The organism is Actinospica sp. (assembly GCF_035552695.1).
In the GTDB taxonomy this organism is placed as follows: Bacteria; Actinomycetota; Actinomycetes; order Streptomycetales; family Catenulisporaceae; genus Actinospica.
This window is the reverse complement of record NZ_DASZKT010000111.1, coordinates 1-46,356: the sequence shown is the minus strand read 5'-3', so window position 1 is coordinate 46,356 and position 46,356 is coordinate 1. Positions and strand designations below refer to the sequence as shown.

The window sequence follows — 46,356 nt, the reverse complement described above, 5'->3', positions numbered from 1 at the left end:
CGCGAACACCGCGGCCTTCGTCCAGCCGGCCGGCTACTCGTTCACGACCGTCGACGACCCTGCCGACCCGACCTTCAACCAGCTGCTCGGCATCAACCAGAACGGGATCATCGCCGGATATTTCGGCTCCGGCGCCGCGGGACATCCGAACAAGGGCTACCGGGTCAGCGACCGTGAACTGGGCAACTTCGTGAACGAGAACTTCCCGGTCTCCGTGCAGACTCAGGCCACCGGCGTGAACGACGCCGACGAGACCGTCGGCTTCTGGTCGAGCATGAACAACGCGAACAACACCAACGACAACACCGGCTTCTACCGTATCGACGGCGAGTACCACAGCGTGGCGTATCCGGCCTCGAACAACGCCACGCCGCCGGTCAACCAGTTGCTCGGCATCAACGACGACGGCGACGCGGTGGGCTTCTACACCGACGCCGCAGGCTCGAACCACGGCTACACGTACAGCATCCACAGCCACAAGTTCCGATCTGTGATGGTCTCGGGTCAGGGAGCCACCAGCGTCACCGCCGCCGGCATCAACGGCCGAGGCGACATCGCAGGGTTCTTCACCGGCTCGGGTGGCACTCAGGACGCCTTCCTGCTCACCGGGCACGGACAGCAGACCGTGCTCGCGTACCCGGGCGCCACGATGACCCAGGCGTTCGGCGTCAACGACCACGACGAGGTCGTCGGCGTCTACCAGACCGGTTCCGGCAACGGTGCGCAGACACACGGCTTCACCTGGACCCGCGCGGGCTCGTTCCAGACCGTGGACGACCCGAACGGCGCCGGCGCGACGACGGTCAACGGCGTGAACGACAAGGGCGACCTGGTCGGCTTCTACACCGACGCGCAGGGCAACACCGACGGCATGCTGGGCACGCCGGTCAGTACCAAGAAGATCGTCAAGCACCTCTCACTGCGCACCATGCCCACCGGCACCGTGACGCTCGGTCGCACGTCCGACGGCAAGCTCTCGGCGCACCTCTTCGTCACCGGCCTTACCCCGGGCTCCTCGCACACGGTGGAGATCGACACCTCCGCGGGCACTCCCGCCATCCGCCTCGGCTCCTTCACCGCGAACGGGACCGGAGCCGCCGACACGACCGTGACCTCGGCCTCTCCGGTCAGCGAACTCCCATCGGACGGCCGTTTCGTCATCCGGCTCGGTGTCTACGGCGGCGACGGCAATTCGAACGCGCTGGCCCGCGAGCCGATCGCGCAGTCCGGGCAACTGCCCGACCGAGTGGACGACGGCTCCCGGCGGTACGACCTGCACGCCGTGAACGTGGACGTGAACGGCCAGAACCAAGGCGAGCTGAACGGCGACGCCACCGTCGTCTTCGACCCGGCCGCCAAGACGCTGTCCGTCACCGTCAACGCCAGCGGCCTGACCCCGGGCATGCACGCCGCGCACATCCACCAGGGATCCTGCCAGTCGCAGGGCCCGGTGCAGTACATGCTGATGGACTACCAGGCCGACCAGAACGGCAAGGTGGTGGACGAGACGCGCACCGTCACCGGCGTCAGCCAGCCGCCCGCGGACGGCACCTGGTACCTCAACCTGCACCTCGGCGACAGCAACAGCATCGTGGCCGACGGCGCTCCGACGCTGAGCTTCCGGCCGCTGCTCTGCGCCAACGGCTGAACCGTCTGGTGGGAGGGGAGCCGCAGGGACCTGGTCCACGGGGGAGACCCCGTGCCGGGTCCCTGCGGCGTTCGCGGGGACGCCCGCGCCGGCGGGCCGTCGGGCCTGGTCCTCGCGCGCGGACGTAGCGGACGTATCCGTGCACGAACAGGACGCACGGACCGTCGCCCGTTTCGAACACGGCGAGTCGCGGGCAATGGACACGACGTAGAGCAGCCCCTCGGCGTAGGCTGAGGGCCGACCGTGGGAACTCCGAGCTACCGTATCCCGCGGTGAGTGGACATTACTTACCGGTAACACCTGCAAGGGCCCGTTCCGCCCCGCGCCGCTTCGGCCGGGACCGTTGCGGCCGCCTCAAGATCCGCATACCGTTTTCTGTGGGATGAGCAGCCAGTTCGCATCTGACACTCCGCCACCCGGCCGCTCCGGCCGCCTCGTGCGCGCGATGCCGTACGCCCTGATCCTCGCGATCGTGATCGCCGATCTCGCCACGCCCAGGGACATCAGCTTCGCGGCCACGCTCTCCGTGCCGCCCGCGCTCGGCGCCCTGGTCACCCCGCTCAAGCAGCCCCGGCCGTTCGTCATCGGCGCGTTCTGTGTGGTCTTCTCGCTGCTGCTGTCGTTCTACGCCGACGGCATCTCGCGCGTCGTGATGGTCGGCACCGAGTTCTCCGTCGTGATGGTCACCCTCCTGAGCTGGGCAGTCGTCAGGTACGCACAACAGCAGCAGCGCATGCTCACCGACGTGCGCACGGTCGCCGAGGTCGCACAGCAGGTGCTGCTCCGAGCGCTGCCCACCGATCTGATCTCGGTCCGATCGGCCGTGCGGTACGCCGCGGCGGCGGCCGAGGCGCGGATCGGCGGGGACCTGTACGAGGTGACGACCACCCCGTTCGGCGACCGGCTGATCATCGGCGACGTGCGCGGTAAGGGCCTGCCCGCGGTCGAGGCCGCGGCCGACGTGCTCGGCATCTTCCGGGAGGCCGCCCACCAGGAGGGCGAGCTGGCCGCGATCGCCGTGCGCATGCACCAGGCGCTGCTGCGCCGGCCGCAATCGGACACCGAGGAGTTCGTCACCGCCGTGCTCGTGTCGATCCCGCCGGGCAGCGCGCAGGCCGAGATCGTCAACTGCGGCCACCCGTCCCCGCTGCTCATCCACGCGGGCACGGTCACGCCGCTGGAGCCGCCCGAGCCCAGCCCGCCTTTGGGCCTGCTCGACCTGGTCGCCGAGCCGCCGCAGGTGTACAAGGTGGACTTCGTGCCGGGCGACCTGATGCTGCTCTACACCGACGGCACCACGGAGGCGCGCGACCGGCGCGGCAGCTTCTTCCGCATCGATGTGGGGCACCCGGACTGGGCCACGTACCAGGAGCCTGACCAGCTGCTCGACGATGTGCTGCGCGCGGTGCACGAGCACGCCGGCCCGCGGCTGACCGACGACCTCGCGCTGCTCGCGGTCAAGCGGCTGCCGGATCCCTGAGCCGCGTCGGCCGGGCGCCTTACTCGAGTAGATCTTTCAGGCCGGGGATGAGGGCCGTCACGCTCCGTGGCGTCGCTCCGGTCACCTCGGCCATCTGCGTGTTTCTCAGGTTGAACGCGGAGTTTCTGACGTTGAGCCCGGGTTCGATCTTGATGGAGTCCGATGCCTCGGCCACCGATTCCTGCAAGGTGAGCTGCCCGGTCCAGCTCGTCGCCGGCCGCGAGGCGGCTCGTCCGGCGCGCCCGGCCCAGTGCCCGCGCTTCGGCGCGTCCACTTCGAGAGCGAGCGTGTAAACGCCCGCCGGGACCGGGTACGGCAGATCGGTCTTCGTGCGGAGGCCGATCCACGCCGTCGTCGCCTTCCTGCTCGACACGATGAGCGTGTCGGTCCAGCCCCTCGGCACGAACTGGCCCAGCCCCCCGTCGTAGTCGCCGACGGTGTACCACTCCACCCCGACCGTCGTCGTGTCCGGTCGGGTCAGCGTGCCCCTGATCTCGAGTACGACCGCGTCCACAGCACCCTGATTCGCAAGGACCACCGGCGCCCAGAACCCGAGCTTCCGGGTCCCGTCGAGGTAGCCCGACTTCAGCTCGCGACCCAGCACCAGCTGAAGCTTCGGAGCCTTCAGATACTGCTCGTAGGTGCTGTAGAGGAACGTGGTTATCGAGAATACGAGTGCGACGATCGAAAGACACAGCGTGAGGGCGTCGGCCAGCGTCATACGCGCAGGGTACCCGCCCGATCGACGGCGCGTCAGCGAACCAAGAACGAGGCCTTCCACCAGGAGCGACCGGGCCGCCCGATCAGGTCCGCGTCGTCGAGCGCGGCCACGACCTTCTCCGCGGCCCAGTGCAGCGTGCGCTGGTGATGGGGGTTCGCCAGCGCGATCTTCCTGGTCTGCTTCGGGTCCAGGCCGATCGAGCGGTAGACCTCCGGGTTGATCAGGCTCCTGCTGACGATGAACGCGATGTGCGCGATGATCGCCTTGCGGATCGGACGCAGCCAGCGCGGCGTGCGCGCGGCCTCCCTCGCCAGTTCCTCGCGCGCGAAGCCGATGTGCCGGGCCTCCTCCATGATGTGGATCCGGTTCACCATCCGCATCAAGGGCTGGATCCGGTCGTCCTCGACCATCTCGCGCTGCAGCCGGTCCGGGATCTCCTCGCCGAGCAGCGTCGCGGCCCAGATCACCTCGCCACGGGCCAGGAAGGGCAGGATCCGGCCGAGCCGGTGGACGTGCCGGCTGACGCCGTACGCGGGGACCCCCATCCGCTCGATCGTCCGGGCGAACATCACCGAGTGCCGGCACTCCTCGGCGATCTCGGCGAACGCGTACTTGACCCGCTGGCTGGTCGGGTCGCCCTCGTAGGCGATCTTCGCCAGCATCCTGATGAGGATCTCCTCGAACCAGATGCCCACGCTCATCACGCTTGCGCCCTCGTGCCGGGTCAGCGTCACCCGCTCCTGCTCGGTCATCCGCTCCCAGAGCTCCGTGCCGTAGAGCGAGCTGCGCTCCGGCTTGATGAACGGAGCCCCTTCGACCAGCGGTGCCTCCCAGTCGATGTCCAGGTCCGGATCGTAGGAGCGCGCGGCCGTGGACCGCAGTAGCCGCTCGGCCTTGCGCTCGAGGTCGGGGGTGGGGGTCACCTCGTCGCCCGACGTATTCGTCGTCATCAACGGCCTCCGGGGAAACTATGACTTGAAGTAACAGTTACTTCTGGTAGCGTGCTCAGCGTGAACGCATCTGTCAAGGGCGCGAAGCCGGATCCGGGCGCCGGGGACGCGCGTCGGGATCGCTGGAGCGCGCACCGGGAGCAGCGCCGCGGGGAGTTCATCGCGGCCGCGCTGCGGGTGCTCGCCGCGCAGGGTCCGGACGTCACGATGGACGCCGTGGCGGCCGAGGCCGGGGTCACCAAGCCGGTGCTCTATCGCTACTTCAGCGACAAGACCGCGCTGGTCACGGCACTCGGCGAGTTCGGCTCGAACGCGCTGCTCGACCGGCTGCTGCCCGCGATCGCCGCCGACCTGCCCGCGCTGACCCGGATCCGCGGCACCATCACCGCGTACTTCGAGTCGGTCGACGAACTGCCCAACCTCTACTGGCTGATCGTCCGGCACACCGCGGGCGAGATCCCGGCCGAGAACGACCCCTACCAGCGCAACAAGGACTTGATCGCCACCGCGCTCACCGCACTGTTCGGCGACTATCTGCGTGCCTACGGTCTCGACTCGGGCGCGGCCGAACCCTGGGCGTACGGCATCACCGGACTCGTGCAGGCGACCGTCGAGTGGTGGCTGCAGCGGCGCTCGATGAGCCGCGTTCACGCGATCGAGTACACCACTCAGCTGATCTACGCGGCGCTGGCCGGCGTGTTGCCGGCGGGCGCGCTCGACGAGGAACTCGAACTCGGCAGGTCCCGATTCGCACGGCGACCGCCGGACGAATCGCCGGAGGGGCCGCGGTCCGCGCCGCCCTCCTTGAAGCTTGTGTCAGGGGACTCATAAGGAAGGACGGGCCTCGTGGCGGACTTCGACGAAGAAGACGGTTACCAGGGCTCTGCGACTCTTGAGGTGGCGGATCGGCGCTTCGAAGTGCGCGTCGGGCTGCGCGGATACTTCCAGCCGATCGACGGCCGCTACCACTGGTACGGGCGGATCGCCGCGGACCCGGCACTGGACGAGGTGCTCGCCGCGGGCCGGCAGCGGGGCACGCTGACCACCCCGCAGGGCTCCGCTCCCGCCGATGTCGGCGACCCCGACCCCTGGGGGCGGTACCGCGTCGAGGGCATTTCGACGCCGCCCTTCGAGTCCTGGTTCACAACAAGCCAGCCCCCTGCGTCGGAGGGCGGCGGCGACCTGCCGGAGCACGTGCGCGTGGCCGTGATCGGCGCCGGCTTCGGTGGGCTCGGCGCCGGAATCAAGCTGCTCGAGGCGGGCATCCGCGACTTCGTCATCCTCGAACGGGGCGCGTCCGTCGGCGGCACGTGGCGCGACAACACGTACCCCGGCTGCGCCTGCGACGTGCCCTCCCACCTGTACTCCTTCTCCTTCGCGCCGAATCCCCGATGGTCACGCAGCTACTCCGCGCAGCCGGAGATCCGCGCGTACCTGGAGGACGTCGCCGACCGGCCCGGCCTGCGCTCCCGCCTGCACCTCGATACCGCCGCCACCGGCGCGGTCTGGCAGGAGGCCGAAGCGCGGTGGCTCATCACGACCGAGCGCGGCCGGATATTCGCCGACGTGCTGATCGCTGCGGGAGGCGCGCTCTCCGAACCCTCGACGCCTGACATCCCCGGCCTCGACGCGTTCCCCGGCGCCGTTTTCCACTCGGCACGCTGGGACCACGAGACTGACCTGACCGGCAAGCGCATCGCCGTCGTCGGCACCGGCGCCTCCGCGATCCAGATCGTGCCCGCGCTGCAGAAGAAGGCTGCGAAGCTGGTGCTCTTCCAGCGCACGCCCGCCTGGGTCATGCCGCGCGGCGACCGGAAGATCACCGCTGCGGAGAAGTGGCTGTACGAGCACGTCCCGCCGACCCAGCGCGTGGCCCGCCTCGGCATCTACGCCAGTCGCGAGTCGACTGTCGGCAGCTTCGTCAAGCGGCCCGCGCTGCTCAAGGCCGCCTCGCGGATCGCGCGCGCCAACATGAACCGTGCTGTGAAGGATCCTGGGCTGCGCGCGAAGCTCACGCCGAACTACGTGATGGGCTGCAAGCGGATCCTGCTCTCCAACGACTACTATCCGGCGCTCGCTCAGTCCAACGCCGACGTCGTCGCGTCCGGCCTGGCCCGCATCGAGGGCAGCGCGGCCATCGCCACGGACGGAACACGCCACGAAGTCGACGCCATCGTCTTCGCCACCGGCTTCCACACCGTCGACATGCCCATGGCACGCCACGTGTGGGGAGTCGGCGGGCGCTCGCTCGACGAGGTCTGGGGTGGCGATATGCGGGCCCTGCGAGGCACGACCGTGGCCGGATTCCCCAATCTCTGCTTCGTGATCGGCCCGAACACCGGACTCGGCCACAACTCGATGGTGTACATCATCGAGTCACAGCTCTCGTACATCGTCGACTACATCAGGACCCTGGAGCGTTCGGGTGCGGCGGCCTTCGACACCGACGAGGACGCGCAGCGCGCGTGGTGCGACGACGTCGAGCGACGGATGGGACCGACCGTGTGGAACACCGGCGGCTGCAGGAGCTGGTACTTCAACGCAGCCGGTCGCAACCCGACCCTCTGGCCCGGCTCGACACTGCGCTTCCGCCGCAAGACCCGCCGCGTCGACGCACGCGAATACATACCCGCCTCAGTACTCACCCCCTCAACGGCTTCGGCCGCGAACCGAGCGGAGCAAGCGTGACCAGCATGGACCAATACACCCCGCCGGTGCCCGACGCGCGGTTGCGCATCCCCTCGGCCGACGGCACGCAGCTCAACGTCGAGGTCCACGGCCCGACCAGCGCTCAGACGACCGTCGTGCTGGTACACGGCTGGACCTGCAAGATAGCCTTCTGGGCACCCGTTATCGGCGCCCTGCGAGCGGAGGCTCCCGAACTCCGCGTCGTCGCCTACGACCAGCGTGGCCACGGCGAGAGCGAGATCCCCGGGAACGACGCGTACAGCGTGCCGATCCTCGTCGAAGACCTGCGGGCCGTGCTCGACGCGACCTTGCGGGACGACGAGCGGGCCGTCCTCGTCGGTCACAGCATGGGCGGCATGACGATCATGGCGGCGGCCGGCGACGCGTCGATCCTCGCTCGCATCGGCGGGGCGGTGCTCTGCTCGACCGGCTTCGCGAACCTGCCCGGCTCGTCGACCGTCGTCCCCGGCCTCAAGCGGCTGCCGAAGGCCAACCGCGCCGCGCACCGCTTCCTGCTCACCAGCACGCTGCCGGTCGGCCCCGTCACGCCGATTTCCCGCGCGATGCTCAAGCACACCGCGCTCGGCCCGAAGTCGAACAAGCACCTGCAGAAGGTCAACGCACGGATCATCACTGCATGCCGCCCGAAGCCGCGCGCCGGGTGGGGCCGCGTGCTCACCGAACTCGACGTGACCGAGCAGGTCGGAAAGCTGGACGTGCCGACATCAGCGGTCTTCGGCACCAGCGACCGGCTGACCCCGCCTGCCGCGCACGCGCAGGCGATCGCCGACGCGCTGCCGCGCTTCGAAGGCCTGACCACGCTCACCGGCCTCGGCCACATGACGCCGCTGGAGGCGCCCGACGTCGTCAGCATGCTGATCCGGCAACGGGTCCGCGCGATGCTGAACGCGGCCGACGTCGCCGAGGCCGCGAAGGGAAGCGACCATGAGTAACGCCAACGCGGCGCCGCTCGCGGGCAAGACGGCCGTCGTCACCGGAGCCGCCCGCGGGATCGGCGCCGCGCTCGCCGCCAGCCTCGCCCGCCGCGGCGCGAACGTCGCCCTCGTCGGCCTCGAACCGGACGAACTCGAGCGGGCCGCGAAGACCTGCCGCGCGCACGCGATGGCCGGTGCCGAGTCCGCGGTCTGGGAGGCGGACGTCACCGACAAGGCCCGGCTGTCCGAGGTCGCGACAGAGGTCTGCGATCACTTCGGCGCGATCGACATCGCTGTGGCGAACGCGGGCATCGCGATCGGCGGCCCCTTCGTGGACAGCGACCCGGAGACCTTCGACCGGGTCATCGAGATCAACCTGCTCGGCTCGATCGCCACCGCCAGGGCGCTGCTCCCCGCCCTCACCCGCTCGCGCGGCTACCTGCTGCAGATCGCCTCGCTGGCCGCGCTCACGCCGACCCCGCTGATGGCCGCGTACTGCACCAGCAAGTCAGGCGTCGAAGCATTCGCGCACAGCCTGCGCAGCGAGGTCCGCCCGGACGGCGTGGACGTCGGCGTCGCGTACCTCTCGTGGACGGACACTGATATGGTCCGCGGCGCCGACCAGGACACCGTGCTCGCCGAGCTGCGCGCCCGCCTGCCCTGGCCGGCGAACAAGACCGCCCGCCTCGAGCCCGCCGTCGAGCGCCTCGCCGCAGGGATCATCCGCAGGTCGGCGCACGTCTACGGCCAGCCCTGGGTCCGCTCGATGCAATGGCTCCCGCGCGGCGTCCTGCCCGCCGCCATCGCCTTCCGCGGCACCCAGGAGGTCAAGCGCCTCTCCGCCCGCCTAGCCCCCGGCGCCGAAGCTCGCCGCCGCCCCGTAGGCCCCGGCGGCCTCGCCGCCCTGAAGAACAAGGAACCCGAGTAGCCCCGCGCGTGCCATGCGGAAAAACGCCGCTCCGCGACTGTGGCAACAAGGCGTCGCCCGGCTTCCGCCCGGTTCGGGCCGCGTCGGCGAGCGTGCTTCCCGTGATTCGGCCCTGCCTACGGCCCGGCACTCCGCTGCGCTCCGTACCGGCCCTACGGCCGGGCCGAATTACTCATCCCGCCCGCCAGTGAGGATGTGGGTTGCTGGGCGTTTTGGGGTTGGCGGCGGGTTTGGGCCTGGACTCGTTCGCTGGCGGTGCCAGGATGCCGTGCTTGCCGATCCGGCGACCCTCTTGCAGGTCGACGACGGTCAGGCCCACCCCGATGATCTCGTCGACCATTCCGGCCGGGGGCCGGCCGGGCCGGCAGGTGGCCTCGACGTCCACGACGTTGAGGTAGCGATCCGCGTCATCCATGTGCGTGATGGTACGTACATGACGCGTGGCCGCGCCGCTGGATTTCGCGGCGCGGCCACGCCGCGTGCTGAGTCCTGAGTGGTGGAAATCAGAGGTCAGATATCAGAACCCGCTCAGGCCGTTCGGGGTGCCGAGGCCGGTGGGGCCGTCCCAGCCGGTGCCGGAGACGCAGAGGGCGTTGTCGCAGCCGGCGTGCGGCGGGTAGTTGGCGCCGATCTGGACGTCGTTGAAGTCCTTGGCCGGGTCCGCGTACAGGGTGCTCGGGCCCTCGACCTCGGTCAGGTTGCCGGCGCGCGCGTAGACGCCCGCGATGAAGGGGCTCGACTCGCTGGTGCCGCCGACGACGACCCAGTTGTAGGGCTGGGCGGTCTCCGGCGCGTAGTCGTCGTAGACCGCTGCGCCGGTGTTCGGGTCGGCGTCGGCCGAGATGTCGGAGTCGGTGCGGTGGCCGCCGCAGTAGGCGCTGACGGCGCTGGGCTGGCCGAGCGCGGCGGGCAGGTCGCCCGCGCAGCCGCTGCCGGCGCCGCCCCAGGCGACCTCGGTGTAGCCGCGGCCGGTGCTCGGGGTCGAGTAGAGCGAGGTGCCGCCGACGGATGTGACCGTCGGCAGGTTCTGCGGCCAGCCGTCGGGCGAGCCCTCGTAGCCGCCGTCGCCCGAGGACGCGGTGATGGCCATGCCCGGCTGGAAGAAGTCACGCGCGACCGGACCGAGGTCCAGTGTGGAGTCCGGGGCGAACTGGTAGCTGATGCTCGCCGCGTTGGCGCCGAGCTTGGCGGCAGTGTTCACCGCGACGCCGAAGTCCTCGGCGGCCACGTCGTTGGACGCGGTGATGTCCCGGTTCACCGTGATCTCGACGATCTTGCACAGCGGGCACGCGGACGAGGCCATGTCCACGTCGAGCGTGGTCTCGATGCCGACCTCCTCGTCGAACAGCTTCTCCTCGTCCGTCGTCCCGGCCTTCAGCGGAGCGCCGCCGTGCTCGTTCACCTGTTTGAAGCAGCCGCCCGCGCTGGTGCACGCGGGCAGGCCGTAGGTCGTCCGGTAGGTGTTGAGGGTGCTCTCGAGGGTCGGGAACGCGCCCTCGTCCAGGATCGCGATGGTGCCCTTCTGCCCGACTCCGGCGGGCAGGTTGTAGGCCTTGGCGAAGTCGGCCGGGCCGTAGCCGGCGGGCACGGTGGTGGTCAGCGGCTTGCTGGAGCCCGGGGCGACGGTCAGGATCCGGGCGACGCAGTGCCCGTACTTCTGGCAGACGGCCGCGGATCCGCGGCCGGCGAGCACGGCGTTCGGCAGGGTCGCCGCGGAGCCGAGGTGGAGGCTCGCGACGTTCGGGGCGGACGTGGTGGAGTCCGCCCGCGCTGCAGCGGGCAGCAGCCCGATGCTCGCGAGAGCGCCGACCGCGGCCGCGATGAGCACGGCGCGGCGCATGCGAGGAGCGTGCACGTGGGTTCCTCTTCTCTGCTGGGTGGTCTCTCTGGTGGGTGTGTCAGAGGTCGTCACCGACTGAGAAGTCACGGTTACCGAGCGCCGCGCGGCTGTCAATAAGGGACCTGAGGATTAAATGAAGATTGTTACCCGAGCGGCACAGGCGCCGGAAGGCCGCCCGGCGGATTCGCCGCGCGGCGCAACCGGGACGGCGGATCGTGCGTGTACACGGGAGGACCGTGCCCGCGGGGGCGCGCGGCGCGGAGGCAAATGGGAGGCAGCGTGCCGGACGAACTCGACTTCGACGAGTTCTACACGGCCGGCTTCCGGCGCATCGTGAGTCAGATCTACGCGATGACCGGGAACCTGGCCGAGGCGGAGGACTCGGTTCAGGAGGCGTTCGCGCGGGCCTGGCAGCGCTGGGACGACGTGCGCAGATACGGCGATCCCGAGGCGTGGATCCGCACGGTCGCCTACCGGCTCTCGGTCTCGGCGTGGCGCAAGGCCGCCAACCGGCGGGCCGCCCACCACCGCGCCGCGGCCGCGCCGGAGCTGCCCGGACTGAGCCCGGATCACCTCACCCTGGTGTCCGCGCTGCGGCAGATATCCGCCGAACAGCGGCGCGCGATCGTGCTCTACCACCTGGTCGGGCTGACGATCGCCGAGATAGCCAAGGAGACCGGTTCGCCCGAGGGCACGGTCAAGTCGCATTTGAATCGGGGTCGCAAGGCCCTTGCCCCGCTGGTCTCCGAGTTCGCCGAGGTCGGCGTGGGCGGTCCGCGCCGTACGCAGACCGAGCTGGCGGGGGAGTGGTGAGAAGGATGCCGGAGAGCTTCGACACCATGCTCGCGGAACTGGCCGACGTGGCCGCGGAGGCGATCGTTCCGCCCAGTCTCGCCGAGGTTCGCCGCCGGGCCCGTCAGCGGATGCTGCGTCGCCGGGTCGCCGCCTCGGCGCTCGCGCTCGCCCTGGTCGGCGTGGCCGGCGGCGCCTGGGCCGTGGCGTACCACCGCTTCCACACCGACGACACCCTCGCCCCGATGACCGGCCAGACCACAGCGTCGTCCGGGCTGGTAGGGGGCAGCCCGAGCCCGGTCGGCGCGTCCGGCACGTCGAGCGCGTCGCCCAGCGTCGGAGCGGCCGCGTTCACCGGCGGCTCGGATGCCGTCGTGTGGCAGGCCGGCTCTGCCGCGGACGGATATCTGATGATCTTTTCGGACGGCATGGTCGCGCTGAGTGCGACGGACGTCTTTCCGCTCTGCTACGGACGCCTGGGCACCGTGATCGCGCAGGCCGACTCGACCGCGAGCCCGACGGTCGGCGCGTTTACGGACACCTCGTCCACGGGCTCGTCTTCGGCGGGCGTGACGGTCTCCGGGCAGCCGCTCACGGATGTCGCGTGCAGCTCCTTCGGCACCGGCGTCGCGATCACGGCCGCGCCCCTCGCGAACGGCTACGTATCTCTCACGATGTCCGGCAATTCCACGGTGGCCGGCGAGACCCTCACCCGCGTTTCCGAGATCCAAGGCACTGCCACGAACGCGGTGATGGACACGATGACGATGAAGCTGCTCAGCGGCACGTGGATCAGTGCGGACGCGAACAAGCGGACGCTGGTCGTCGGCGGGAACGGGTCGATCTCGTTCTCGGCGTACGCGACCGCGGGCAAGCCGTACACCGGATCGGGCATGATCGACACCGCGTACCCGTCCGGCGCGCGGGCGGTGTTCGACTGTCCGAGCGGCAGCAAGAAGGGCTCCCCGTGCGAAGTCCTGCTGATCGAGCAGACCGCGAAGAGCGCCGACCAGATCATCGTCTACGGCAGCTACGGCGCCGAGGCATTCATCCGAAAGGGCTGAGCCCGAGGCGTGATCGTCCCCTTCCGTTTCCCGCCGTGACGCTGGAATAGACCGCGCCACGGTGCAAGGGTGGGGAGCCGACGGCTGGACGGGATCGGAAGGGGTTCGCGATGGCGGAGTTGCACGGAACGGGATCGAAGGAGACGGGGCTGCACACCCCGCAGGTGCGCGGTTTGCCGGTGCACGAGCCGTCGGGGCGGCGGCATCGCGAGCCGCATCGCACGGTGCCGGTCAACCCGCTGCTGATCGCGGCGGGCATGGATCCGGCCGGCTCGATGGCGACGAATCCGCCGATGTACCGGGTCGGCGACGGCCCGATCCCGCCGGAGACCGCGTACCGGCTGATCCACGACGAGCTGATGCTGGACGGCAACGCCCGGCTGAACCTGGCGACCTTCGTCACCACGTGGATGGAGCCCGAAGCCAAGCTCCTGATGTCCGAGTGCGCCGAGAAGAACATGATCGACAAGGACGAGTACCCGCAGACCGCGGAGCTCGAGCGGCGCTGCGTCGCCATCCTCGCCGACCTGTGGAACGCGCCGGACCCGCACACCGCCGTCGGCTGCTCGACGACCGGATCCAGCGAGGCCTGCATGCTCGCCGGGCTCGCGCTCAAGCGGCAGTGGATGAAGCGCAACCCCGAGCGATACAAGGCGGGCGCGCGGCCCAACCTCGTGATGGGCATCGACGTGCAGGTCTGCTGGGAGAAGTTCTGCGAGTTCTGGGAGGTCGAGCCGCGCTACGTGCCGATGGAGGGGGAGCGCTTCACCCTCGGCCCCGAGGAGGCGGCGGCCCTCTGCGATGAGAACACGATCGGCGTCGTCGTGATCATGGGATCGACGATGGACGGCAGCTACGAGCCGGTCTGGGACGTGTGCACCGCGCTCGACGACTTGCAGGAGCGCACCGGCCTCGACATCTCGGTGCACGTGGACGGCGCGTCCGGCGGCATGATCGCGCCCTTCCTCGACCCGGACCTGGTCTGGGACTTCCGCCAGCCGCGGGTGAAGTCGATCAACACCTCTGGGCACAAGTACGGGCTCGTCTACCCGGGCGTCGGCTGGGCGCTGTGGCGGGACGCCGAGGCGCTGCCGGAGGAGCTGGTCTTCAAGGTCAACTACCTCGGCGGCGACATGCCCACCTTCGCGCTGAACTTCTCCCGCCCCGGCGCCCAGGTCGTCGCGCAGTACTACACCTTCCTGCGGCTCGGCCGCGAAGGCTTCCGCCGAGTCCAGCAGTCCGCGCGCGACGTGGCGAAGTACCTGGCCGAAGGCGTCGACGCGCTCGGCGACTTCCGCCTGCTCACGCACGGCGACCAGCTGCCGGTCTTCGCCTTCACCACGGGCGACCACGTCAAGAACTTCGACGTCTTCGACGTATCCCGCCGCCTGCGCGAGCGCGGTTGGCAGGTCCCCGCGTATACGTTCCCGAAGAACCGCGAGGACCTGGCCGTGCTACGCGTCGTGGTCCGCAACGGCTTCTCGCACGACCTCGCCGACCTCCTGCTCGCCGACATCACCCGCCTGCTCCCCGAGCTGCACAACCAGCCCGCCCCCGCCCAGCAGTTCGGCGTGGAGGTCAAGGAGGCGTTCCACCACTGACGCGCCGGGGCGCGCACAGGTCCGATTGGTCCCCGAGTCTGACTATTTTTCCGGACACGCCCTCAATATCACTGATTCTCGGATAACAAGGTATTAGTCTCCTGCCGTGTCTCCGATCAGCGGATCCCTGCAGATCACCACGGTCGTCCTCGCCGTGCTCGCGGCCCTCGCCACCTGGCTCCTGTGGAACCGGATGCGGGGGCCGCGCGCCGTGCGCATGCTGCAGCGGGCCGCGCTGCTGGTGTTCGGCGAGTTGATGGCCGCGGTGGCGATCCTGGTGTGGGTCAACATCTCCAGCGGCGGGCTCGTCGTGTCCTGGCAGGACCTGCTGGGCAATCAGAGCACGCGCGGCGGGGTGTTCGCCGGGCAGCAGGGAGCGATTCAGCTCGATCCGAAGGCGCAGACCGTCGCCGTGGTGCGACGGCAGGACGTGGCGGTCACGGCCAGATTCGTGCGCGCCACATTCCATCCTTCGAGTGAAGGCTTCCAGGAGACGACGTTCCGCGGCCCCGTCTCCGGCATCACCTCGCAGGTCTACGTGTGGACGCCGCCGCAGTACGCCGCGGAGCCGCACACGTACTTCCCGGTCCTCGAACTGCTGCACGGTGTCGTGGGCTCGCCGGACGGCTGGATGGGCCCGATGAACGTCGTGGCCCACCTGGAGGCGGCCGAGCGTTCGGGGAAGGTGCTCCCGTACATCCTGGTCGTGCCCGAGGTGACGCCGATCGCCGGCCACACCTGGCCGTTCAACAACGAGGAGTGCAGCGACGTCCCCGGCGACGCGAACGTGGACACGTGGCTGACCCGTGACGTGCGCACGATGGTCATCGACGACCTCCGGGCCGAACCGGCCGCCGACGCGTGGGGCCTGATGGGCTACTCGACCGGCGGCTTCTGCGCGGCGAAGCTCGTGCTGCAGCACCCGAACCGGTACCGTGCGGCGGTCTCGCTGTCCGGTTACTACCTGCCCGACTCGCAGGAGCTGTCCGAAGACCCGGTGCTGGACCACGAGAACAGCCCGCTCTGGCTCATCTCGCACACCCGGACCCCCGCAGTGAGCCTGCTGATGACGGCCAGCGCGCAGGACAACGTGGACCCGGCCTCCGAAGCCGCCAAGATGATCGCCGCCGCGAAGGCGAACCCGCAGGCCAGAGCGACGGACGTGCAGTCCTTCGTCGCCCCGCTCGGCGGCGGCCACAACCAGAGCGCCTGGGAGAAGATGCTCCCCACCGCGTTCACGTGGCTCTCCCAGCGCCTGGCCGGCCCGACGCCGTAGTCGGTGCCCGTGCGAACGCCTGTGTCGGATGATGTGTCAGAGAAGGAGGCGGCATGCTGCTTACGGACCCCGCGCTGCAGTACTGGAGCTGCGTGGCGGCGATCCTGGCGACCGTCGCCGTACTGGTGCTGTGGAACAGGGTGCAGGGCCCGGCGCCCGTCAGGGTCCTGTCCCGCACCGGCCTGCTGATCGCCGGATACCTGACGACCGCCGTGGCGATCCTGGTCTCGGTGAACATCGCCTACGGCGGCCTGATCGTGAGCGTGAGCGACCTGTTCGCCGACGTGAACCCGCCGATGGGCCAGTTCATGCACAGCGCATGCGGCGGTGACGGCATGCACGGCGGCGTCGGAAACGGCGGCGTCGGAAACGGCAACGGCGGTCCGCACGAAGTGCCCACGCTTGGAGCGGCGGCCGCGGCCCAGCCCTGGCCGCACCCGTGCGCGAGCACCTCCGCCGAACCGGCACAACCGGCGCAACCAGCTCAGCCGGCTGTGCCCGCGGAAGCTCAGGCCAGCTCCGTGCCCTAGATGTAAAACGTCCAGGCTCAGCCGTTCACCGCGAGCGTCCGCAGCTGGGCGAACGGGCCGTTGAACACGTCCTGGTCGCCGGGCTGCGCACCCGAGTCCGAGTACTGCCAGAAGGAGTAGTAGCGCCAGCCGCTCGGCAGCGTGCCGCCGCTCCGACCGTAGTTGGCGACCCAGAACGGGTCCTCGCTCGCGAACGCGGCCGAGTCCCCGGTGCAGGTCTTCCACCAGTCGGTCGTGCTGTAGATCACCGGGAAGGCGTGCTCCTTCGCCGCGTACTCGGTGACGAAGTTCTTGATCCAGTTCACCATCTGGCCCGCCGTCAGGCCGTAGCAGGCCTTGCCGTACGGGTTGTACTCGATGTCCAGCGCGCCCGGCAGCGTCTTGCCGTCCGCGGACCAGCCGCCACCGTGCGCGGCGAAGTAGTCGGCCTGCGCCGTGCCGCTGGAGTTGCTCGGGACGGCGAAGTGGTACGAGCCACGGACTACGCCGTAGTTGTACGGACCCTCGTACTCGTTGTTGAAGAGCGGGTTAACGTAGTACGTGCCCTCGGTCGCCTTCGCGTAGGCGAAGTTGATGTGCGGCGCGACCTTCGACCAGTCGATCGACGGCTGATGGCTGCTCACGTCGATGCCCTGCACCCTCGAGGCCAGGTCCGGCACGGTCACCGAGACCGTCGCCGGCGCCGGATTCGACGGGGAGGACGGCACCGACGGGTTCGCCGAGGCCATCGCCATCGCGGAAAGGCCCGAGCCCATGTCGTCCGCCTCCGGATGGGTGACGAGCTCGGGGTGGATCGGGGTCTGATAGTGCGTCGGGGTGACGGACACGACCTTGCCTGACAGGTCGTGAGCCCAGCTCGCCCCGACCGCCGTGGCGCTCGCGCGGCCGGCGTCGGAACCGCTCGGGGAGTCAGGGCCCGCGGTCGCCAAGCTGGCGACCACGGCTGCGGTGACCAACACTGAGGTCAGCGCGAGGGTTCTGCGGGGGACGGGGCCGACCGACGGTGCCATGGGATCCTCAGAGGGGTGCAGACGCCACTGTTTGGACGTCCATGTACCCTTTGTCCGAATAGTCCAAGCTTTCCGCCGGCCGGCAGAGCGTCAGACCGCCACGCAGTTCGGCCCGAACAAGGTCTTGATCTCGGAGATCAGCGCGCTGCTGTACTCCACCGGATGGGCCGGAAGGTCGAACAGCACCTTGGAGCGCGGCTCCTGCAGCGTCAGCCGGACCGGGCGCGGGCCGGGGTGGGCGGCGAGGATGTGGCCGAGCTCGGCGATCGACCGCTGGTTGAGCTGCCGCGCGTTGATCGTCAGCTGCAGCGGCATCGCCTGGCCGACGTTGCTCAGGTCCAGCGGGACCAGCTCCTGCCCGAAGACCGAGATCGCGCCGTCCCGCTCGTTCAGCCGCCCGCGCACGCTCACGCACGCGTCGTCGACCAGTTCGTTCTGGTAGAGCGGGTAGACCTTCGGGAAGAACAGCACCTCCACCCCGGCGTCCAGGTCCTCGACCGTGACGATCGCCCAGGCGGCCCCGGAGTTCTTGTTGATCCGCCGGTCCACCTTGGAGATGATCCCGGCGAGCCGCACCTCGCCCTCGGTCCGCTCGCCGCTCAGCAGTTGCGCGATCGTGCTGTCCCGGTTGCGTGAGAGCAGCGGCTCGGCGCCGTCCAGCGGGTGGCTGGACACGTAGAGGCCGAGCATCTCCCGCTCGAAGCCGAGCTTCACCTTCTGCGCCCACTCCGGGGTGCCGGGCACCTCGAAGCCGACCGACGCCGGGGTGCCGGGCTCCTCCTCGAACATGCCGAACAGGCTGTCCTGGCCGATCGACTCCTGCTTCTTCACGTCGAGCACCGCGTCCACGGCGCGCTCGTGCACCTCGATCAGCGCCCGCCGGGTGTGGTCGAGCGAGTCGAAGGCCCCGGCCTTGACCAGCGATTCGATGGCGCGCTTGTTGCACACCGCCATCTCGACCTTGTTCATGAAGTCGGGGAAGGACTCGTAGCGGCCCTTGGCCTCGCGGGAGCGGATGATCGAGGCGACCACGTTCTCGCCGACGTTCCGGATGCCGCCGAGGCCGAAGCGCACGTCGTTGCCGACTGCGGTGAAGTTGAGCATGCTCTCGTTGACGTCGGGGGAGAGCACCTTGATGCCGAGCTTGCGGCATTCGCCCAGGTAGAGCGCCGCCTTGTCCTTGTTGTCGCCGACCGAGGTGAGCAGCGCGGCCATGTACTCGGCCGGGTAGTTCGCCTTCAGATACGCCGTGCGGTAGGAGACCATGCCGTACGCGGCCGAGTGCGACTTGTTGAACGCGTAACCGGCGAAGGGGACCAGCACGTCCCACACCGCCTGGATCGCCTCGTCCGAGTAGCCGTGCTCCCGGCAGCCCGCCTGGAAGGGCACGAACTCCTTGTCCAGGATCTCCTTCTTCTTCTTGCCCATCGCGCGGCGCAGCAGGTCGGCCTTGCCGAGCGAGTATCCGGCCAGGACCTGCGCGGCTCGCTGCACCTGCTCCTGATAGACCACCAGGCCGTAGGTCTCGCCGAGCACCTCCTGCAGCGGTTCCTCGAGCTCGGCGTGGATCGGCGTCTGCGGCTGCAGGCCGTTCTTGCGCAGCGCGTAGTTGGTGTGCGAGTCCATGCCCATCGGGCCAGGACGGTACAGGGCGCTGGCCGCCGAGATGTCGTTGAAGTGGTTCGGCTTCATCAGCTTCAGCAGCGTCTGCATGCCGCCGCCATCGAGCTGGAAGATGCCCAGGGTGTCACCGCGGCCCAGCATGGTGAAGGTGGTCTGGTCGTCCATCGGGATCTTGTCGATGTCCAGGTCGATCCCGCGGTTCTGCTTGATGATGCGCAGCGCGTCGTCGATGATGCCCAGGTTCCGCAGGCCCAGGAAGTCCATCTTGATCAGACCCATGGACTCGCAGGACGGGTAGTCGAACCCGGTGATGATCACGCCGTCCTTGTCCCGCCGGTGCAGCGGGATCAGGTCGATCAGCGGGTCCTTCGACAGGATGACCGCGCACGCGTGCACGCCGGTGCCGCGCATCAGGCCCTCGACGCCGAGCGCCGTGTCGATGACCTTCTTCACATCCGGATCGCTGCCGTAGAGCTCGCGGACCTCGGTGGCCTCGGTGTAGCGCGGGTGCTTCTCATCCAGTACGCCGTAGAGCGGCATCGACTTGCCGAGCACGTCCGGCGGCATCGCCTTGGTGATCTTCTCGCCCATGGCGAAGGGGTAGCCCAGGATCCGCGAGCTGTCCTTGATCGCGGCCTTCGCCTTGATCATGCCGAAGGTGTTGACCTGCGCGGTGTACGCGTCGCCGTACTTCTCGGCGACGTAGCGCACCATCTGGTCGCGGTAGCGGTCGTCGAAGTCGAGGTCGACGTCCGGCGGGGAGACGCGCTCGGGGTTGAGGAAGCGCTCGAACAGCAGTCCGTACGGCAGCGGATCGATGTCCGTGATGCCGAGCAGGTAGGCGACCATCGAACCGGCCGCCGAACCACGGCCGGGACCGACCGCGATGCCGCTCTTGCGCGCGTGCGCAGTGATGTCGGCGACGACCAGGAAGTAGGAGTCGTAGCCGAGCGGGCCGAGGATGGTGAGCTCGTACTTGACCCGGTCGAGCACCTCCTGGCTGGGGTGGTCGCCGTACCGCCACTTGAGGCCCTCGTCGACCTTCGCGAGCAGGTAGCTCGCCGGGGTCTCGCCCTCCGGAACCGGGAAGACCGGCATCCGGTCGACCTGGTTGAAAACCTCGGCGTACGAATCGATGCGCTCGGCGATCGCCAGGGTGTTGTTACAGGCGTCGGGCAGTTCGCTGAACAGGTCGCGCATCTGCTCCGCGGTCTTGAGGTAGTAGCCGGTGCCGTGGAAGCGGAAGCGGGTGGGCTCGTCCTTGTTCTTGCCCACGCCGATGCACAGCAGGCTGTCGTGCGCGTCCGACTGGTCCTCGGTGACGTAGTGCGAGTCGTTCGTGGCAAGCAGCGGGATGCCCAGCTGCTTCGCCAGCCGCAGCAGGTCCTGGCGCACGTTGCGCTCGATGTCCAGGCCGTGCTCCATCAGCTCCAGGAAGTAGTTCTCCCTGCCGAAGATGTCCTGGTAGTGCGAGGCCGCCGCCACCGCCTCGTCGTACTGGCCGAGCCGCAGCCGGGTCTGCACCTCGCCGGACGGGCAGCCCGTGGTCGCGATGATGCCGGTCGCGTTCTCCGCGATCATCTCGCGGTCCATGCGCGGCTTGCCGTAGTAGCCCTCGTACGACGCGAGCGTGGACAGCTTGAACAGGTTCCGCAGGCCCCGGGAGTTCTGCGCCCACATCGTCATATGGGTGTACCGGCCGCCGCCGGAGACGTCCTTGCCGCCCTCGCCGTCCGAACTCGCGCCGTTGTTCTGTCCGCGCTGGCCCCAGAACATCGGCTTGCGGTCGAAGCGGGAGCCGGGCGCCACGTACGCCTCGATGCCCAGGATCGGCTTGACCGGCGTGTCCTTGGCCAGGGTGTACATCTCGTACGCGCCGAACATGTTGCCGTGGTCGCTCATCGCGATCGCGGGCATGCCCTGCCGTTCCACCTCGGTCAGCATCTTGCCGACCTTCGCGGCACCGTCGAGCATCGAGTACTCGCTGTGAACATGCAGGTGGACGAACGAGTCGGACAAGGTCCGGCCCTCCTTCACGCAGTCGGCGGCCAGGGTTGGACCAACTCTATCCGGGCCCTCCGACAGAAATCGCAAGGGACTCAGCGGATGATCGCGACCCCGCCCGCGACGCTGCACCGCGCCTCGAGTTCCTGCCCGGGACCCGTGCCGTCCGGGCGCCACGAGGTGCAGCGCACGAAGCCCGGATCGACGAACTCGAAGTCGGAGACCAGCCGCCGGACCTTCTCCAGCGGGCGCGGCGTGTACTGGAAGGGGTTGTTGGCCAGCGACTCCTTGAGCGCACGCTCGGTCGCCGACGGGTCCGAGCCCTCCAGCAGGTGCACCATCACGATCATGCTGCCCGGCGCCAGCGCGGCCTTGAGCCCGTCGAGGGCCCTGGTCAGCCGGTCCTCGTCGGCGATGAAGTCCATCATCCCGAGCAGCATCAGGCCGACCGGCCTGGACAGGTCGATCCGCTCGCGCAGCCACGGGTTCGCCAGGATCGGCGCCGGGTCGCGGAAGTCCGCCCACAGCGCGTGCACCTCGCCGGCGCCGCGCGCCCGGGCGGCCAGCACGGCCCGCGCGTGCGCGGCGCTTACCTGATCGTCGGTCACGAACACGAAGCGGGCCCCGGGCCGGCGCGCCCGCTCGAGCCCGTTGACGCTGGGGCTGCTCAGCTTCGGTATGTAGCAGCCGAAGTGCAGGAACTGGTCGAGCCCGTGTTCGGGTTCGGCGATCCAGCGCAGCGCACGGACGATGAAGGCCTCTCCGGCCCGCGCGGCGAGCATCACGTTCGGCGCGTACTTGATCGCGAGCTCGGCGGCGTCCCGGTCGATCTGGTAGTTGTCCTTGCCGCCGACCATGTAGTCCCACATCCGCAGCGGATGCGGCAGTTCGGTCGGCGGGTCCGGCGGCTGCCAGCCGCGGCCCAAGGAAAGATCCCACGGCGGCATGGAGCCGCCCGGCGCAGATCCGCTCACACGCCCATTCCCCTTCCGGCCGCTGGACCGCCCCGAGCGACCTTCTCTCGCAGCATACGCAAGCTTGACCTTGCTGTCTGCGAGTTGCCGAATCCCGCCACCGGCCGGATTGAAAAAAAGTTCAGCGAACGAACGCGCACCCATTGACTCCGCTCCGCGCACGAACTTACGGTGCCGTCGTGGTAGCCAGTAGAGGACTTGTCATCGCCGGCGTCGAGCGCTCCGCCTCCTCCGGCCGCAGCACCGCCTCCGTCAACCCGTGGACCGGCGCGCCATACGCCCAGGTCGCCGCGGGTACCGTCCGCGACGTCGAGAGCGCCGTGTCCGCCGCGGCGAAGGCCTTCGACTCCTGGGCCGCGACCAAGCCGAACGAGCGCCGCGCCATCCTGCTGCGCGCGGCCGAAATGCTGGCCGCGCGCACTCCCGAGGTCATCGCGCTGATGGCGGGCGAGGTCGGCGGGGTCGCGCCGTGGGCCGGGTTCAACGCCGCGCTCGCCGCGGACATGCTGCGCGAGGCCGCGGCCGCCACCACCCAGCCGGTCGGCCAGGTGCTCGCGACCAACGCGGACGGCATCCTGTCCACGCAGCAGCGGGTGCCCAAGGGCGTGGTCGCCGCGATCTCGCCGTGGAACGCGCCGGTGATCCTCGGCGTGCGCGCGGTCGCCCTGCCGCTGGCCATGGGCAATACCGTCGTGCTCAAGCCGAGCGAGGACGCGCCGATCGCCTGCGGCCTGCTCATCTCAGACATCTTGCACGAGGCCGGGCTGCCGCCGGGCGTGCTCAACGTGGTCACCAACGACCGCGCCGACGCCGCCGAGGTGGTCGAGGCGCTGATCGGCGACCCGCGGGTGCGCATGGTGAACTTCACCGGCTCCACCGAGACCGGCCGCAAGGTCGGCATGACCGCGGCCCGCTTCCTCAAGCCCGCGGTGCTCGAACTCGGCGGCAAGAACCCGCTGATCGTGCTCGACGACGCGGACCTGGACTACGCGGTGGACGCGGCCGTGTTCGGGTCCTTCTTCAACGCCGGGCAGATCTGCATGTGCGTGGACCGGGTGATCGTGCACCGCTCGCTCGCCGAGCAGTTCACCGAGCGCTTCGCCGCGCGCGTGCGTGAGCTGCCCTGCGGCGACCCGAGCGCGGCCGGCACCGCGATCGGACCCGTCATCAGCCGCGAGGCGGCGCAGCGGGTCTCCGGGCTGATCGCGGACGCGGTCGCCAAGGGCGCGCGGCTCGCCGCGGGCACCGGCGAGATCGAGGATCCCGGCACGCTGATCCGGCCGGCCGTGCTCACCGACGTCACCCCCGGCATGCGCGTCTACGCCGAGGAGATCTTCGGGCCGGCCACGGTCATCCACCCGGTCGACGACGTCGAGGAGGCGATCGCGCTCGCCAACGACACGCTCCAGGGGCTCACCGGCGGCGTGATCACCGAGAACCTCGCCCGCGGCCTCCAGGTGGCGGCCCGGCTGCGCACCGGAATCGTGCACGTCAACGATCAGTCCATCGCGGACGAGCCGCAGGCCCCGTTCGGCGGCGTCAAGGAGTCCGGATACGGCCGGTTCGGCGGCCAGGCCGGTGCCGAGGCGTTCACCGACACGCGCTGGGTCACGGCTCAGGTGAGCGGTCACGCGCACTTCCCGATCTAACGCCCGGTCTGACGCCTCCGATACTCTGAGCAGATGGCGAACGAGTGGGCGGAGCTGCCCGCGGGCTTGAACGAGGCGGCGCGCGGCCTGGTCGGCGCGCTGCGCGCCGCGAAGGACGCGGCCGGGCTCTCGCTCGCCCAACTCGCCACGCACACCCACTACAGCCGGGCCTCCTGGGAGCGCTGGCTCAACGGCAAGCGGCTCGTGACGCCGAGCGCGCTGACCGGATTCGCCCGGCTCACCGGCCTCGACGGCGCGGCGCTCGGCGCGCTGCTGGAGCGTGCGGCGCTGGACGGCGGGCCGCCGCCGCGCGCGGAGGCCGCGCCCATCGCCGCGCCGGAAGCCCCCGCGCCGCGGCCGAATCCGTCCGCCGCTGCCGCTCCTGCGACCGCCCGCGCCATCGCGCAACTCCCGCTCGCGGTCTCCGACTTCACCGGCCGCGCGACGCAGATCGAGACCATGCTCAATGCTCTGCCGCGGTCGGGTTCGGGCGCCGCCGGTCAGACGCCGGTGGTGGTCGTATGCGGCGGGGGAGGCGTCGGCAAGACGACGCTCGCCGTGCACGTCGCGCACCAGGCCGCGCAGCACTATCCGGACGGCGCGCTGTACGTGGATCTGCGCGGCGTGGACGCGAATCCGCGCGATCCGGCCGACGTTCTCGCGAGCTGGCTGAGCGCGCTCGGCGAGGCGCCCGAGACCGTGCCGGCGTCCCTCGACGATCGCGCCAACCGCTTCCGCACGCTGGTCCGGGACAAGGCGCTGCTCGTGCTGCTGGACAACGCGCACGACGCCGCCCAGATCAGGCCGCTGATTCCGGCGAGCGGCCGCGGCGCGCTGATCGTGACCAGCCGTGCGCAGCTCGCCCACCTGCCCGCCGCCGCCCGCATCCAGCTGGAGCCGATGACGTACTCGGAGTCGCTGGCGCTGCTGGAGAACGTGGCCGGAGCCCATCGGATCGGTCGCGAGCCCAAAGCGGCCGCGACGGTCCTCGATGCGTGCGCGGGGCTTCCGCTCGCGCTGCGGATCTGCGCCGCACGCCTGGAGACGCGGCCGTCCTGGAGCGTGCAGACGCTCGCCGAGCGCATCTCCAACGAGCATCGGCGGCTGGACGAACTGTCGGTCGGCGACTTGGCGACGCGCTCCAGCTTCGACATGAGTTACGCGCTGCTGTCCGAGGAGGCCGAGCCCGCCGCGATCTCCGCGGCCCGCGCGTTCCGGCTGCTCGGCCTGACGACGTTCCCTGACATCGGACTCCAGGCGGCCGCGGCGCTGTTCGGCGCGGATCTCGAACGGGCCGAGTTCGCGCTCGAAACCCTGGTCGACGTGCACCTGCTGGAATCCCCGTCGCCGGAGCGGTACCGCTTCCACGACCTGATCGCCCTGTACGCCGGCGAACGCGGGGCGACCGAGCCGGAGGAGGAGCAGCGGGCTGCGATAAGCAGGCTCTGCTCGTGGTACGTATACGGGTGTGAACTCGCGATCGGGCGGCTCAACGTCGTCCAGCCGTTCGAGGCGGCCGGCGACCTCGCGCTGCGTACCCCGGAGCTTGAATTCGCGGACTCGGCGGCGGCCCTGGCCTGGCTGGACGCGGAGGCCGCCGCCCTCACGGCAGTCAGCCGCCTCGCCGAACGGCACGCCCTGCACGAGATCGCCGCGTTCCACCCCAACATCATGTATCCGTACGCCGACCTGCGCGGACGATGGGACGAGTTCGCGGAGACGTGCGCGATCGCGCTGCGGGCCGCGCGGACTCTGGGCGCCGAGAACGCCGAGGCGACCGCGCTCAACGGCCTCGGCTGGGTGCACTACCGCAAGAACGAGACGGACCCGGCCATGGCCCGCTTCTCCCAGGCCCTGGAGATCTTCGAGCGGGTCGGCCGTCCCATCGGCGAGGCGATGACGCTGGAACTGATGGCCCACGCCGCGTCCAGCGCCGGGGACGGGGAACGGGCGCTGGATCTGCAGCGGCGCGCGCTGGACAAGACCCGGCTGGGCGCGGACCGGCACGTGGTGCTCGTGGCGACCGGGAACCTGGCCCTGGACTACGCCAAGATGGGTCGGCACCGGGAGTTCTTCGAGCTCAGCGAGGAAGTCGTGCCCGAGGCGCGGTCGCGGTCGCTGACCTACATCGTGGCCCCGATGCTCGAGGCGGCCGGGGAACTGCATCTGGAGCTCGGCCGGGTCCAGGAGGCCGTGGACGCGCTGACCGAGAGCGTCGAGCTGTTCACCGCATTGGGCAACCAGCCCAGCCTCGCCGACGCGCTGGAGTTCCTGGGCAACGCGTACGCCGCGGCCGGAGAGCAGGACCGTGCGGTGGCCTCCTGGACCGAGGCCGTCGCCCTCTTCGATGCCTGCGACCCGCGGCGCGCCGAGGATCTCAGGGAGCGGATGCCCGGATCCGGCTCCGCGGCGCACCGCAGGTCCTAGAGCGCGAGGTCGTCCTAGACCGGCTCCTCGGCGTTCTCGAGCAGTTCCCGCAGCCGCGGCGCGTCCTCGGTGAGGATCTCGCGGAGCCGCTCTCGGGCGTCGCCCTTGATCGGAAGCGCGACGACGAACCAGACCAGCGGCGGCGCGATCGCGACCGGGCGCGGCGACAGATCGGCCGCGAAGGCCCGCACGGCGTCGGCGGTACCAGGGTCGGACTGCAGGTGCCGGGTCAGCGCGACGCGTGCCGCGGGGGAGCTCGGGAAGCGCTCGGGCGCGACCCGCAGGGCCAGGCCGTGCTGCGCGTTCTCGGCCAGCCGCGCCCCGACCCACGTCCACTTGATCGTCGCCACGCGCGGCACCCGCTTCCCTCGCGGGATCTTCGGCGGCAGCAGCGGACGCTCGGCGCGGTTCTTCCAGCGGTAAGCGAACCAGAGCAGCGCGGCGATCGTCACGGCGATGCCCGCGACGATCAGGAATGTGGCGACGCCGTTGTCGCCGTTCGCGACGTCGGTGTACGAGGTCGTCTTGCCGGAGTCGACGTCCCGGCAGACCTCGCCGGGGGACAGGGTCGCGTCACCGCAGCTGGCCGTGTGGCCGGTCTTCATCACGATGCCCCAGACGAGCAGCGCCGGCCCGGGCGCGAGGCCGACCACCATCCGCCACATCACAGAACCGCGCGTTACCGGCTGATATCGCATTCAGTGCATTCCCTTCGCATCCTGATACGCCTGCGCGAACGATACTAAGCGCGGCGGTCCGGGACCACTCCCCGACCGCCGCGCTTGTCCGCGGTACCGCTATTCGCCTACTTATACGGATGCCGGCAGGTTCACCAGCACGCCGCCGAACGCGCCGAGCGCTCCGGCGATCGCGATCAGTGCGCCGGACAGGGCTTGAGCTCGTCTCGGGTCCTCGACCTTCTCGGCGAAGATGCCCGGGATCAGCTTGTAGACCGAGCCGTTGCCCACGCACGCGGTGAAGTCAGCGGGATGCTCATCGCTTAGCTGCCTCCGTCGCGCGCGGCGTCGTCGAGTTCGAACGCGTTCTCGTCCCGGGGGATCGCCGGATCGTCGAGCACGTACACGAGGTCGTCCTCGCGCAGCACCGGGAAGGTCGGCAGCCGGTGCGACGGATCCGGCCCGGCCGGTCCGTCCACGCAGCGGCCCGAGACCAGCTCGTAGACGTGCTTGAGCATCGGGGAGGCCACCGTCGGCACGCCGCCGCGCGAACCGGTCAGGCCGCGCGAGATCACGTACGCGCCGGTCGCCGGGTCCAGGTTGCCCACCGCGTACAGCTCGTCCGCGGCGGTGCGGAACACCGCGGCCTGCGTGCCGTCCGGCAGCAGCACGGCCACGCCGCGGCCCGGGATCAGCTGGTCGTAGCGGCAGACGGGGATCTGCGTGATCATCCGGCGTTCACCAGGTCCTTCGCTTCCTCGCCGGTGCGGTCCGTCCGGCGGCCGATCCTCAACAGGGGCTTGATCTGCTCGCGCTCGGTGGTGAACTCGATGGACGGGTCCGGGGTTTCCGGCGCGTTCACGAAGGAGACGAAGCGGCGCAGCGTCTCCGGGTCCTCGATCGCCGCGCGCCACTCGTCCGCGTACGCGGACACGTGCCCGGCCATCAGCGCGTCGAGCTCCTCGCCGAGGCCGAGCTTGTCCTCCAGCACGACCTCGCGCACGTGCTCGAGCCCGCCCTCGATCCGCTCCATCCACACCGAGGTCCGCTCCAGCCGCTCGGCGGTGCGGATATAGAACATCAGGAACCTGTCGATCGCCCGGATCAGCTCCTCCTTGCCGAGGTCCTTGGCGAACAGGTCGGCGTGCCGGGGGCTGAAACCGCCGTTGCCCGAGACGTACAGGTTCCAGCCGTGCTCGGTCGCGATGACGCCGATGTCCTTGCCCTGCGCCTCCGCGCACTCGCGGGCGCAGCCGGAGACCGCCGCCTTGATCTTGTGCGGGGAGCGCAGGCCGCGGTAGCGCAGCTCGAGTTCGATGGCCAGGCTGACCGCGTCCTGTACGCCGTAGCGGCACCAGGTCGAGCCGACGCAGGACTTCACCGTGCGCAAGGCCTTGCCGTACGCGTGGCCGGATTCGAAGCCCGCGTCCACCAGCCGCCGCCAGATCGCCGGGAGCTGCTCGACGCGCGCGCCGAACAGGTCGATCCGCTGACCGCCGGTGATCTTCGTGTAGAGCCCGAAGTCCCGTGCCACCTCGCCGATCACGATCAGCTTCTCCGGGGTGATCTCGCCGCCGGGGATGCGCGGCACGACCGAGTAGGTGCCGTTCTTCTGCAGATTCGCGAGGAAGTGGTCGTTCGTGTCCTGCAACGCGGCCTGCTCGCCGCTCAGGATGTGCTTCGGGCCGCCGAGCCGACCGGCCAGCGACGCGAGGATCGAGGCGACGGCGGGCTTGCAGATCTCGCAGCCCTCCGGGTGCGCGCCCTCGGCTCCGTGCTCGGCGATCAGCCGCGCGTACGAGTCGATGCCGCGGACCAGCACGATCTCGTAGAGTTCGGCGCGGGTCTGCGGGAAGTGGGGGCACAGCGCCGTGGACTGCTCGACGCCCGCCGAATCAAGGATCTTGCCCAGCATCGGGACGCAGGAGCCGCAGCCGGTACCGGCCTTCGTGCAGGACTTCAGTGCGCCGACCGTCGCGCAGCCCTCGCTGCGCACGGCCTCCAGCAGCGTGCCCTTGCTCACGTTGTGGCAGCTGCAGATCGTCGCCGAGTCGGGCAGCGAGCCGACGCCGAGCGTCGCGCCCGCCGCGCCGTCCGCCGCGGGCAGCAGCAGCTGGATCGGGTCGCCGGGCAGCGCGGTGTCCGTCCCGGCCAGCGGCTTGAGCAGGTCGTACGCCGAGGCGTCGCCGACCAGGATGCCGCCGAGCAGCCTGCCGTCCTCGGTGACGACGAGCTTCTTGTACAGGCCCTGCGACTCGTCCGAATACAGGGTGCTGAGAGCGCCGGGTGTGGTGCCGAAGGCGTCGCCGAAGGACGCGACGTCCACGCCCATCAGCTTCAGCTTCGTGGACAGGTCGGCCCCGCGGAACGGCGTCGAGTCCTGGCCGAGGATGTGCCTCGCGGTGGTCTCGGCCATCGAATATCCGGGCGCGACCAGGCCGTACACCCGTCCGTCCATCGCCTGCGCGCACTCGCCGATCGCGTACACGTGCGGGTCGGAGGTCAGGCAGTGCGCGTCCACCCTGATGCCGCCGCGCTCGCCGAGTTCGAGCCCGAATTCGCGGCCGAGCGTGTCCCACGGCCGCACGCCCGCGGCGAAGACGACCATCTCGACCGGCAGCGTGCGCTGGTCGCTCGGGTCGTGCCCGGCCGCCAGCAGCATCTCGGCGGCGGCTCCGTCCCCGCCCGCGTGCACGGCCTCGGTGCGGGTGCCCGCGTGGATGGTGACGCCGAGGTCCGTGATCCGCTGCCGCAGCGCCATGCCGCCCGCGTCGTCCACCTGAAGCGGCATCAGCCGAGGCGCGAACTCGATCACGTGCGTGTCCAGGCCCAGCGAGCTGAGCGCTCCGGCCGCCTCGAGCCCGAGCAGGCCGCCGCCGACGACCGCGCCCACCCGGCGGCCCTGTGCGTATTCCTTGATCGCGTCGACGTCCTCGACCGTGCGGTACACGAAGCAGCCGGGCAGGTCGTGGCCGGGTACCGGCGGCACGAACGGCCGCGAGCCGGTGGCGAGGACCAGCACGTCGTAGGCATACGTCGTGCCGCTGGAGCCGGTCACGATCCGCGCCTCGCGGTCCAGTGCCACGGCCTCCTCGCCGAGCACCACCTCGACGCCCGGCGGATCGTCGTACGTCAGATCGGCGTCGGTCGAGCCGTTGAACAGCGAAGTCAGGTGCACGCGGTCGTATGCGGGTCTGGCCTCCTTGGACAGCACGGCAATGTCCACCGGCGGCTCGTCCGCCGCACGCTGCGCGGCGAACTCGGACAGCGCGCTCGCGCAGCGGTGGCCGACCATGCCGTAGCCGACGATCAGGATTCTCATGCGTTCGGTCCTTCTTTCAGGGGGCTGAACAGCAGGCCCAGCGGTCGGCCGGCAGCGGCTGAAGGTGCGCGTCGGCCTGCTCCGCCGGGCGCGTACGCAGGGGATCGACGACCGCGAGCCAGCCCCCGGACTCGCGCTGCGCGGTGGAGTGCCGCGACCGGGTCGAGCAGCACGGCGGCCGACGCGCCCTTGCCGCGCAGTGCGCCGTCGTTCACCGGGAAGTCCTCGCGACCCGCCACCTCGGGCGCGCCAGGTGTCTGCGACGGCACGACCTGCGTGCCGCACCGCGGTGCGCAGTACGGGCAGTACGGGCAGTACGGGAAGTGCGTCGCCGTGCTCGTCGGCCGGGTCGTCGGGTTCTCCACGCTGACCAGCGTGCCCGCGTGCGATGTCGGGCCCTTGTCCGGCGCGTTACCCGAACGGCGCGAGGCGTTCAGTTCGGTGCCGGCGGAGAATCGAATCGGGAGCTTACCGGCGCGTATCCACTCGGCAACATCCGCGAAACAGTGATCACGCAGCCTGCGGCCATGACCCCGCCCGTTCTCGCCGAACAGCCGCTAGTCGGCTGCACGGTCGCCGTCACGGCCGACCGCCGTCGCGAGGACCTCGCCGCGCTGCTCCGCAGGCGTGGCGCGCGCGTGATCGAGGCCCCCACGCTCAAACTCGTCCCGCTCGAGGACGACGCCGAACTGCGCGCCGCGACCAGGGCCTGCATCGACAACCCGCCGGACTACGTCGTCGCCACCACCGGCCGCGGCTGGCGCGGCTGGATCTCCGCGGCCGAGGGCTGGGGCGACGCCCCCGAACTGCAGAGCGCGCTCGCGAAGGCGACGGTCGTCTCGCGCGGCCCGAAGGCCACCGGCGCCGTGCGCGCGAGCGGTATGCGCGAGCAGTATGCGGCCGCCTCGGAGCTGTGCAGCGAGGTGCTGGAGTGGCTGCGCACCCAGAACGTGGCCGGCAAGCGCATCGCCGTCCAGCAGTACGGCGCGGTGGACCCGACCGTCGACTGCGACCTGGCCGCCGAGCTGCGCGCCGACGGTGCGGACGTCCTGACCGTTCCGGTCTACCGGTGGGACCCGCCAGAAGACCGCGCGGCCGTCGACAGGCTGCTCGAGGCGATCGAGAAGCGCGAGGTCCACGCCGTCGCCTTCACCTCCGCGCCCGGCGTCGCCGCGCTCCTCGACGCCGCCGAGACGCGGGACCCGGCCTTCGGCGTCGAGCGCCTCCTCGAGGCCCTGCGCACCGACGTCATCGCCGCCTGCGTCGGCCCCGTCTGCGCGAAGCCGCTGCAGGACCGCGACGTCCCCAGCGTGCTGCCCGAACGCTCACGCCTCGGCGCCCTCGTCGCAGAAGTCTGCACCGCAGTCCCCGAGCGGATCCGTCGCGAGATCCCCGCCGAGGACGGCAGGACCCTGACGATCCAGGGCAGCGCGGTCCTCGTCCGCGGCGAGGCGATCCTGCTTCCCCCGGTGGTGGCCGCCGTGCTGGCCGAACTCGCCCAACGCCCCGGCTGGGTCGTCTCCCGCGCGGAGCTGCTGCGCCGCGTCTGGCGCTCCCGCGGCTCCGGCCTCACCACCGGCACCGCCAGCGTCCGCGACCAGCACATCGTCGAGTCCACCATCGCCCGCCTGCGCACCGCCCTCGGCGACGACGCCGACCTGGTCCGCACCGTCACCAAGCGCGGCTACCGGCTGGCGGTCACCCCGGCCGGCGGCTGAGGCCCGCCGCAGGTCGGCGGCGTCGGCGCTTGGGCCGGGGTCGCCGCGGGTATGGGAAAGCGGTGAACGACCAGAGCCGAGTCGCCTTGACGGGCGCCGCCGCCGCCGCGGAGGCGACGAGTGGCAAGCGCGGCGCGACGGAGGCGCAGCCGGAGGACGCCTGGGATCGGCTCGCGGCGCTGGCGTTCGGGGGTGCGGCGTCGGCAGGGGGATGCTCAGAGCACGCACACGACTATGACTGCACCTGTGCGGCCGAGCGGGAGTCGGACGAAGCCGCCGACTGAATCAGCGTTCATGCTCTCTTTATCGCGGTATTACCTGTCGGGGTGTTAGCTGGCGCAGGAGATCACTGTCACGCGGTCCGGTACGCGAGCGGTGGCGCCGTTTACGGGTGGCCGCAGGCGGTTACCCGCGTAGTGACCTCGGGATACGCGCGGGCATAGGCGAGGTCGAGCCCAGTCGCAAGGAGCACGAACATGTGGCCGAAGGATCAGCTTGCCGAACATCGGGGCACGGGGACGACCGGGGCCGTCGGCGGTGTGCGACTGGCGGCGATCACGATGCCGGCCGCGGAGCGGTACGTCGCGTTCGCGCGGCTGGCGACGGCACACCTCTGTGGCGTTCTCGGGCTGACCGTCAGTCGCGTCGCGGATCTGCGGCTCGCGGTGGACGAGGCATGCGGGCAATTCCTCCTGGGACCCGGCTCGTCGGTCGGTTCGGCCGGGGCGTTGGAGCTGCGCTTCGAGCGCGAGCCGGAGGCCCTGCGGATCACGGTGCGCGGCCCGATCGCGGGCACCTGGCCGGACCGCGAAGGCCTGGGCTGGCTCGTGCTCGACGCCCTCGTCGCCGATCTGGGCTGTGAGATCGAGCACGGTAACCGCTTCGGCACGCTCGGCTTCTCCGAACCGCTGTCGCCGGACGAGGTGTCCGGCGACGTGTGGTGGTTCGCCGCGCCGTGAGCCGGCAGTGATCTGATACGACCGAAACGCCGCCGTCGCCTGGTTTGCGCGCTTCCCGCGCGGTTACCCGGAAAGCGCTTCGCACCAAGAGGATCCCGCCGGGATCCGCCAGACGGAGGTGTGATCATGGTGCAAGAGATGCGGTCGGGCCACGCTCGGCTTGCCGGGCGCATCCAGACGAGGCTCGCCTTCACGCTGATCGGGGCCGCGGCCCTGGTCGTCGGCGCGTTCCTCGACTGGACTCGTTCGCTGGCCGGGAACAAGTTGACGTTGCGCAGCCTGGTGCAGAACGACTTCTACACCAGGAGCAATATGCTGCACACGGTGGCCGCGATCAGCGTGCTGATCGCGATCGTCGCCGTGCTGAGCCTGCTCGACCCGAGCGGCTGGCTCACCAGGCTGGCCGGGCTCGCCGGGCTGGTGCTCTTCGTGATGTTCGCCATCCAGGTCTACCGGCACGACGGCCAGAACTTCAGGCCGGCCGTCGACGCGCTGCAGCCGGGCGCGTGGCTGCAGCTCGGCGGCGGCGTCGTGCTGCTGGCCGGTGGCCTGGTCCGGTACCGCCGCAGGCGGGGTCGGGTCGCGCCGGTCACGGACGACACGGTCGCCAAGGAGGCTCCGGAGAGCGCGTCGGCCACCTCGCCCACGGCGGTCAAGTCGCCCGACGCGGACGTGGAGCGTGCGGCGCCCGATCCGGACAGCGAGCGCGAGCGCTTGGAACCGGAGACGACGGTCTTCCGGCCGCCGGCGCCGAGCGAGATCAGCGTGGGCGCGAAGGGCGGGGACGGCCGTGGCTCGGAGGAATCCGGCGGCGCCTGACCCGGCCCGATAGCGAGCACACGAAACCCCGCCGATCGGCTCCGATCGGCGGGGTCTTCGCGGCTCCTCGCGCACGGGTCGTGGCGGGGTGGGGGTGGACCGGCCGGGCGAGGAGGGGGAGGAGACCGGCCGGTCCTGCATCGACCCGCGTTTCGCGAGGCACGTGCGCGGCACCGGCATGACGCGCACGCCCGCTCCGGTTACCCGGCGTCCGCCGACCCATGCGCCCGAAACTCCGGAAATTCTCGGCTCGCGCCCGCGCTCTCAGACCCGTCCGCCCTCGCCGTTCCCGCGCGCTCCCTGCCGCGGGATTCGCGAGATCCGGTGCCGCCGACGAAACCAGTACCCGTAGAAGCGCTTGTGCCGCAGCTTCCACGACGTGTAGCCCGCGATGCCGACGCCGAGCGCCGCGCCGAACACCGGCCACAGCGGGAGCACGCCGGCGACGGCGACCAATGCGAGCCAGGCCACGGCGATCAGGTAGCCCGCCAGCCGACGACGCCACCCCGGACGAGTGCGGATGCCGATGCGCCCCAGCCGCTCGTAGCGGCGTGCCCACTTGGGGTCGTCCAGGGCCTCCTCGCACTCGATCTCGGCGAGTATGCGCTTGTCCCGGGCTGAGAGCTCCATGGTCTGATCCACCTTGCGGCCGACAGTCTCAGGCCACGCGTACCCCTTCGCCGTGGCCCCACACCATCCAGTCTCGCACTTGGCTCGGGCACGCCCTGTGAGGCGAAAACAGCCGCGGGACGGGTGGGTCCAGCGTGCAGCGATTCGTCGATATGTGCTGTTTCGGCGGGTGAAGCAGCGTTCCGCGCATTATTCGGTCGTGTATCGGGCAATGTCACCTCAGAGCGGAGTAAAACAGCAGCGGTGAGCCGGGAGGCAGCCATGGCGGTGGAGTCGGCCCGTAATGGATCAGTCGAACTCGTCTACGAGAGCGTCGGACCGCCCGGGGGAGAGCCCCTGCTGCTGGTCATGGGCCTGGACTCGCCGATGCGCTGGTGGCCGGACGGCTTCTGCTTCGAGCTGGCCGACCGCGGTTTCACCGTCGTGCGCTTCGACAACCGGGACACGGGACGCTCCACGCGCACGGTCGGGCGGCTCTGCGGCGGCACGAGCTGGGCGACCGCCGCGTACTCGGCGCAGGACATGATCGAGGACGCCGGGGCCGTGCTCGACGCGCTCGGCTGGCGGAGCGCGCACGTCGTCGGCCAGTCCCTCGGCGCCAGCATCGCGATCGGCCTGGGCCTGCGGCACCCGGACCGGGTGCGCACCGTCGTCTCGCTCAGCGGCCTGCCCCGCGGCTACCGGCTCGCCGAGGCCGCGCGCTACGTCGATCCGCTCGGCCTGCTGCGCATGGCCCGGGTGACCGCGCGCCGGCCGCGCACGCGCGAGCAGGAGGTGCGGCAGCAGGTCAAGCTGGCCAGGATGCAGGCGGCACGATCGCAGTCCTTTGATGAACGCTGGGCGCGGGAGACGGCCAAGCAGGTCACCGCGGACGGTCCGAGCGACCCGGCCACCCCGGCCCGCCAACTCGCGGCGATCCGCACCGGGGCGCGCCTGCTGCGGCACCCCGAGCGGCTCACCGCCCCGCTGCTGGCGATCCACGGCGCCGAGGACCCGCTGCTGCGCCCGTCCGCCGCCGCCGCGCTCGCCCGAGCGGTCCCCGGCGGCCGCGCCCTCGTGTTCGCGGGCATGGGCCACGAGGTGCCGCGGCGGCTGTGGTCCGTCCTCGCCGACGAGATCGCCCGCAACGCCGACCGCTCCCGCGTGCTCGCCCAATAGCCGCACTCCGCCGGCGTGCGCCGCCTAGGATGGACGGGTGAGCGACGCGAGCGGATTCCACGACGTACCCACGACCACGATCGGCGACCTGCTCGGACGCGAGCGGTTCATGGACCCCGGAATCAGGCCTCTGTGGGACACCGCTCGGCTCGCCGGACCGGCGTTCACGGTGCGCTGCGCGCCGAACGACAATTTGATGCTGCACGCGGCGATCTACCGCGCGGAGCCCGGCTCGGTGATCGTCGTGCAGGGCGGGGACCTGGAGTACGCGTTGGCGGGCGGCAACGTGTGCGCCATCGCCCATCGCCGCGGCATCGCGGGGTTCGTGCTCGACGGACTCGTCCGCGACATCGCCGAGATCCGCGAGCTCGGCTTCCCCGTCTTCGGCCGCGGCGTGATCCCCAAGCCCGGCGGCAAGTCCGCGGCCGCGCCGCTCAATGAGCCGGTGACCTGCGGCGGGGTGACCGTGCACCGGGGCGACGTAGTGCTGGCCGACGAGGACGGCGTCGCCGTGGTGCCCGCCGACCGGGCCGAATCAGTTCTCGCCGACGCGCGCGCCCTGCTGGCGAAGGAGGCCGCCGAGTCGCTCGACGAGTGGGAGCGGGCGCACCGCGCCCGTGTCGAGGAACTCCTTACGCGGCACGGAGATTCGGCCGCGTACGGAGCGTGACGCGACGACTACTAAGTCGTTAAGCGGGTCATGGAGATAACCGATGTCACGACGATCGACCAGCTGTCCGACGCCGAGGTCGACGAGCTCCTGGCCCGCGCGCTGAACCCGCAGACCCCCATAGAGATCTTCTACGCGGTCCTCGACCGCATCGGCGGCATCCCGGCCGCCGCACCGGAGGCCGCCCCGGTCGCCGCTCCGACTTCCGCTCCCGCCGCCGACGAACCCGTTCCAGCGGAGATCGAAAGCTGAGACCTCGCTGTCCCGGTCCCGGCGGAACGCGCCGCCGGGCCGCCGGGACCAGGACGGCCGCGAGGGCTACGCGGCCGAGCGGACGTACTGCCGGGGCGCGGCCAGCGGCGTGGCCAGCACGATCCCGGCCGCGCCCAGCGCGATCAGGTCGTCCGCCCACGGACGCACGTCGATCTCCGTATCCCGCACACACGGCAGCAGATGCTCGGTCAGCGCCCGGCGGAAGGCCTCCGCCAGGTACGGCCACAGCATGCTGATCTCGCCGATCACCACGACCCGCTCCGGGCCGAGCAGGTTCACCGAGCCGGCCAGCGCGCGCCCGAGCAGCTCGCCCGAGCGCCGCAGCAGGCTGAGACCGCGCTGGTCGCCGCCCGCCGCGGCCGCGCGCAGGTCTTCCAGCTCCGCCTCCGGCGCCACGATGCCGACCTCGCGGGCGCGGCGCAGCAGCGACTCCGTGCTCACCTGTGTCTCCAGGCAGCCGCGGTTTCCGCAGCTGCACACCGGGCCGTCCGGCAGGATCGGCACGTGGCCGAACTCCCCGGCCGCGCCCGCGGCCCCGCGGTACGGCGCGCCGTCCAGCACCATGCCGAGGCCGATGCCCTGGCCGATCGCCACCAGCAGGAAGTCCGCGCAGTCCGCGCCCCGGCCGTAGAGCCGCTCGGCCGCGGTCACGGCGCTGATGTCGTTGTCCACGAACACGGGCACGCCGAGCGCCGAGCGCAGCCGGGCGGCCAGCGGCATCCCGGTCCAGCCGAGGCGCACCGACATGCGCAGCGTCCCGGTCGCCGGTTCGACCACGCCCGGCACCGCGATCCCGACGCCGAGCAGCGGCAGCTTGCGCTCCGCCACGGACTCGAGCTGCGCGCGGATCAGGGCCGTGAGGACGTCCACCGCGTCGGGCGCGCTCGGGTCGAAGGGGTGCCGGAAGCCGTCCACCACGCTCGCGTCCAGTCGGGTCAGCACGCCGGTGACGTGCTCGTGCGCGACCTGCACGCCGAGCGCGTGCGCCGAGTCCGGCACCAGCTCCAACGGAATCGACGGACGCCCGGTCTGCGCGTTGCGCGGTTCGCCCTCCTCGACGAGACCCGCGTCGAGCAGCCGCCGGGTGATCGTGGTGATGGTCGCCGGACTCAGCTCGAGCCGCTCCGCGATCTCCGCGCGGCTGAGCCCGCCGTGCCGCGCCAGGATCGCCAGCACGGCAGTGCGAGTCATGTCCCCCGAGACCGAACCCGCACCCCAGCGCATATCCACCAGTCTCCATACGATATCGAATTCTCCGGTACATCCCATCGCGAGCCCGCGTTCCACCAGCCTAGTCGCAGCGGCCGACGACGGCGGGGTCTTGACAGCGGCGTGCGGCGGATCTAACTTCCGCGCAGGATAATTTACGCCCGAATTAAAGGGGTGTCCCACAGTGCGCACTCGAACACGTCCCGGTAACCGCGGGCCGCTGCTCCCGCTGCTGACCATCGCGACGCTGCTGGCGGCCTCCGCCGGCACCGCCGCGCTGCTGCCCGGCTCGGCCGCGGCGGCCTCGTCCGCCGCGGTCGTCACCGCCCCGGCGCAGACCATCGCCGGCTTCGGCGCCTCCGGCGCCTGGTGGGTCAATGACCTGACGAACTACTCGTCCTCGGTGCAGGCCCAGGTCGCCGCCGACCTGTTCACGACCAGCGGCATCGACCTGAGCCAGTACCGGTACAACATCGGCGGCGGCGGGACGGGCGTCTCGGTCGCGGCCCGCGCTCCGCAGACGTTCCTGACCTCCTCCGGCGGCTACGACTGGACCAAGGACCCGGGCGGCCAGTACTTCCTCAAGGCCGCCGCGTCCGACGGCGTGCCCGACCTGATCGGCTTCGTGAACAGCGCGCCGGAGCAGTACACCACCAACAGCAAGAGCTGCGCCGGCGAGATCAACACCTCGGACGACGCCGCGTACGGCACGTACGTCGCCACGGTGGTCTCGCACTTCGCGTCCGAGGGCGTGACGCTCAGCCAGATCAGTCCGATGAACGAGCCAGACGACTCCTTCAGCGGCTGCGGCCAGGAGGGTATGCAGGTCCCGGCCTCCGAGCGCGCGGGCGTGATCGACGCGGTCGGCTCGGCCCTGAGCTCGGCGGGCCTGTCCACGAAGATCATCGCCGACGAGTCGAGCCAGACCACGCAGTTGCTCTCCGAGGCGCCGACCTGGCTGGCCGACTCCAGCGCGCCGGGCTACACGGCCGCGATCGCGCACCACACCTACAACAACCCGTCCGACTCAGGGCTCGAGCAGGTCGGTTCGCTCGGCGACGTGAACGGAAAGCCGGTGTGGGCCAGCGAGATCTGCTGTCAGATCTCCGGAGGCGGCGGCTACGGCGCGCAGTACGACCCGACGATGGCGGGCGCGCTCGTGCTGACCAACTACATCTACACGGACATGTCGTACGCCGACGACGCGGCGTTCCAGTGGTGGACCGCGCTCTCCTCCGAGCTCGGCTGCGACCCGGCGACCTCCAGCACCTGCGCCACCAGTGTGAACTCCTCCGGCTGGAACGACGGCCTGCTCTACTACGACCCGAACTACGCCTCGGACGGCAACCAGGCCGTCTACACGACCAAGCGCTTCTACGCGCTCGGCCAGTACAGCCGGTTCGTCCGACCCGGCGCGGTGCGCTACGGCGTCTCGGGCTCGCCGTCCGGGGTGCAGACGATGGCCTTCTGGAACAGCTCCAAGGGCCAGTGGGACGTCGTCGCCACGAACACCAACACGTCCGCGACCACGCTGAGCCTGAACCTGAACAGCGGCACCATCACCTCGGCCGGCGCGTACCAGACCGACTCCGGCGAGAACCTGGCGAGCATCTCGGCGCCGACCGTCTCCGGCTCGACGATCAGCGCCTCGCTGCCCGCGCAGAGCGTGACCACGTACGTCCTCGGCAGCTCCGGCAGCCCGAGCAGCGGCGGTGTCAGCACGCAGGAACTCGTCGGCAACCAGTCCGGCAAGTGCCTCGACGTGCCCGGCGCATCGACGACCAACGGCACGCAGCTGGAGATCTACACCTGCGGCGCCGGCAGCAACCAGGAGTACACGCTCCAGGCGAACGGCGAGATCACGGTCTACAGCGGCAGCAGCGAGAAGTGCCTCGACGCGTACAACCAGGGCAAGACCGCCGGCACGGTCGTGGACATCTACACCTGCAACGCCGGCGGCAACCAGCTCTGGCAGGTCCATCCGGACGGCAGCATCACGAACAACGAGTCAGGCCTCTGTCTCGATGTGATCGGCCAGGGCACGTCGAACGGCACGAAGCTCGACCTGTACACGTGCAACGGCGGCGGCAACCAGCAATGGACACTCGGATAGCCGACGGCCGCCCGGCCGAGGTCGAGCCTCGGCCGAACGGGTGACCAGGATGAATCGGTGACCCTCGGATGAACCGGTGCGCGCGGCGCCTCGGACGTGGCCCGACTCGGCTACGTCCGAGGCGCCGCCGTGCTGTCCCGGACGATCAGCCGGGTCGGCACTATGATCTTGCTGTTCTCCTGCTCGCCGCCCACCTTGGCCAGCAGGTTCTGGATCGCCTGCCTGCCGACCTCGCCGAAGTCCTGCCGGATCGTGGTCAGCGGCGGCCAGAAGGAGTGCGCCTCCTCCAGGTCGTCGAAGCCGACGACGCTGATGTCCCTGGGAACGTCCCGGCCGAGCTCGTGCAGCGCGCGCATCAGGCCGAGCGCCATCTGGTCGTTCGCCGCGAAGATCGCGGTCACGTCATCGCGCTGGCCGAGCGTGATCCCGTGCCGGAAGCCGGAGTCCGTGGACCAGTCGCCGTACAGCACCGGCGGCGGCTCGATCCCGGCGTCCACCAGGGTGCGCCGCCAGTACTCCATGCGGCGCATCGCCGAGAACGAGGACTCCGGGCCGGCGATGTGCCAGACCTGCCGGTGGCCGAGGCTGAGCAGGTGCTCGGTGGCCTGCCGCGCGCCGTCCCCCTGGTCGGTGTCCACCACGGTGTACTCGTCGCCCGCGTTCGAGTCGATGACCACGACCGGCAGGCCGGGCGGGAGGGTGAACTCGGCCTCGTCCAGCAGGTGCGCCTCGAAGATGATGACGACCCCGTCCACGGCCGCCTCGCTGAGCCTGCTGTACGCGCCGGAGACCTGGCCGAGCGTCGCCTCGCGCACCGGCAGCAGCGTCACCGAGTAGTCCGCCTTCGCGGCCTCGGTGGCGATCGCGTTGAGGGTGCTCATGTTTCCGAACGTGCGCAGCGTGAACATGATCACGCCGATGGCCCGGAACTGGCCGCGGCGCAGCGCCCGCGCGGCCGAGTTGGGCCGGTAGCCCAGCGCCTGCATCGACTCGACGACCCGCTGCCGGGTGAGCGGGTCCACGTTGGAGTGCCCGTTCGAGACCCGCGACACGGTCTGCGCGGAGACTCCCGCGTGCCTGGCCACGTCCCCCATCGACGGCTGCTTCGAGCGCCGAACCGGGGCATCGCTCGAGGTCATCGGCCTCACATCTCTTCTCTACGGCAACGTTGCCGCTTTGTAATGTCATGCTCAGTGGGCATGGTTACGTGAACATGGTAGCGTCACCCCATCATGTTGACGTAAACATCAACGCCGATGCAGGAATGGATCTCATGACAGTGCTGTCAGCGGACTCGCCGCCGAGGACGCGGGGAACGGAGCTCAAGCGCCGTCGCCGGAGGAAGTGGACCGGCTGGGGTTTCGTGGGCCCCTTCCTGCTCGTGTTCCTCTTCGTCCTGGTCGCCCCGGTAGGTTACGCGATCTATCTCAGCCTCTACCAGAACAAGCTGATCGGCGGGAACAAGTTCGCCGGCCTGGCGAACTACTCCCAGGCGCTGACGGACTCCCAGTTCTGGACCGGCTTCGAGCGGGTCGCGCTGTTCCTGGTCGTGCAGGTGCCGGTCATGCTGATCCTGGCCCTCGGCGTCTCGCTCGCGATCGACAGCGCGCGGCTGCACTGGGCGCCGCTGTACCGGATCGGCATCTTCCTACCGTACGCGGTCCCGGCCGTGGTCGGCGTCCTGATGTGGGGCTACCTCTACGGCAACCAGTTCGGCCTGATCTCCGACCTCGACAAGTGGTTCCACACCACCCTGCCGAACCCGCTCGACAACACGCTGATGCTGCCGGCGATCGGAAACGTCGTCACCTGGGAGTACATCGGCTACAACATGCTGATCTTCTACTCGGCGCTGCGGGTGGTGCCGAACGAGCTGTACGAGGCCGCCGAGCTGGACAACGCGGGCCAGTGGAAGATCATCTGGCATATCAAGCTCCCCGCGCTGCGCCCGGCGATCCTGGTCGCCACGGTGTTCTCGATCATCGGCAGCTTCCAGCTGTTCACCGAGCCGAGTGTGCTGTTTCCGCTGAACAAGGACGTGATCGGCAGCGCCTACACGCCCAACCTCTACGCCTACAACCTGTCCTTCAACGGCCAGGAGTACAACTACTCGGCGACCATCGCGATCATCATGGGCCTGCTGACGGTCATCGTCGCCTATGTGGTCCAGCGCGTCGGCCAGCGGAAGCAAGGGGCCTGAGATGGCAGTGACCGAAACGGCCCGCTCCGGCGCCGGCCGCGCCGTGCGCCCGATGCGCAGGCCCGCCCGGCCGTGGAACCCGAACAAGCGCCGCAAGTCCAAGTCGCTGACCCTGATCATGACGCTCGGCCTGATCTACTCGCTGCTGCCGCTGTTCTGGCTGCTGGTCAACGCGTCCAAGACCGAGAACAACCTGTTCAGCACGGACGGGCTGTGGTTCGGCGGGCACTTCGCGCTGTTGGACAACATCCGGCAGACCCTGACGTACAACAACGGCCAGTTCGTGCAGTGGTTCGGCAACACGCTGCTCTACGTGGTCGCCGGAGCCGGCGGCGCGACGGTGCTGGCCACGCTCGGCGGCTACGGCCTCGCGAAGTTCGACTTCCCAGGCAAGCGCGGGGTGCTGGCCGTGGTGCTCGGTGCCGTCGCGGTCCCCAGTACCGCGCTGGCCGTCCCGACCTTCCTGATGTTCAGCAAGATCGGCCTGGTCAACACGCCGTGGGCGATCATCATCCCCTCGCTGATCAACCCCTTCGGCCTGTATCTGATGTGGATCTTCGCCAGGGACGCGGTGCCCACCGAGCTGCTCGAGGCGGCCCGGGTGGACGGCGCGCGGGAATGGCGGGTCTTCTTCTCCATCACGCTGCGCCTGCTGCGCCCCGGCATGATCACGGTTCTGCTGTTCGCGGTCGTCGCCACCTGGAACAACTACTTCCTGCCGCTGGTGATGCTGGACCAGCCGAAGTGGTACCCGCTCACCGTGGGCCTCGACCAGTGGGACGCCCAGTCGCAGACGGCCGGCGGATCCCCGATCTTCAACCTCGTCCTCACCGGATCGCTGCTCATGATCCTTCCGATCATGGTCGTCTTCCTGGTGATGCAGCGCTACTGGCAGTCGGGTCTGACCGCCGGCAGCGTCAAGCAGTGACCGCACCACCCGCACCAAGCAACACACCACCCTCACACAAAGAAGTGGAAGGAACGTCGCTATGACAGCAACGACTCGGACCGCACGGGCGTGGCGCCGCGGCGCCACCGTGCTGGCCGCGGGTGCCCTCGCGGCCACCGGTTTGACCGCGTGCTCCAGCAGCAGCTCGGGCAGCGGCTCGTCGTCCGGATCGACCGCGAGCGCCTCGGACATCGCGGCCGCGCTGCAGAAGAAGTCCACGATAACCGTGTGGGCCTGGGCCCCGCAGACCAAGGACATCGTCAGCGCGTTCGAGAAGAAGTACCCGAACGTCACCGTCAACCTGGTGAACGCGGGCACCTCGACCACCGAGTACACGAAGCTGCAGAACGCGATCAAGGCCGGCTCGGGCATCCCGGACGTGTCCCAGATCGAGTACTACGCGCTGCCGCAGTTCGCGCTCGCCGGCTCGGTGCAGAGCCTCGACGGCTACGGTCTCGACAGCCTCAAGAGCGACTACTCCACCGCGGTGTGGGACGCGGTCACCGTCAACGGCCAGCTCGACGCGCTGCCGCAGGACACCGGCCCGATGGCGTTGTTCTACAACAAGAAGATCTTCGACAAGTACGGCCTGAGCGTGCCGACGACCTGGGACCAGTACGTCGCGGACGCCCAGAAGCTGCACTCGGCCAACCCGAACGAGTACATCACCTCGGACAGCGGCGACCCCGGCTTCGTCACCAGCATGGTCTGGCAGGCCGGCGGCAAGCCCTACACCGTCAGCGGCACCACGAACGTCACCATCAACTCCCAGGACCCGGGCACCGCGAAGTGGGCGGCCGAGTGGGACAAGCTGGAGGAGAAGGGTCTGCTCTCGCAGATCAACGGCTGGACCAGCCAGTGGTTCACCGCGCTGGGCAACGGCACCATCGCGAGCCTGGTGACCGGCGCGTGGATGCCGGGCAACCTGGAGACCTCGGCGGCCGCCGGCTCCGGCGACTGGCGGGTCGCGCCGATGCCGACGTACGACGGCACCACCGCGGCCTCCGCGGAGAACGGCGGTTCCAGCTACGCGGTGATGAAGGGCTCGTCCAACGCTCTCGCCGCGGCGGGCTTCATCCAGTTCATGAACGCGGGCGACGGCGAGACCATCTTCGCCAACGAGGGCGGCTTCCCCTCGCTGAACTCGGTGCTGAACTCGAGCTCCTTCCTGGACCAGGCCCCGTCGTACTTCGGCGGCCAGAAGATCAACACGGTGCTCTCCGCGGCCGCGGCCTCGGTGCTGCCGGGCTGGAGCTACCTGCCGTTCCAGGTGTACGCGAACAGCATCTTCCCGGACTCCGTCGGCAAGGCGTACGAGGCCAAGACGGACATCGCACCCGCGATCAACACGTGGTTCAAGGCGTCCGGGACGTACGGCAGCCAGCAGGGCTTCACCGTCACGACCAAGTAGCGGTCAGGTAAGCACCCGTACGCAGTACGGCACGAGCACCGCACCATCCGGGCGTGCGGGCCGGCCGGGGACTCACTGCCCTCGGCCGGCCCGCGCGCGGGCGCGGCACGTCCGCGCGGCAGCTGAGGATTGTAGGAAACGCCCACATGAGCACCCCCGCGCGCCGGTTCGCGATCGGCGAAGAAGACTTCCTGCTGGACGGCGAGCCCACGCGCATCCTGTCCGGGGCGCTGCACTACTTCCGCGTCCACCCCGACCTGTGGGCGGACCGCATCGTGAAGGCCCGCGAGATGGGCCTGAACACGATCGAGACGTACGTCGCCTGGAACGCGCACAGCAAGCGCCCGGGACGCTTCGACACCGACGGCGGCCTCGATCTCGGCCGCTTCCTCGACACCGTCGCCGAGCACGGCATGCGGGCGATCGTCCGTCCGGGCCCGTACATCTGCGCCGAGTGGGACAACGGCGGCCTGCCCGCGTGGCTGTTCCAGCAGCCCGGCACCGGCATCCGCAGCAGCGAGCCGACGTACCTCAAGGCCGTCGAGGAGTACTACGAGCACCTGGCGCCGATCCTGGTGCCCCGCCAGATCGACCGCGGCGGCCCGATCATCATGGTGCAGGTCGAGAACGAATACGGCGCGTACGGCAAGGACAAGGCGTACCTCAAGGCCCTGACGGAGCTGACGCGGCGGATCGGCATCACCGTGCCGCTGTTCACCGTGGACCAGCCGCTCGACGACATGATCGACAACGGCAGCCTCCCCGAGCTGCACAAGACGGCTTCGTTCGGCTCGCGGGTCAACGAGCGGCTGGACAGACTGCGCCGGCACCAGCCGACCGGCCCGCTGATGTGCGCGGAGTTCTGGGACGGCTGGTTCGACAGCTGGGGCGGCCACCACCACGTGACCGACGTGGCCGAGATCGCCAAGTCGCTGGATGAACTGCTCGCCCGCGGCGCCTCGGTGAACATCTACATGTTCCACGGCGGCACGAACTTCGGATTCACCAATGGTGCGAACGACAAGGGCACATACGTCCCGATCGTCACGAGCTACGACTACGACGCGCCGTTGGACGAAGCGGGCAACCCGACGGCCAAGTACTGGGCGATGCGCGACGTGATTGCGAAATACACCAGTACCGATGAGACCAGCGTGGGTTCGGCGGAGCGCCGCACCGCCCTGCCGAGCCCACGCTCCCAGTCCGTTCGCGTGTCAACGGCCTTCGACTCGGTCGCCCCGCTCTGGCAGATCGCCGACCGCCTGGGCGCGTGGTCCAAACACGAGGAGCTGCCGACGAGCGACTCCCTCGGCCACTACTCCGGCTTCACGCTGTACCGTACCGAGATAGAACGTCAGGGCAGCGCGATCCTCCAGCTCGGCGAGGTCCGCGACCGCGCCCAGGTCTTCGTCGACCAGCGATCCATAGGCGTCCTCGCCCGCGACCACCGTGACCGCGCCCTGACGCTGCCCGACGACGCGAAGGGAACCCTCGACCTGCTCGTGGAGGACCAGGGCCGGGTGGACTACGGCCCCCGCATCGGTGAGCCGAAGGGCCTGATCGGCCCCGCCACCGTCAACGGCGCACCCGTGACCGGATGGCACGTCCTCCCGCTCAACCTGGACGACATCGCCCCGGTCTCCGACGCACTCCGCGCCCGCTCGGGCAAAGGCGGCGACAGTGACAGCGACCGCGACCGCGCCGACATCGTGGCAGTAGCGGGCCCCGCATTCGCCCGCGCCACCTTCGACGCCCCCGCGGCGGACGGGGACGGGGCTGGGGCTGCGATCACAGACCTCTTCCTCGACACGATCGAGTGGGGCAAGGGCGTAGCCTGGATCAACGGCTTCTGCCTCGGCCGCTACTGGTCCCGCGGCCCCCAGCGCACCCTCTACGTCCCCGCCCCTGTACTCAAGGCCACGGACAACGAGCTGATCATCCTCGAACTGCACGCCACCGCCTCGGCCGAGGTGTGCCTGCTCGCACAGCAGGAGCTAGGGCACACAGAGTTCTGAGGTACATGGGTCGGAGGTGCCGCGGTAAATTCGGCCGCGGCACCTCTGCTTTCGCTGACGATCAAGTCACCGAAAATCGCCGCTTCGCGACTG

Annotated in this window: 39 protein-coding genes; 25 read left to right on the top strand and 14 right to left on the bottom strand. The window is 70.1% G+C overall.

Annotated features, from left to right (window positions below; translation table 11 throughout):
- Both VG296_RS13605 and VG296_RS13600 read left to right on the top strand, forming a co-directional pair.
- On the top strand, positions 1–1,648 hold a 1,648-nt coding region (locus tag VG296_RS13605; protein WP_325566051.1), incomplete at its 5' end, for a CHRD domain-containing protein.
- A 382-nt stretch (positions 1,649–2,030) separates the two neighbouring features.
- Positions 2,031–3,128: a PP2C family protein-serine/threonine phosphatase gene (locus VG296_RS13600; protein ID WP_325566050.1), complete on the top strand. Its 1,098-nt coding sequence runs from the start codon at positions 2,031–2,033 to the stop codon at positions 3,126–3,128.
- 19 nt (positions 3,129–3,147) lie between these two features.
- On the opposite strand, the gene VG296_RS13595 is transcribed toward VG296_RS13600, so the two are convergent.
- Both VG296_RS13595 and VG296_RS13590 read right to left on the bottom strand, forming a co-directional pair.
- Positions 3,148–3,849: a hypothetical protein gene (locus tag VG296_RS13595; RefSeq protein WP_325566049.1), complete on the bottom strand. Its 702-nt coding sequence runs from the start codon at positions 3,847–3,849 to the stop codon at positions 3,148–3,150.
- Positions 3,850–3,881: 32 nt separating this feature from the next.
- Positions 3,882–4,799 (bottom strand): diiron oxygenase, encoded by a 918-nt coding sequence (locus VG296_RS13590; protein WP_325566048.1) that lies wholly within the window; start codon positions 4,797–4,799, stop codon positions 3,882–3,884.
- A 60-nt stretch (positions 4,800–4,859) separates the two neighbouring features.
- Here VG296_RS13590 and VG296_RS13585 point away from each other — a divergent pair, with 60 nt between their 5' ends.
- The 4 genes from VG296_RS13585 to VG296_RS13570 are packed head-to-tail and all read left to right on the top strand — an operon-like array spanning position 4,860 to position 9,350.
- Positions 4,860–5,630: a TetR/AcrR family transcriptional regulator gene (locus VG296_RS13585; RefSeq protein WP_325566047.1), complete on the top strand. Its 771-nt coding sequence runs from the start codon at positions 4,860–4,862 to the stop codon at positions 5,628–5,630.
- A gap of 15 nt (positions 5,631–5,645) precedes the next feature.
- Positions 5,646–7,487, top strand: a complete 1,842-nt coding sequence (locus tag VG296_RS13580; RefSeq protein ID WP_325566046.1) for a DUF4873 domain-containing protein — start codon at positions 5,646–5,648, stop codon at positions 7,485–7,487.
- Between the two features lie 5 nt (positions 7,488–7,492).
- Entirely contained in the window at positions 7,493–8,440 is a 948-nt protein-coding gene (locus VG296_RS13575) for an alpha/beta hydrolase (RefSeq protein ID WP_325566052.1), read from the top strand.
- The gene (locus tag VG296_RS13570; RefSeq protein WP_325566045.1) at positions 8,433–9,350 is read left to right on the top strand and encodes an SDR family oxidoreductase; all 918 of its coding nucleotides are present in this window, start codon (positions 8,433–8,435) and stop codon (positions 9,348–9,350) included. Before VG296_RS13575 ends, VG296_RS13570 begins: the two co-directional genes overlap by 8 nt.
- A gap of 172 nt (positions 9,351–9,522) precedes the next feature.
- Here the strand turns inward: VG296_RS13570 and VG296_RS13565 are convergent, their stop codons facing one another.
- Together VG296_RS13565 and VG296_RS13560 are read right to left on the bottom strand one after the other, a co-directional pair.
- Entirely contained in the window at positions 9,523–9,765 is a 243-nt protein-coding gene (locus VG296_RS13565; protein ID WP_325566044.1) for a hypothetical protein, read from the bottom strand.
- Between the two features lie 102 nt (positions 9,766–9,867).
- Complete coding sequence (locus VG296_RS13560; RefSeq protein WP_325566043.1) at positions 9,868–11,205, bottom strand: peptidase S8; 1,338 nt, start codon at positions 11,203–11,205, stop codon at positions 9,868–9,870.
- Between the two features lie 264 nt (positions 11,206–11,469).
- On the opposite strand from VG296_RS13560, the gene VG296_RS13555 reads away from it, so the two are divergent.
- The 5 genes from VG296_RS13555 (at position 11,470) to VG296_RS13535 (ending at position 16,453) form a co-directional block, all read left to right on the top strand.
- A complete protein-coding gene (locus VG296_RS13555; RefSeq protein WP_325566042.1) occupies positions 11,470–12,003 on the top strand; it encodes a SigE family RNA polymerase sigma factor in 534 nt (177 codons plus the stop codon).
- Between the two features lie 5 nt (positions 12,004–12,008).
- The gene (locus tag VG296_RS13550) at positions 12,009–13,046 is read left to right on the top strand and encodes a hypothetical protein (protein WP_325566041.1); all 1,038 of its coding nucleotides are present in this window, start codon (positions 12,009–12,011) and stop codon (positions 13,044–13,046) included.
- Positions 13,047–13,219: 173 nt separating this feature from the next.
- Entirely contained in the window at positions 13,220–14,647 is a 1,428-nt protein-coding gene (locus tag VG296_RS13545; protein ID WP_349259551.1) for a glutamate decarboxylase, read from the top strand.
- A gap of 106 nt (positions 14,648–14,753) precedes the next feature.
- Positions 14,754–15,923: an alpha/beta hydrolase gene (locus VG296_RS13540; RefSeq protein WP_325566039.1), complete on the top strand. Its 1,170-nt coding sequence runs from the start codon at positions 14,754–14,756 to the stop codon at positions 15,921–15,923.
- Positions 15,924–15,976: 53 nt separating this feature from the next.
- The gene (locus VG296_RS13535) at positions 15,977–16,453 is read left to right on the top strand and encodes a hypothetical protein (protein WP_325566038.1); all 477 of its coding nucleotides are present in this window, start codon (positions 15,977–15,979) and stop codon (positions 16,451–16,453) included.
- 17 nt (positions 16,454–16,470) lie between these two features.
- Here VG296_RS13535 and VG296_RS13530 read toward each other — a convergent pair whose 3' ends face one another.
- The 3 genes from VG296_RS13530 to VG296_RS13520 form a co-directional block, all read right to left on the bottom strand.
- Entirely contained in the window at positions 16,471–17,463 is a 993-nt protein-coding gene (locus tag VG296_RS13530) for a lysozyme (RefSeq protein WP_325566037.1), read from the bottom strand.
- Positions 17,464–17,553: 90 nt separating this feature from the next.
- Positions 17,554–21,105: a DNA polymerase III subunit alpha gene (gene dnaE, locus VG296_RS13525; protein WP_325566036.1), complete on the bottom strand. Its 3,552-nt coding sequence runs from the start codon at positions 21,103–21,105 to the stop codon at positions 17,554–17,556.
- An 80-nt stretch (positions 21,106–21,185) separates the two neighbouring features.
- On the bottom strand, positions 21,186–22,064 hold the full coding sequence (locus VG296_RS13520; RefSeq protein ID WP_325566035.1) for an SAM-dependent methyltransferase: 879 nt from the start codon (positions 22,062–22,064) through the stop codon (positions 21,186–21,188).
- A gap of 179 nt (positions 22,065–22,243) precedes the next feature.
- Here VG296_RS13520 and VG296_RS13515 point away from each other — a divergent pair, with 179 nt between their 5' ends.
- Both VG296_RS13515 and VG296_RS13510 read left to right on the top strand, forming a co-directional pair.
- The gene (locus tag VG296_RS13515; protein ID WP_325566034.1) at positions 22,244–23,713 is read left to right on the top strand and encodes an aldehyde dehydrogenase family protein; all 1,470 of its coding nucleotides are present in this window, start codon (positions 22,244–22,246) and stop codon (positions 23,711–23,713) included.
- Between the two features lie 33 nt (positions 23,714–23,746).
- The gene (locus VG296_RS13510) at positions 23,747–26,140 is read left to right on the top strand and encodes a tetratricopeptide repeat protein (RefSeq protein WP_325566033.1); all 2,394 of its coding nucleotides are present in this window, start codon (positions 23,747–23,749) and stop codon (positions 26,138–26,140) included.
- A 14-nt stretch (positions 26,141–26,154) separates the two neighbouring features.
- On the opposite strand, the gene VG296_RS13505 is transcribed toward VG296_RS13510, so the two are convergent.
- The 4 genes from VG296_RS13505 to nirB all read right to left on the bottom strand — a co-directional run bounded on the left by VG296_RS13505 (position 26,155) and on the right by nirB (position 30,139).
- Positions 26,155–26,796 carry a hypothetical protein gene (locus VG296_RS13505; protein WP_325566032.1) on the bottom strand — a complete coding sequence of 214 codons (642 nt, stop codon included), beginning with the start codon at positions 26,794–26,796 and terminating at the stop codon, positions 26,155–26,157.
- Positions 26,797–26,949: 153 nt separating this feature from the next.
- On the bottom strand, positions 26,950–27,108 hold the full coding sequence (locus VG296_RS13500) for a hypothetical protein (protein ID WP_325566031.1): 159 nt from the start codon (positions 27,106–27,108) through the stop codon (positions 26,950–26,952).
- 32 nt (positions 27,109–27,140) lie between these two features.
- Positions 27,141–27,548 (bottom strand): nitrite reductase (NAD(P)H) small subunit family protein, encoded by a 408-nt coding sequence (locus tag VG296_RS13495; protein ID WP_325566030.1) that lies wholly within the window; start codon positions 27,546–27,548, stop codon positions 27,141–27,143.
- The gene (nirB, locus tag VG296_RS13490) at positions 27,545–30,139 is read right to left on the bottom strand and encodes a nitrite reductase large subunit NirB (protein WP_325566029.1); all 2,595 of its coding nucleotides are present in this window, start codon (positions 30,137–30,139) and stop codon (positions 27,545–27,547) included. Before nirB ends, VG296_RS13495 begins: the two co-directional genes overlap by 4 nt.
- A 527-nt stretch (positions 30,140–30,666) precedes the next feature.
- Between nirB and VG296_RS13485 the strand changes: the two genes are divergently transcribed.
- From VG296_RS13485 to VG296_RS13470, 4 genes are all read left to right on the top strand, one after another.
- Positions 30,667–31,857 carry a uroporphyrinogen-III synthase gene (locus VG296_RS13485; protein WP_325566028.1) on the top strand — a complete coding sequence of 397 codons (1,191 nt, stop codon included), beginning with the start codon at positions 30,667–30,669 and terminating at the stop codon, positions 31,855–31,857.
- A 62-nt stretch (positions 31,858–31,919) separates the two neighbouring features.
- On the top strand, positions 31,920–32,141 hold the full coding sequence (locus VG296_RS13480) for a hypothetical protein (protein ID WP_325566027.1): 222 nt from the start codon (positions 31,920–31,922) through the stop codon (positions 32,139–32,141).
- A gap of 192 nt (positions 32,142–32,333) precedes the next feature.
- Positions 32,334–32,816 carry a hypothetical protein gene (locus tag VG296_RS13475; protein WP_325566026.1) on the top strand — a complete coding sequence of 161 codons (483 nt, stop codon included), beginning with the start codon at positions 32,334–32,336 and terminating at the stop codon, positions 32,814–32,816.
- A 126-nt stretch (positions 32,817–32,942) separates the two neighbouring features.
- Complete coding sequence (locus tag VG296_RS13470) at positions 32,943–33,635, top strand: hypothetical protein (RefSeq protein ID WP_325566025.1); 693 nt, start codon at positions 32,943–32,945, stop codon at positions 33,633–33,635.
- 264 nt (positions 33,636–33,899) lie between these two features.
- Here VG296_RS13470 and VG296_RS13465 read toward each other — a convergent pair whose 3' ends face one another.
- Positions 33,900–34,265 (bottom strand): DUF3040 domain-containing protein, encoded by a 366-nt coding sequence (locus VG296_RS13465; RefSeq protein WP_325566024.1) that lies wholly within the window; start codon positions 34,263–34,265, stop codon positions 33,900–33,902.
- Between the two features lie 261 nt (positions 34,266–34,526).
- On the opposite strand from VG296_RS13465, the gene VG296_RS13460 reads away from it, so the two are divergent.
- The 3 genes from VG296_RS13460 to VG296_RS13450 are packed head-to-tail and all read left to right on the top strand — an operon-like array spanning position 34,527 to position 36,345.
- Positions 34,527–35,423 carry an alpha/beta hydrolase gene (locus tag VG296_RS13460; protein ID WP_325566023.1) on the top strand — a complete coding sequence of 299 codons (897 nt, stop codon included), beginning with the start codon at positions 34,527–34,529 and terminating at the stop codon, positions 35,421–35,423.
- 37 nt (positions 35,424–35,460) lie between these two features.
- Positions 35,461–36,093 carry an RraA family protein gene (locus VG296_RS13455; RefSeq protein ID WP_325566022.1) on the top strand — a complete coding sequence of 211 codons (633 nt, stop codon included), beginning with the start codon at positions 35,461–35,463 and terminating at the stop codon, positions 36,091–36,093.
- A gap of 30 nt (positions 36,094–36,123) precedes the next feature.
- Positions 36,124–36,345, top strand: coding sequence for a hypothetical protein (locus VG296_RS13450; protein ID WP_325566021.1), 222 nt, complete (start codon positions 36,124–36,126; stop codon positions 36,343–36,345).
- A gap of 66 nt (positions 36,346–36,411) precedes the next feature.
- On the opposite strand, the gene VG296_RS13445 is transcribed toward VG296_RS13450, so the two are convergent.
- Entirely contained in the window at positions 36,412–37,557 is a 1,146-nt protein-coding gene (locus VG296_RS13445) for an ROK family transcriptional regulator (protein ID WP_325566020.1), read from the bottom strand.
- A 202-nt stretch (positions 37,558–37,759) separates the two neighbouring features.
- On the opposite strand from VG296_RS13445, the gene VG296_RS13440 reads away from it, so the two are divergent.
- Entirely contained in the window at positions 37,760–39,688 is a 1,929-nt protein-coding gene (locus VG296_RS13440; protein WP_325566019.1) for a glycoside hydrolase, read from the top strand.
- 110 nt (positions 39,689–39,798) lie between these two features.
- Here VG296_RS13440 and VG296_RS13435 read toward each other — a convergent pair whose 3' ends face one another.
- A complete protein-coding gene (locus VG296_RS13435) occupies positions 39,799–40,827 on the bottom strand; it encodes a LacI family DNA-binding transcriptional regulator (protein ID WP_325566018.1) in 1,029 nt (342 codons plus the stop codon).
- Positions 40,828–40,961: 134 nt separating this feature from the next.
- On the opposite strand from VG296_RS13435, the gene VG296_RS13430 reads away from it, so the two are divergent.
- The 4 genes from VG296_RS13430 (at position 40,962) to VG296_RS13415 (ending at position 46,263) form a co-directional block, all read left to right on the top strand.
- Positions 40,962–41,888: a sugar ABC transporter permease gene (locus tag VG296_RS13430; protein WP_325566017.1), complete on the top strand. Its 927-nt coding sequence runs from the start codon at positions 40,962–40,964 to the stop codon at positions 41,886–41,888.
- Position 41,889: 1 nt separating this feature from the next.
- On the top strand, positions 41,890–42,816 hold the full coding sequence (locus VG296_RS13425) for a carbohydrate ABC transporter permease (protein WP_325566016.1): 927 nt from the start codon (positions 41,890–41,892) through the stop codon (positions 42,814–42,816).
- 61 nt (positions 42,817–42,877) lie between these two features.
- Positions 42,878–44,248: a sugar ABC transporter substrate-binding protein gene (locus VG296_RS13420; protein ID WP_325566015.1), complete on the top strand. Its 1,371-nt coding sequence runs from the start codon at positions 42,878–42,880 to the stop codon at positions 44,246–44,248.
- Positions 44,249–44,394: 146 nt separating this feature from the next.
- Positions 44,395–46,263 (top strand): beta-galactosidase family protein, encoded by a 1,869-nt coding sequence (locus VG296_RS13415; RefSeq protein ID WP_325566014.1) that lies wholly within the window; start codon positions 44,395–44,397, stop codon positions 46,261–46,263.
- Positions 46,264–46,356: the final 93 nt, after the last annotated feature.

Bases quoted from the DNA above. Each gene is read 5' to 3' on its own strand.
- VG296_RS13415 (WP_325566014.1), top strand. From the start codon at position 44,395: ATGAGCACCCCCGCGCGCCGGTTCGCGATCGGCGAAGAAGACTTCCTG.
- VG296_RS13530 (WP_325566037.1), bottom strand. From the start codon at position 17,463: ATGGCACCGTCGGTCGGCCCCGTCCCCCGCAGAACCCTCGCGCTGACC.
- VG296_RS13475 (WP_325566026.1), top strand. From the start codon at position 32,334: ATGTGGCCGAAGGATCAGCTTGCCGAACATCGGGGCACGGGGACGACC.
- VG296_RS13565 (WP_325566044.1), bottom strand. From the start codon at position 9,765: ATGGATGACGCGGATCGCTACCTCAACGTCGTGGACGTCGAGGCCACC.
- VG296_RS13450 (WP_325566021.1), top strand. From the start codon at position 36,124: ATGGAGATAACCGATGTCACGACGATCGACCAGCTGTCCGACGCCGAG.
- VG296_RS13465 (WP_325566024.1), bottom strand. From the start codon at position 34,265: ATGGAGCTCTCAGCCCGGGACAAGCGCATACTCGCCGAGATCGAGTGC.
- VG296_RS13595 (WP_325566049.1), bottom strand. From the start codon at position 3,849: ATGACGCTGGCCGACGCCCTCACGCTGTGTCTTTCGATCGTCGCACTC.
- VG296_RS13505 (WP_325566032.1), bottom strand. From the start codon at position 26,796: ATGGTGGTCGGCCTCGCGCCCGGGCCGGCGCTGCTCGTCTGGGGCATC.
- VG296_RS13600 (WP_325566050.1), top strand. From the start codon at position 2,031: ATGAGCAGCCAGTTCGCATCTGACACTCCGCCACCCGGCCGCTCCGGC.
- VG296_RS13435 (WP_325566018.1), bottom strand. From the start codon at position 40,827: ATGACCTCGAGCGATGCCCCGGTTCGGCGCTCGAAGCAGCCGTCGATG.
- VG296_RS13460 (WP_325566023.1), top strand. From the start codon at position 34,527: ATGGCGGTGGAGTCGGCCCGTAATGGATCAGTCGAACTCGTCTACGAG.
- VG296_RS13570 (WP_325566045.1), top strand. From the start codon at position 8,433: ATGAGTAACGCCAACGCGGCGCCGCTCGCGGGCAAGACGGCCGTCGTC.
- VG296_RS13430 (WP_325566017.1), top strand. From the start codon at position 40,962: ATGACAGTGCTGTCAGCGGACTCGCCGCCGAGGACGCGGGGAACGGAG.
- VG296_RS13470 (WP_325566025.1), top strand. From the start codon at position 32,943: ATGGTGCAAGAGATGCGGTCGGGCCACGCTCGGCTTGCCGGGCGCATC.
- VG296_RS13445 (WP_325566020.1), bottom strand. From the start codon at position 37,557: ATGACTCGCACTGCCGTGCTGGCGATCCTGGCGCGGCACGGCGGGCTC.
- VG296_RS13425 (WP_325566016.1), top strand. From the start codon at position 41,890: ATGGCAGTGACCGAAACGGCCCGCTCCGGCGCCGGCCGCGCCGTGCGC.
- VG296_RS13550 (WP_325566041.1), top strand. From the start codon at position 12,009: ATGCCGGAGAGCTTCGACACCATGCTCGCGGAACTGGCCGACGTGGCC.
- VG296_RS13535 (WP_325566038.1), top strand. From the start codon at position 15,977: ATGCTGCTTACGGACCCCGCGCTGCAGTACTGGAGCTGCGTGGCGGCG.
- VG296_RS13590 (WP_325566048.1), bottom strand. From the start codon at position 4,799: ATGACGACGAATACGTCGGGCGACGAGGTGACCCCCACCCCCGACCTC.
- nirB (WP_325566029.1), bottom strand. From the start codon at position 30,139: ATGAGAATCCTGATCGTCGGCTACGGCATGGTCGGCCACCGCTGCGCG.
- VG296_RS13485 (WP_325566028.1), top strand. From the start codon at position 30,667: ATGACCCCGCCCGTTCTCGCCGAACAGCCGCTAGTCGGCTGCACGGTC.
- VG296_RS13575 (WP_325566052.1), top strand. From the start codon at position 7,493: ATGGACCAATACACCCCGCCGGTGCCCGACGCGCGGTTGCGCATCCCC.
- VG296_RS13420 (WP_325566015.1), top strand. From the start codon at position 42,878: ATGACAGCAACGACTCGGACCGCACGGGCGTGGCGCCGCGGCGCCACC.
- VG296_RS13495 (WP_325566030.1), bottom strand. From the start codon at position 27,548: ATGATCACGCAGATCCCCGTCTGCCGCTACGACCAGCTGATCCCGGGC.
- VG296_RS13510 (WP_325566033.1), top strand. From the start codon at position 23,747: ATGGCGAACGAGTGGGCGGAGCTGCCCGCGGGCTTGAACGAGGCGGCG.